Source organism: Paraburkholderia eburnea (assembly GCF_002917095.1).
GTDB lineage: Bacteria > Pseudomonadota > Gammaproteobacteria > Burkholderiales > Burkholderiaceae > Paraburkholderia > Paraburkholderia eburnea.
The window spans coordinates 1-57,092 of record NZ_PQGA01000006.1 but is presented as its reverse complement, the minus strand read 5'-3'; the positions used below and the strand labels follow the sequence as shown (position 1 = coordinate 57,092).

At 61.6% G+C, this 57,092-nt stretch carries 51 protein-coding genes, 4 pseudogenes and 5 riboswitches (1 of these 60 running past the window's edge); of the genes and pseudogenes, 34 read left to right on the top strand and 21 right to left on the bottom strand.

Going from position 1 to position 57,092, the window contains the following annotated elements:
- Positions 1-481, top strand: partial view of a DUF427 domain-containing protein gene (locus B0G62_RS13875; RefSeq protein WP_103704778.1) — the 3' portion only. It extends 338 nt beyond the left edge of the window; 481 of the gene's 819 nt are visible here — the last part of the coding sequence; its start codon lies off the left edge, out of view; it ends in the stop codon at positions 479-481.
- A gap of 50 nt (positions 482-531) precedes the next feature.
- Here the strand turns inward: B0G62_RS13875 and B0G62_RS13870 are convergent, their stop codons facing one another.
- The 5 genes from B0G62_RS13870 to B0G62_RS13850 all read right to left on the bottom strand — a co-directional run bounded on the left by B0G62_RS13870 (position 532) and on the right by B0G62_RS13850 (position 7,807).
- Positions 532-2,202, bottom strand: a complete 1,671-nt coding sequence (locus B0G62_RS13870; protein ID WP_103704777.1) for an FAD-dependent monooxygenase — start codon at positions 2,200-2,202, stop codon at positions 532-534.
- Positions 2,203-2,213: 11 nt separating this feature from the next.
- Positions 2,214-4,193 carry an ABC transporter ATP-binding protein gene (locus B0G62_RS13865; RefSeq protein WP_208624226.1) on the bottom strand — a complete coding sequence of 660 codons (1,980 nt, stop codon included), beginning with the start codon at positions 4,191-4,193 and terminating at the stop codon, positions 2,214-2,216.
- Positions 4,190-5,044 carry an ABC transporter permease gene (locus tag B0G62_RS13860; protein ID WP_103704776.1) on the bottom strand — a complete coding sequence of 285 codons (855 nt, stop codon included), beginning with the start codon at positions 5,042-5,044 and terminating at the stop codon, positions 4,190-4,192. Before B0G62_RS13860 ends, B0G62_RS13865 begins: the two co-directional genes overlap by 4 nt.
- Positions 5,044-6,000, bottom strand: coding sequence for an ABC transporter permease (locus B0G62_RS13855; RefSeq protein ID WP_103704775.1), 957 nt, complete (start codon positions 5,998-6,000; stop codon positions 5,044-5,046). The genes B0G62_RS13860 and B0G62_RS13855 overlap by 1 nt, the downstream gene beginning before the upstream one ends.
- Positions 6,001-6,415: 415 nt before the next feature.
- Entirely contained in the window at positions 6,416-7,807 is a 1,392-nt protein-coding gene (locus B0G62_RS13850) for an aminotransferase-like domain-containing protein (protein WP_103704774.1), read from the bottom strand.
- A 367-nt stretch (positions 7,808-8,174) separates the two neighbouring features.
- Here B0G62_RS13850 and B0G62_RS13845 point away from each other — a divergent pair, with 367 nt between their 5' ends.
- The 10 genes from B0G62_RS13845 (at position 8,175) to B0G62_RS13800 (ending at position 17,162) form a co-directional block, all read left to right on the top strand.
- A complete protein-coding gene (locus tag B0G62_RS13845) occupies positions 8,175-8,657 on the top strand; it encodes an MSMEG_0572/Sll0783 family nitrogen starvation response protein (protein WP_103704773.1) in 483 nt (160 codons plus the stop codon).
- 18 nt (positions 8,658-8,675) lie between these two features.
- Positions 8,676-9,701, top strand: a complete 1,026-nt coding sequence (locus B0G62_RS13840; RefSeq protein ID WP_103704959.1) for a Nit6803 family nitrilase — start codon at positions 8,676-8,678, stop codon at positions 9,699-9,701.
- The gene (locus B0G62_RS13835; protein ID WP_103704772.1) at positions 9,652-10,773 is read left to right on the top strand and encodes an MSMEG_0568 family radical SAM protein; all 1,122 of its coding nucleotides are present in this window, start codon (positions 9,652-9,654) and stop codon (positions 10,771-10,773) included. The genes B0G62_RS13840 and B0G62_RS13835 overlap by 50 nt, the downstream gene beginning before the upstream one ends.
- On the top strand, positions 10,770-11,309 hold the full coding sequence (locus tag B0G62_RS13830) for an MSMEG_0567/Sll0786 family nitrogen starvation N-acetyltransferase (RefSeq protein WP_103704771.1): 540 nt from the start codon (positions 10,770-10,772) through the stop codon (positions 11,307-11,309). Before B0G62_RS13835 ends, B0G62_RS13830 begins: the two co-directional genes overlap by 4 nt.
- Positions 11,306-12,334: a sll0787 family AIR synthase-like protein gene (locus B0G62_RS13825; RefSeq protein WP_103704770.1), complete on the top strand. Its 1,029-nt coding sequence runs from the start codon at positions 11,306-11,308 to the stop codon at positions 12,332-12,334. The genes B0G62_RS13830 and B0G62_RS13825 overlap by 4 nt, the downstream gene beginning before the upstream one ends.
- Before the next feature lie 22 nt (positions 12,335-12,356).
- Entirely contained in the window at positions 12,357-12,638 is a 282-nt protein-coding gene (locus tag B0G62_RS13820; RefSeq protein WP_103704769.1) for an MSMEG_0570 family nitrogen starvation response protein, read from the top strand.
- Positions 12,639-12,673: 35 nt separating this feature from the next.
- The gene (locus B0G62_RS13815; protein ID WP_103704768.1) at positions 12,674-13,969 is read left to right on the top strand and encodes an MSMEG_0569 family flavin-dependent oxidoreductase; all 1,296 of its coding nucleotides are present in this window, start codon (positions 12,674-12,676) and stop codon (positions 13,967-13,969) included.
- On the top strand, positions 13,953-14,816 hold the full coding sequence (locus B0G62_RS13810) for a Pnap_2097 family protein (protein ID WP_244193236.1): 864 nt from the start codon (positions 13,953-13,955) through the stop codon (positions 14,814-14,816). The genes B0G62_RS13815 and B0G62_RS13810 overlap by 17 nt, the downstream gene beginning before the upstream one ends.
- On the top strand, positions 14,809-16,896 hold the full coding sequence (scpA, locus tag B0G62_RS13805; protein WP_103704767.1) for a methylmalonyl-CoA mutase: 2,088 nt from the start codon (positions 14,809-14,811) through the stop codon (positions 16,894-16,896). The genes B0G62_RS13810 and scpA overlap by 8 nt, the downstream gene beginning before the upstream one ends.
- A 68-nt stretch (positions 16,897-16,964) precedes the next feature.
- On the top strand, positions 16,965-17,162 hold the full coding sequence (locus B0G62_RS13800; protein ID WP_103704766.1) for a ribbon-helix-helix protein, CopG family: 198 nt from the start codon (positions 16,965-16,967) through the stop codon (positions 17,160-17,162).
- A 40-nt stretch (positions 17,163-17,202) separates the two neighbouring features.
- On the opposite strand, the gene B0G62_RS13795 is transcribed toward B0G62_RS13800, so the two are convergent.
- Positions 17,203-18,039 carry a fused MFS/spermidine synthase gene (locus tag B0G62_RS13795; protein WP_103704765.1) on the bottom strand — a complete coding sequence of 279 codons (837 nt, stop codon included), beginning with the start codon at positions 18,037-18,039 and terminating at the stop codon, positions 17,203-17,205.
- A 72-nt stretch (positions 18,040-18,111) separates the two neighbouring features.
- Entirely contained in the window at positions 18,112-18,456 is a 345-nt protein-coding gene (locus tag B0G62_RS13790; protein WP_103704764.1) for a zinc ribbon domain-containing protein YjdM, read from the bottom strand.
- A gap of 179 nt (positions 18,457-18,635) precedes the next feature.
- Here B0G62_RS13790 and B0G62_RS13785 point away from each other — a divergent pair, with 179 nt between their 5' ends.
- The 18 genes from B0G62_RS13785 (at position 18,636) to B0G62_RS32700 (ending at position 40,195) form a co-directional block, all read left to right on the top strand.
- A complete protein-coding gene (locus B0G62_RS13785) occupies positions 18,636-19,082 on the top strand; it encodes a hypothetical protein (RefSeq protein WP_103704763.1) in 447 nt (148 codons plus the stop codon).
- 178 nt (positions 19,083-19,260) lie between these two features.
- On the top strand, positions 19,261-20,067 hold the full coding sequence (locus B0G62_RS13780) for a fused MFS/spermidine synthase (protein ID WP_103704762.1): 807 nt from the start codon (positions 19,261-19,263) through the stop codon (positions 20,065-20,067).
- A gap of 66 nt (positions 20,068-20,133) precedes the next feature.
- Positions 20,134-20,364: a hypothetical protein gene (locus tag B0G62_RS13775; RefSeq protein ID WP_103704761.1), complete on the top strand. Its 231-nt coding sequence runs from the start codon at positions 20,134-20,136 to the stop codon at positions 20,362-20,364.
- Between the two features lie 587 nt (positions 20,365-20,951).
- Complete coding sequence (locus tag B0G62_RS13770) at positions 20,952-22,496, top strand: methyl-accepting chemotaxis protein (RefSeq protein ID WP_103704957.1); 1,545 nt, start codon at positions 20,952-20,954, stop codon at positions 22,494-22,496.
- Positions 22,497-22,807: 311 nt separating this feature from the next.
- Positions 22,808-22,872, top strand: a riboswitch (Fluoride riboswitch).
- A 166-nt stretch (positions 22,873-23,038) separates the two neighbouring features.
- Entirely contained in the window at positions 23,039-24,574 is a 1,536-nt protein-coding gene (locus B0G62_RS13765; RefSeq protein ID WP_103704956.1) for a MutS-related protein, read from the top strand.
- A complete protein-coding gene (locus tag B0G62_RS13760) occupies positions 24,571-26,139 on the top strand; it encodes a MutS-related protein (protein WP_103704760.1) in 1,569 nt (522 codons plus the stop codon). Before B0G62_RS13765 ends, B0G62_RS13760 begins: the two co-directional genes overlap by 4 nt.
- A gap of 1,020 nt (positions 26,140-27,159) precedes the next feature.
- A riboswitch (Fluoride riboswitch) is annotated at positions 27,160-27,226 on the bottom strand.
- Between the two features lie 135 nt (positions 27,227-27,361).
- A riboswitch (Fluoride riboswitch) is annotated at positions 27,362-27,434 on the top strand.
- A gap of 169 nt (positions 27,435-27,603) precedes the next feature.
- A complete protein-coding gene (locus B0G62_RS13755; protein WP_103704759.1) occupies positions 27,604-27,933 on the top strand; it encodes a DUF190 domain-containing protein in 330 nt (109 codons plus the stop codon).
- Positions 27,933-28,469: an inorganic diphosphatase gene (ppa, locus tag B0G62_RS13750; protein WP_103704955.1), complete on the top strand. Its 537-nt coding sequence runs from the start codon at positions 27,933-27,935 to the stop codon at positions 28,467-28,469. The genes B0G62_RS13755 and ppa overlap by 1 nt, the downstream gene beginning before the upstream one ends.
- A gap of 87 nt (positions 28,470-28,556) precedes the next feature.
- Positions 28,557-29,855 carry a phosphopyruvate hydratase gene (gene eno / locus B0G62_RS13745; protein WP_103704758.1) on the top strand — a complete coding sequence of 433 codons (1,299 nt, stop codon included), beginning with the start codon at positions 28,557-28,559 and terminating at the stop codon, positions 29,853-29,855.
- A 264-nt stretch (positions 29,856-30,119) separates the two neighbouring features.
- Positions 30,120-30,488, top strand: a complete 369-nt coding sequence (locus tag B0G62_RS13740) for a DUF190 domain-containing protein (RefSeq protein ID WP_103704954.1) — start codon at positions 30,120-30,122, stop codon at positions 30,486-30,488.
- 50 nt (positions 30,489-30,538) lie between these two features.
- Positions 30,539-30,606, top strand: a riboswitch (Fluoride riboswitch).
- Between the two features lie 238 nt (positions 30,607-30,844).
- A complete protein-coding gene (locus B0G62_RS13735) occupies positions 30,845-31,780 on the top strand; it encodes a respiratory chain complex I subunit 1 family protein (RefSeq protein WP_103704757.1) in 936 nt (311 codons plus the stop codon).
- A 4-nt stretch (positions 31,781-31,784) separates the two neighbouring features.
- The gene (locus B0G62_RS13730) at positions 31,785-32,465 is read left to right on the top strand and encodes a hydrogenase (protein ID WP_103704756.1); all 681 of its coding nucleotides are present in this window, start codon (positions 31,785-31,787) and stop codon (positions 32,463-32,465) included.
- A gap of 2 nt (positions 32,466-32,467) precedes the next feature.
- The gene (locus B0G62_RS13725) at positions 32,468-33,946 is read left to right on the top strand and encodes a proton-conducting transporter transmembrane domain-containing protein (RefSeq protein WP_103704755.1); all 1,479 of its coding nucleotides are present in this window, start codon (positions 32,468-32,470) and stop codon (positions 33,944-33,946) included.
- The gene (locus B0G62_RS13720; protein WP_103704754.1) at positions 33,943-35,430 is read left to right on the top strand and encodes a hydrogenase large subunit; all 1,488 of its coding nucleotides are present in this window, start codon (positions 33,943-33,945) and stop codon (positions 35,428-35,430) included. The genes B0G62_RS13725 and B0G62_RS13720 overlap by 4 nt, the downstream gene beginning before the upstream one ends.
- A 30-nt stretch (positions 35,431-35,460) precedes the next feature.
- Positions 35,461-36,270, top strand: a complete 810-nt coding sequence (locus B0G62_RS13715; RefSeq protein ID WP_103704753.1) for an NADH-quinone oxidoreductase subunit B family protein — start codon at positions 35,461-35,463, stop codon at positions 36,268-36,270.
- A complete protein-coding gene (locus B0G62_RS13710; protein WP_146055272.1) occupies positions 36,260-38,254 on the top strand; it encodes a proton-conducting transporter transmembrane domain-containing protein in 1,995 nt (664 codons plus the stop codon). The genes B0G62_RS13715 and B0G62_RS13710 overlap by 11 nt, the downstream gene beginning before the upstream one ends.
- A gap of 77 nt (positions 38,255-38,331) precedes the next feature.
- Positions 38,332-38,404: riboswitch (Fluoride riboswitch) on the top strand.
- Between the two features lie 79 nt (positions 38,405-38,483).
- The gene (locus B0G62_RS13705; RefSeq protein WP_103704751.1) at positions 38,484-39,791 is read left to right on the top strand and encodes a voltage-gated chloride channel family protein; all 1,308 of its coding nucleotides are present in this window, start codon (positions 38,484-38,486) and stop codon (positions 39,789-39,791) included.
- Positions 39,792-39,817: 26 nt separating this feature from the next.
- Complete coding sequence (locus B0G62_RS32700; protein WP_103704750.1) at positions 39,818-40,195, top strand: DUF190 domain-containing protein; 378 nt, start codon at positions 39,818-39,820, stop codon at positions 40,193-40,195.
- A 112-nt stretch (positions 40,196-40,307) separates the two neighbouring features.
- On the opposite strand, the gene B0G62_RS13690 is transcribed toward B0G62_RS32700, so the two are convergent.
- Positions 40,308-41,513, bottom strand: coding sequence for a tyrosine-type recombinase/integrase (locus B0G62_RS13690; RefSeq protein WP_244193233.1), 1,206 nt, complete (start codon positions 41,511-41,513; stop codon positions 40,308-40,310).
- A 207-nt stretch (positions 41,514-41,720) separates the two neighbouring features.
- On the opposite strand from B0G62_RS13690, the pseudogene B0G62_RS32170 reads away from it, so the two are divergent.
- The 3 genes and pseudogenes from B0G62_RS32170 to B0G62_RS31245 all read left to right on the top strand — a co-directional run.
- Positions 41,721-41,828: pseudogene (locus tag B0G62_RS32170) on the top strand (IS5/IS1182 family transposase); the annotation flags it as partial.
- Positions 41,829-41,855: 27 nt separating this feature from the next.
- Positions 41,856-42,021 (top strand): annotated as a pseudogene (locus B0G62_RS13685) (IS110 family transposase); the annotation flags it as partial.
- Between the two features lie 235 nt (positions 42,022-42,256).
- A complete protein-coding gene (locus tag B0G62_RS31245) occupies positions 42,257-42,676 on the top strand; it encodes a hypothetical protein (RefSeq protein ID WP_146055271.1) in 420 nt (139 codons plus the stop codon).
- A gap of 44 nt (positions 42,677-42,720) precedes the next feature.
- Here the strand turns inward: B0G62_RS31245 and B0G62_RS13675 are convergent, their stop codons facing one another.
- The 11 genes from B0G62_RS13675 to B0G62_RS13625 form a co-directional block, all read right to left on the bottom strand.
- Positions 42,721-43,740: an XdhC family protein gene (locus tag B0G62_RS13675; RefSeq protein WP_103704746.1), complete on the bottom strand. Its 1,020-nt coding sequence runs from the start codon at positions 43,738-43,740 to the stop codon at positions 42,721-42,723.
- Positions 43,741-43,746: 6 nt separating this feature from the next.
- Positions 43,747-44,445, bottom strand: coding sequence for a hypothetical protein (locus B0G62_RS13670; protein WP_146055270.1), 699 nt, complete (start codon positions 44,443-44,445; stop codon positions 43,747-43,749).
- Positions 44,442-45,056, bottom strand: a complete 615-nt coding sequence (locus tag B0G62_RS13665) for a nucleotidyltransferase family protein (RefSeq protein WP_244193232.1) — start codon at positions 45,054-45,056, stop codon at positions 44,442-44,444. Before B0G62_RS13665 ends, B0G62_RS13670 begins: the two co-directional genes overlap by 4 nt.
- A 32-nt stretch (positions 45,057-45,088) precedes the next feature.
- Positions 45,089-46,174 (bottom strand): XdhC family protein, encoded by a 1,086-nt coding sequence (locus B0G62_RS13660; protein ID WP_244193231.1) that lies wholly within the window; start codon positions 46,172-46,174, stop codon positions 45,089-45,091.
- Between the two features lie 8 nt (positions 46,175-46,182).
- Positions 46,183-47,382 (bottom strand): vWA domain-containing protein, encoded by a 1,200-nt coding sequence (locus tag B0G62_RS13655; RefSeq protein WP_103704743.1) that lies wholly within the window; start codon positions 47,380-47,382, stop codon positions 46,183-46,185.
- A complete protein-coding gene (locus tag B0G62_RS13650; protein WP_103704742.1) occupies positions 47,376-48,269 on the bottom strand; it encodes an AAA family ATPase in 894 nt (297 codons plus the stop codon). The genes B0G62_RS13655 and B0G62_RS13650 overlap by 7 nt, the downstream gene beginning before the upstream one ends.
- Positions 48,270-48,284: 15 nt before the next feature.
- Positions 48,285-48,911: an SRPBCC family protein gene (locus B0G62_RS13645; RefSeq protein ID WP_103704741.1), complete on the bottom strand. Its 627-nt coding sequence runs from the start codon at positions 48,909-48,911 to the stop codon at positions 48,285-48,287.
- A 45-nt stretch (positions 48,912-48,956) separates the two neighbouring features.
- A complete protein-coding gene (locus tag B0G62_RS13640) occupies positions 48,957-51,368 on the bottom strand; it encodes an aerobic carbon-monoxide dehydrogenase large subunit (protein ID WP_103704740.1) in 2,412 nt (803 codons plus the stop codon).
- 16 nt (positions 51,369-51,384) lie between these two features.
- Positions 51,385-51,909: a (2Fe-2S)-binding protein gene (locus tag B0G62_RS13635; protein ID WP_103704739.1), complete on the bottom strand. Its 525-nt coding sequence runs from the start codon at positions 51,907-51,909 to the stop codon at positions 51,385-51,387.
- A 33-nt stretch (positions 51,910-51,942) separates the two neighbouring features.
- Positions 51,943-52,809 (bottom strand): FAD binding domain-containing protein, encoded by an 867-nt coding sequence (locus B0G62_RS13630; RefSeq protein WP_103704738.1) that lies wholly within the window; start codon positions 52,807-52,809, stop codon positions 51,943-51,945.
- A 211-nt stretch (positions 52,810-53,020) separates the two neighbouring features.
- Entirely contained in the window at positions 53,021-53,605 is a 585-nt protein-coding gene (locus B0G62_RS13625; protein WP_244193252.1) for an OmpW/AlkL family protein, read from the bottom strand.
- 366 nt (positions 53,606-53,971) lie between these two features.
- On the opposite strand from B0G62_RS13625, the gene B0G62_RS13620 reads away from it, so the two are divergent.
- Complete coding sequence (locus B0G62_RS13620) at positions 53,972-54,787, top strand: LytTR family DNA-binding domain-containing protein (protein ID WP_279629754.1); 816 nt, start codon at positions 53,972-53,974, stop codon at positions 54,785-54,787.
- An 85-nt stretch (positions 54,788-54,872) separates the two neighbouring features.
- Here B0G62_RS13620 and B0G62_RS13615 read toward each other — a convergent pair whose 3' ends face one another.
- Positions 54,873-56,018: a porin gene (locus B0G62_RS13615; RefSeq protein WP_103704735.1), complete on the bottom strand. Its 1,146-nt coding sequence runs from the start codon at positions 56,016-56,018 to the stop codon at positions 54,873-54,875.
- Between the two features lie 269 nt (positions 56,019-56,287).
- Here B0G62_RS13615 and B0G62_RS13610 point away from each other — a divergent pair.
- Positions 56,288-56,631 (top strand): annotated as a pseudogene (locus B0G62_RS13610) (transposase); the annotation flags it as partial.
- Here B0G62_RS13610 and B0G62_RS13605 read toward each other — a convergent pair.
- Positions 56,617-56,886 (bottom strand): annotated as a pseudogene (locus B0G62_RS13605) (helix-turn-helix domain-containing protein); the annotation flags it as partial. The pseudogenes B0G62_RS13610 and B0G62_RS13605 sit on opposite strands and share 15 nt — an antisense overlap.
- Positions 56,887-57,092: the final 206 nt, after the last annotated feature.

Genomic DNA, 57,092 nt, shown 5'->3' with positions numbered 1-57,092 from the left:
CGTGGACGCATGGTACGAGGAGGAAGAGCCACTGTTCCTGCATCCGCACGCGCGCGATCCGTACAAGCGCGTCGATGCGATCAACAGCAGTCGCCACGTACGCGTGTTGATCGGCGATCAGGTTGTGGCCGAGAGCCGCAATACGGTCGCGGTATTCGAAACCGGCTTGCCGACGCGCTATTATTTTCCGCTTCAGGATGTCGCGGCGAAATGGCTGAGGCCGAGCACGACGCTTACCTCGTGCCCATACAAAGGCCAGGCGCACTACTGGTCGGTGCAAGCGGGCGACACGCTGCACAAGGACGTGGTCTGGTACTACCCGACGCCGATTCCCGAGATCCCGAAAATTGCCGGTTTGCTCGCGTTCTATCAGGAGCGGGTCACGCGTTTCGAAGTCGATGGCGTGGCCGTGAGCGATGAGCCGTGGCATCGCTCGGTGCTCGACTTCTTCAATCACGGCACGTTCTACAGTCTGCGTTAATTACGTGTTTCGCAGTATGCGCGGCCGGCCTTTGCGCCGGCCGCGCTGTTTTATGCGGGCAATTGCGCGTGTTGCGTCGAGAGGCTCAGCACGCGACGGATGACGGCCTGCGCGTCGTCGCTTGCGTGACCTTGCCAGGCGACGTGCTGGTCGGGACGGATCAGCGTCAGCGGCGCGCTGTAGTGGGCTTGCGTGCGTTCTTGCGGCACGGCGAGATGCGTGACGGGCATGCCCATGCGCTGCGCCGTTTCGAGAAAGCGCGTGGTTTCTTCGGGCGCGGCGCCGCTATCGAGCAAGGTGAACCACGGACCCAGACGATCATAGAGCGGCGTGTCACCATCGAGCAGAATATGCGGCGCACGATGGCCCGGACGCGCGTGCGGCCAGTATTCGGTTTCGCTCCAGTCCGGCGCGCTAGTCGCGTCGGGCACGACCCACGCCGACGTGTCATAGCGCTGATCGAGCACCACGCCGTGCGTGTTCCACTCCGCGTAGGTAAGCCGGTACAGCGCTTCGCCGCGTTGCGCGCGCGAGCGCGGCGTATCGACGGTTGCAGGCGGGCGGCTTGCCGCGACGGACTGCGCAGCGGCAGTCAGCGCACGGCTATTGTCGAGCGCCGAGCGCGACACGCGTTCGCCGACGGGCCGCCGCTCTGCGTCATAGCTGTCGAGCAGCGCCTCGCCGCCCAGACCGTGCAGCACTGCCGCGAGCTTCCAGCCCAGATCGGCCGCGTCGCCGATTCCCACGTTCATATTGTGGCCGCCGGTCGGCGGGCACACATGCGCGGCGTCGCCGGCGAGGAACAGGCGGCCCGTCCGATAGCGCGTCGCCACGCGCGTGAGCACCTGATAGGACGATTCGCTGACGACTTCGATGCGGGCTTCGGCGCCAAGCAGTTGCTGGCCATAGCGCGCGATCTCGGCCCGCGTGGGCTCGCGTTCGTCTTGTACGGAGATGCCGAATCCCCAAAGCTCATCATCAGGAATGCTGATGATGCTGGACGCGCTGGTGTTGAAGATCGCGAGCATACCTAACGCGTCGTAGCCGGGACCCGCGGTCAGATCGGCGATTTTATGACCTTCGCTGCGCACCACGTAGCTCATCTGGCGGTGCAGCGGCGCATCGCCGTTGCGCTCGATGCCCGCCGCGCGCCGCACGAGACTGCCGGGTCCATCGCAGCCCACCACATAAGCGGCACGCACGGTATGCAGGTGGCCGTCGGGCGCACGCAACTGGACGACCGCGCTACGATCGTCCTGAACAATCTCGACGGCTTCCCAGCCGAGCCGCCACTGTGCGCCCAACTCGATCGAGCGTTCGCGCAGAATGCGCATGGTCACCGGCTGCGGCACACTGAGGCTCGGTTCCGCAGCCAGGTCGCGGGCCTCCTCGGCGTGCCGGCCGTAGCGCAGCGTGTAAGCGCCGAGCGGTTCGGCGAGCAATGTTTCGGCGATCACGAGACGCTGCTGCGGATCGCGCGTCGTCCACGCATGGGCGCGCAACGCGTCGCTGATGCCCCAGCGCCGGTAGTGTTCGAGCGAGCGCATGTTGTTCGAGCGCGCTTTCGGGTGGCCGAGCCGGATTTCGGCGTCGCGTTCGACGACCAGCACGTCGATGCCGTGCAGACGCAGTTCGATCGACAGCGCAGACCCGATCGGGCCGCCGCCGACGACGAGCACGGGGATGGTTTCCGGCACGGCGTGTGCGGACTCTGATTTCATCGGAGTGTTCCTCAAGGTGCGAAGTGATGGCAGCGAATCGTCTGCCCGTGTGCGAGCGTATGGAGTGCGGGGGGTTCGTTCGCGCAACGCGCGATGCGCTCGGGGCACTGCGCCTGAAAACGGCAGCCGCGCGAAGCGTCGAGCGGCGCATCGGGCGCGAGCGGATGCGCGATGGCCTGTGTATGCGACCGGAACAGCGCGCGCGTGTACGGATGCTGCGGGCCATGCACGACTTGTTCGGTCGTGCCGGTCTGCACCACCGTGCCGCGATACAGCACGACGATGCGATCGGCGAGATAGCGCATGACGTCGAGATCGTGCGAGATGAACAGGTAGCTTGTGCCGCTCGCGCTCTGGCGTTCGACCAGCAGATTGAGGATCGCGGCCTGCACCGAGGCGTCGAGCGCGGAAGTGGGCTCGTCGCAGATGAGCAGATCGGGCGCGCCCGCGAAGGCGCGCGCGATCGCGGCGCGCTGGCGCTGGCCGCCGGACAACTGGCCGGGCCGCGCGGCGAGATGCGCGGGCGTGAGCTGAAAGCGCGCCGCAAAGGCCTCCACGCGCTCGCGCACGCTGCGCGTGGACGGCCATGCGCGGCCCGCGAGCAGCCGCGCGATCACGCTGCCGATCCGGTGGGCGGGATTCATCGCGGTACCCGGATCCTGGAACACCATCTGCAGCGCCTTGCGCTGCCGGGCTGTGCGGCGGCGAGTGCCTGCGTGCAGCGGTTCGCCGTGAAGCTCCAGCGTGCCGCCCGCGTCAGCGGTTTCCAGGCCGCTCAGAATGCGCGCGAGCGTGGATTTGCCGCTGCCCGACTCGCCGACGAGGCCGAGTGTTTCCGCGCCGTACACCGCGAACGACACGTCGCGCAGCGCTTCGGTACGTGTGTCGCCCTGCGCGAACGTCTTGGAAATGTGCTCGATCCGCAGCACGGGCGCAGCGCCCGCATGGGAGATGTCTGCGGGCGCGATGCGCGCCTGCGCGTTCGCGGACGGCATCGCCGATGGCACATGGGTGTGCTGGCACCACGAACGATGCGCGCCGTGCTGCTGGAGCGGCGGCGTTTCGCGGCAGCGAGCGTCGGCGAAGGCGCAGCGCGGCGCGAAGGCGCATCCTTCGATGTGTTCGCCGAGGCTTGGCGGCGCGCCGCTTAATGTTGCGAGCGGCGCGCGCCTGCGATGTGCGCCCGCGTGCGGCAAACAGCGCAGCAGCGCGGTCGTGTAGGGATGACGCGGCGCGCGCAGCAATGCCTCGGTCGGTGCTTCCTCGACGAGACGCCCCGCATACATCACGCCGACGCGATCGCACAAACGGCGAATCGCATCGATGTTATGGCTGATGAACAACACGGAGAAACCAAGCTCGTCGCGCAAAGCGCGAATCAGCGCGAGCACTTCGGCTTCCACGGCAGCGTCGAGGCCCGTAGTCGGCTCATCGAGGATTAGCAGCGATGGTGTGCCCGCAAGCGCCATGGCGATCATCACGCGCTGCTGCATGCCGCCCGAGATCTGCTGCGGATAGCTGCGCAATGTGCGTTCGGGGTCGGCGATGCGCACGCGTGCGAGCATCGCGCGCGCGGCCGCGTACGCTTCGTGCCCGGGTGTCCCCGCAGCCTCGAAGGCTTCGGTGAGCTGGCGTCCGATCGTCAGCGAACGATTGAGCGACTGGCCGGGATCCTGATAGACCATCGCAAGGTCGCGTGCGCGCAATGCGCGCAGTTCGCGGCGCGAGGCCTGCAACAGATCGCGGCCGGCAAGCCGGATCGTGCCGCTCGCGATGCGGCCGTTGGCGGGCAGATAGCGTTGAATCGCGAGCGCGACGGTGGATTTGCCGCTGCCCGATTCGCCGACCAGTCCATAGATTTCGCCACGCCCGATCTGCAGGCTCAGCGCGTGGATCACGCGATGCTCGACACCGCGCACGCGATAACGCACGTCGAGTCCGTCGATTGCGAGGCCGATGTCGGGCAGCGCTTCGGCTGCGAGTGCGCTCACTGCATGAACTCCCGCTGCAGGCTTTCGGCGAAGAGATGCGTGCCGATCACCAGCGAAGCCGTGGCGAGCGCGTCGAACAGCACGGTCCACCACATGCCGCCGACCAGCAGCGGATAGTTCTCCGCGATCGCCAGGCCCCAATCGGGCGAAGGTGGCTGGATGCCGAAGCCGAGAAAGCTCAGCGTCGCCGTCGAGAAGACCGCGTAGCCGAGCCGCAGCGTGGCCTCGACGAGTATCACGGGCGCCACGTTCGGCAGGAGTTCAACGAACATGATACGCCACACGGAATCGCCGCGCATTTGCGCGGCGGCCACGTAATCGAGCGCCGCTTCCCGGCGCGCGGCGCCGCGCACGCTGCGCGCGATCATCGGCGTAAAGCCGAGCGCGACGATGGCGACCACGGCGGCGCGGCTGCTGCCGAGCGCGGTCAGCGCGACGAGCGCGAGAATCACGAGCGGCACGGCCATCACGACTTCGAACAGGCGGCTCAGAACGAGATCGACCCAGCCGCCGAAATAACCGGCAGCAATGCCGAGCGCCGACCCGCAGAGCGTCGCGCAGACCGTGACGAGCGGCGCGACGATCAGGATGTCGTGTGCGCCCGCGAGCACGCGCGAGAACATGTCGCGGCCCAACTGGTCGGTGCCGAACCAGTGTTGCGACGAAGGCGGCGCGAGGCTGTTGGTGACGTCGTCGGCGAATGGAGAATAGGGCACGACATGCTGCGCGAAAAGCGCACAGAAGGCCCAGAAGCCGATCACGATGCAGCCGGCGATGAAAGCAGGGCGCGTGAACGGACGCAACCGCGCGCGTAGGCGTGGCCGTGCGGAGTCGATGGAGAGTGTGGACATCAGGCGCTCACGCGTTGGGGGACGAGTATGGCTGCAAGCAGATCGGCCGCTGTCGTGCCTACGGCATACACTGCGCCAACCAGCAGCATGCCGCCTTGCAGAAGCGGAAAATCACGCGTTTTCGCGGCGTGCAGCAGCAGGCTGCCGATGCCCGGATAACGAAACAGCGCCTCGACGGCCACGAGTCCGCCGACCAGATAGCCGAGCTGCGTGCCGATCACAGCGATGGTCGGCTGCAACGCATTACGCAGTACATGACGTAGCACGACCGTGTGAAACGGCAGCCCCTTGAGCACGGCCGTGCGCGTGTACTGCGCGTGCAACTCGTGCAGTGTGCTCGCACGCACCATGCGCAGGAGATAACCGAACAGGCCCATGCCGAGCGCGGCGGCGGGCAGCAGCAGATGGCGCAGGATGTCGAGCGGGCCCGCGTCGGGCGAACTCGTCGCGAAGAGCGGCAGCCAGCGCAAGCCAATGCCGAAGGTCAGCATCAGCACGATGCACCAGACGAACTCCGGAATCACCGATGACGTCAGACCCCACACGTTGGCGAGCGTGTCGAAGGCGCTCCCGGCCCAGGTCGCCGCGAGCACGCCGGTCGCGATGCTGATCGGCAGAAGCATGAGTAGCGCGAGGCCGGCAAGCGCGAGCGAATGCCCCAGCGCGGTGAACAGCAGCGCGCCAACCGGTTCGTTCAACACCAGCGACGCGCCGAGATCGCCGTGCAGCAGGCGGCCGAACCATGCGCCATATTGCACGAGCAATGGCTGATCGGTGCCGAGTTGATGATTGAGTTCGGCGACTGCCTGCGCGTCCGCGAGCGGACCCAGCACCGCGCGCCCGACGTTGCCGGGCAGCAGATGACCACATGCGAACGCGACCACGCTGAGCAGCCAGAGCGTCACGGCAATCGACGACAGGCGCACGCCAATGGAACGGAAAGAGGAAAGCCTCATGTTCAAGGACCGAGCGAAAGAGGGCAGCGAGATACGTACCGTGCGCGGGTGTTCCTCGCGCACGGTGAGGCGACTCGACTTGAGTAATCAAGTGAGTATAGGGAGGGAGTTTTGACCGGGGAAACGACGAATCGTTGGAAGCTTATATGGCGGCGAAGCGCGATAAACCGATTTGAGGTTTCCGCGCTATCCACCGGGACATCGCTATTGATAGAGCGTGCCAGACACTTTGCTGAGGTCTGTGAAGTGGACCAGCATAAGCACGGTGAATAGCACAAAGTGCAGGCCGGCCTGGCAGCTTGATTACCTCAAGCTCGATTCCTTCATCCAGCGCGGCCTGCGCCGGTTCTTCGCCGGTATACCCCAGGGTATAGCCCTGATTAACCGGCCCGCTTCAGGCCACGGACCCTGACGTTCACAGCATCGGTGAATGCAGATGATCCGGATGATCGAGCATGTCGGCCACGAGGTGAAGCGACTCCTCCATCTCGATGGCGTCACCCGGGCCGCCCAGACAGATGCGCACAGCGTTGGGCGGATTGCCATCGGTGCTGAAAGCCGCGCCGGACACCACGCCGATCTGCTTGGTGCGCAGATGCGAAGCCAGCTCCGATGCGCTCCAGCCGGTTTCCGCGGGCACCGTGAGCCACAGATGAAAGCACTCCTTCGATGTTTCGATTTCGCGCGAAGCAAACACCTGCGCCGCGATGTGCTGACGTACCGCGCACTCGTTGCGGATGGCTTCGAGCATGCGCTGCGCGACACCGTTTTCGATCCAGCGCGCCGCGAGATGGGACATGTACGGACTCGCCATCACCGTGGTCGCGCGCAGCGCGCCGGACAGCCGCTCGGCGTGACGGGCGCCGGGCGCAACGACGAAGGCCACGCGCAAGCCCGCGCCGAAGCACTTGGACATGCCCGTCACATAGTAGGTGAGTTCGGGCGCGAGCGTGGCGAGCGCGACGGGCGGCGTGTCGCACAACATGCCGTAAGCGTCGTCTTCGATGATCGGCACGCTGTAGCGCAGCGCGATATCGGCAATATGCTCGCGGCGATTTTGCGAGAGCGTGCGCGTGGTCGGATTCTGCAGCGTGGGGTTGCAATAGAGCACGCCGGGCTTGCGGGTCTTGCAGAGCGCTTCGAATGCCGTGGCGCTCAGGCCTTCGTCATCGCGCGGCAACGGCGCGAGCGGCATGCCCAGTTGATTGGCGATCACTTTTAAACCCGGATACGCGAGGCAATCGGTGCAGATGGCTTCGCCGGGCTTCACCAGCCGCAGCAGCAAGGCGACAAGCGCGTTATGAATGCCGGGGCAGACCAGCAGCGCGTCCGCGCGATGCGACGGCAGCGTGCGGCGCAGCCACTGGCTCGCCATGCTGCGCTCGAACTGCGAGCCGCCGAAATCCTGATAGCGCAGCATCGACCACGGATCGGCGTCGCCGATGATCCGCGCCGCCGATTCCGCGAGCAGCGCCGTCATGTCCGGCGGCTCGGGCGGCATGTTCATGGTCATTTCGAGCGCCGTGCCGGCGCGCAACGGCACCGCAGGCGGCCGTCCGCGCACATATGAGCCGCTGCCCGCGCGCGAATCGATCAAGCCCCGCTTGCGGGCTTCGGCGTAACCGCGCGCGAGCGTCGTGTAGTTGATCTTGAGGGCGTCGGACAGATCGCGCAGCGCGGGCAGGCGGTCGCGCGGACGCAGACGGCCGCTCGCCACGTCTTCTTCGATGAGATCGGGAATGGTCTGATAAACGGGTTTATCGCTTTCGGCGAGCCGTTTGAGCCAGTGAGCGGAGACGTTCGACATGGGGCGTGCGCGCGAGCGGTTTCAGAATGGACGCATTCATTCTAGTGAGAATCCGCGCCGAAAAATAAATCAATTGATCGCATGAGATCGCATTGAATGATCCGAAATGATGCATGCGTGCACCTTGATTGAATGCATCTTGCCCAGCGCCGGGGCGCGGGCGTCGGCGCGCAAATCGCAAGGGACCGTGCGTATGCCCGCTGGTCCCGTGCCGCACGAAAAATAATCATCGCGATCATTCGCCACACGCCGCATTGATTGCGGATTGATTGCATGACGCGTGCCGCTTGATGGTATGGCCATTGCGAAAAGAGAGACGCCGGCCACCGGTCGGTCAGAGTCCTCAATCCATGAACGGAGTCACGCAATGCCCGCCATCACCACACCCCTCCACAAGACCGGCGACTTCCTTGTCGATTACGAAGAAAAGGTGTTCGAGGACGTCAAGGCCGAACCCGGCGAGAAAGCGCTCGTCACGTTCCATACGGTCGCTTTCGAAGGGTCCATAGGCTTCGTCAACATGCTTCAGGCCACGCGTCTTCAGCGCAAGGGCTTCGAAACCTCGATCCTGCTCTATGGCCCAGGCGTGATGCTGGGCGTTCAGCGCGGCTTTCCGACGCTGGGCGCCGAAGCATTTCCGGGTCATCTGAATTTCAACAATCAACTGATGAAATTCATGGCCGAAGGCGGCAAGGTCTACGCCTGCCGCTTCGCGCTGCAGGCGCTTTACGGCCAGACCGAAGCCGCGCTGATCGAGGGCGTGCGCGCGATCAATCCGCTCGACGTGCTCGACCTGAAACTGCTGCATCGCAAGGCGAACGCGCTCGTGATCGACACCTGGACCGTTTGATTGCACACGGGTATCGCCATGTCGACTCCATCCACGAAGCGCATCGTTCGCGCGGCCGCCGTGCAGATCGCCCCGGATCTCACGTCATGCGCGGGCACGCTCGCGCGCGTTTGTGATGCCATCGTCAGTGCCGCGCGCGAAGGCGTGCAACTGGCTGTGTTTCCCGAAACGTTCCTGCCGTACTACCCGTACTTTTCGTTCGTGCTGCCGCCCGTGCAGTCTGGCGCGGAGCATCTGCGCCTGTATGAAGAAGCCGTGACGATACCCGGCCCCGTCACGCAAACCGTTGCGGCGCTCGCGCGCGAGCACGGCATGGTGATCGTGCTCGGCGTGAACGAGCGCGATCACGGCAGCCTCTACAACACCCAGTTGATCTTCGACGCGGACGGTCAGATCAAGGTCAAGCGCCGCAAGCTCACGCCCACGTTTCATGAACGCATGATCTGGGGGCAGGGCGACGCGGCCGGGCTGAAGGTCGCCGACACGGCCGTGGGCCGCGTGGGGGCGCTTGCCTGCTGGGAGCACTACAACCCGCTCGCGCGCTACGCCCTGATGACGCAGCACGAAGAGATTCATTGCAGCCAGTTTCCGGGCTCGCTCGTCGGGCCGATCTTCGCCGAGCAGATCGAAGTCACGATCCGTCATCACGCGCTGGAGTCAGGCTGTTTCGTTGTGAACGCAACGGGCTGGCTGACCGATGCGCAGATCGAATCCGTCACCAGCGACCCCAAATTGCAGAAGGCGCTGCGCGGCGGCTGCAACGCAGCGATCGTCTCGCCCGAAGGGCAGCATCTGGCTGCGCCGCTGCGCGAGGGCGAGGGCATGGTGATCGCCGATCTCGACATGGCGCTCATCACCAAGCGCAAACGGATGATGGATTCGGTCGGCCACTACGCGCGGCCCGAATTGCTGAGTCTCGCGATCAACGAGCGGCCGGCCACGCCGGTTTTCTCTTTCGACGATACGCCCGTCAATGCTTCATGGAGCTTTCACGATGAATGCCAGCGTCAATCTGCCGGAATCGAGCCTGCAACTCTTGACTGAGTTGCAGTCGAGCGGTCTGCGTCTTGCCACGCCCGATGCCGAAGGGCTGTCGCGGCGCGGCGGCGCGGGGCCGTCCGATCACAAGGCTGTCGTGATCGACGGCGTCACGCTGATGGTGCCGGTGCATACGCACGGCGCGCGCGCGTCCGGGTTCGTTGCGAACGCACCCGATGCGAATGGCGTGAGCGTGCTCATGCGCGGCAGTATTCCGGTTGCGCCCATCGCTTTCGCGAAGACTCCGCGCTTTTACAAGCTGCAGACACTCGATGGCGTGCCGTATTCGCACATCGCCACGCTGCACGGCACCGACGTGCTCGCCACCACGGTGCTGCAAACCTGCATCCGCTACGAAAGCCGCAAGAAGGCCTGCAAGTTCTGCGCAATTGGGCAGTCGCTCGCGGCAGGGCGCACCGTCGCGCACAAGACGCCGGAGCAACTGGCCGAAGTGGCGCGCGCGGCCGTGCTGCTAGACGGCGTGAAGCATATGGTGCTGACGACCGGCACGCCGCCCACGCCCGACCGCGGCGCGGCCATTCTTTGCGACAGCGCACGGGCGATCAGGCGCGCCGTCGATCTGCCGATTCAGGCGCAGTGCGAGCCGCCGGACGACGACGCGTGGTTCGCGCGTATGCGCGACGCCGGTATCGACACGCTCGGCATGCATCTGGAAGTGCTGGGCGAAGCCGAACGCGCGCGCATCATGCCGGGCAAGGCGACCGTGCCGGTAAGCCGGTATATGAGCGCATTTAAGGCTGCGGTCGAGGTGTTCGGGCGCGGCCAGGTCAGCACGTATATCCTCGCGGGTCTCGGCGACCCGCCGCAGCGCGTGCTCGATATCGCCCAGCAACTGCTGGCGCTGGGCGTCTATCCCTTCGTCGTGCCGTTCGTGCCCATCTCTGGCACGCCGCTCGAAGATCACGCACCGCCCACGCCGGAATTCATGCGATCGATTCTCGCGCCGCTCGGTGCGATGGTGCGCGAGGCCGGTTTGCGCGCTGCCGATATCAAGGCGGGTTGCGGCAAATGCGGGGCGTGCTCCTCGTTATCTTCATTCGAAAAGGTGGCGGCATGACTGCGATCGTCCCTGTTTCCGATGCCATCGTGGTGCGTTGGGCGCGCCACGACTGGGAGCGCGAGGCGGCTTTTGCGATTCGCCGCGCGGTGTTCTGCGAAGAACAGGGCGTATTCGAACAAGACGATCGCGACGCCATCGACCAGCACGCGCAATTGCTCGTGGCCGTGCTCAATCCGCACAGCGACGCGCGAGAGGTCGTCGGCACCGTGCGCATCCATCGCGAGCACTCGACCGAGGCGACGTGGTACGGCTCGCGTCTTGCGGTGAGCGCGCCGTATCGGCGTCATGGGCAGATTGGCGCGAGCCTGATCCGGCTGGCGGTGAGCAGCGCGCATGCGTTTGGTTGCGGCACGTTCCTCGCGCATGTGCAGGCGCAGAACGCGCCGCTGTTTCGCCGTCTGCATTGGCGCACGATCGAGGAGGCGATCTTTTTTGGCCGCGCCCATCACGTCATGGAAGCCGACCTCGCGCACTATCCGCCGTGCGCGACGCCTTTCGACGGATTCCTCGTCGAGCAACGGAGGGCGGCATGACGCTCGATGAAATCGTCGCGAAGCTGCGGGCAAGCCGTGGCGTCGCGCACAAGTCCGACATCGCACCGATGCTCGCGGCGCTGGACGCAGGCGGCGCGGATTGCACGGATAGCACGGATAGCGCGCTGATGGCGGCGGGCGACGACTGCGCGGCCATCCCCGATGGCGACGGTTATCTGCTGTTCGCCGCAGAAGGCATGGTGAGCGATCTAATCGACGCGATGCCGTGGTTCGCGGGTTACTGCTCGGTGCTTGTGAATGTGAGCGACGTGTGCGCGATGGGCGGCCGCCCGATCGCCGTGGTCGACGTGATCTGGAGCGATGGGATCGAGCCTGCCGCGCCGGTGCTCGAAGGCATGGCGGCGGCATCGCGGCAGTTGGGCGTGCCGATCGTGGGCGGCCATAGCAATGCGCACAGCGACCACACGCAACTCGCGGTCGCCATAGTGGGTCGTGCGAAGCGATTGCTTTCGAGCTTCGCGGCCCGGCCCGGCGAAAAGCTGCTCATGGCCGTGGACTTGCGCGGCGCGTTCGTGGAGCCGTATCCCTACTGGAACGCCGCGACCGAAGCGCCCGCCCACCGCCTGCGCGGCGATCTGGCCTTGCTCGCCGAGCTTGCCGAAAGCGGTTTGTGCGCCGCGGCGAAGGACATCAGCATGGCCGGTATCGCCGGTACCGCGATGATGCTGGCCGAATGCTCGAGCGTGGGCGTGCGTATCGATCTCGATCGTTTGCCCAAGCCTGCTGACGTGCCGCTCGCACGCTGGCTCGAAATCTTTCCGAGCTACGGTTATCTGCTGAGCGTGCGCGACGAGCACGTCGATGCGGTGATCGCGCGTTTCGAAGCACGCGGGATCGCCTGCGACGTCATCGGCGAGATTCACGCCGAGCCCACCATCGACCTGCAACTGGACGGCCAGATGCGCTGCGCCTGGCGTCTCGACGCGCAGCCGTTCATCGTGCCGGCCGACCGGCGCGCGACGCGCGCGTTCGAACCAACACCACTGGCTCAATCGACACACTGAGCGCCACGCCCGGAGCAAAACCATGCCTGTTACCCATTTCGTGGTGCGTTGGCCCGACGGCCATGAAGAGCGCTGCTATTCCCCTTCCACGGTCGTGCGCGAGTATCTGCGCCCAGGCGTCTATCCGCTCGACCTTTTTCTCGCCAACGCGCACGCGGCGCTTGATGCCGCATCCGGGCGCGTGCGCGAGAAATTCGGCTACGCCTGTTCATCGGCGCTCGACCAGTGGGCGTCGATCGAGCTTGCCGCCCAGCCATACCGATCGCAACCGGCGGCCGAAGTGACCGTCGTGAGCGTCGATTGAACCCAATCAGGATTGAAGTCAACCAGGAGAAGCGCATGTCCACCCAGACGCCCACGGCCAATCCGCCGTTTCCCGAAGAGCATTTCAGTGTGGCGGTCATCGGCGGCGGCCAGGCCGGCCTGTCGATGAGTTATTACCTCAAGCAGCGCGGCATCGATCATGTCGTGCTGGAAAAGCGCAGCGTGACGCATACGTGGCGCGAGCAGCGCTGGGACGCGTTCTCGCTCGTCACGCCGAACTGGCAATGCGCGCTGCCGGGTTATCCGTATCGCGGCGACGATCCGCATGGCTTCATGAAGAAGGAAGAGATCGTCGCGTGGCTCGATGGCTTCGTGCGTCATGTCGATGCGCCCGTGCGCGAAGGCGTGAGCGTCACGCGCGTCGCCCCGCGCCCCAAGGGCGGATTTCTCGTGCAGACCAGTACGGGTCAGCTTGCGGGTTCCCTGAGCGCCGATCAGGTCGTAATCGCGTCGGGCGGCTATCACACGCCGATCGTGCCGCGCATGGCCGAGCGTCTGCCCGCCTCGATCGTGCAGATCCAGTCGTCCGAATATCGCAATGCAGCCGCCCTGCCGAAGGGTGCGGTGCTGGTGGTCGGCTCGGGACAGTCGGGCGCGCAGATCGCCGAAGACCTGCATCTGTCCGGACGCGACGTCGTGCTCGCGGTCGGTGAAGCGCCGCGCTGCGCGCGCTTCTACCGTGGCCGCGATGTGGTCGATTGGCTCGCGGACATGAAGTACTACGACATGCCCGTCGAAGAACATCCGCTGCGCGAGGGCGTGCGCGACAACACGAATCACTACGTCACGGGACGCGACGGCGGACGCGATATCGACCTGCGCAAATTCGCGAGCGAAGGCATGCAACTGTACGGCGCGCTTGAAGATTTCGCCGATGGCGCGCTGCGCTTCAAACCCAATCTGGGCGCGAATCTGGATAGCGCGGACGACACGTATAACCGCATCAACGCCTCGATCGATCGCTTCATCGCGCAGAATGGCATCGACGCACCGTCGGGCGAACCGTATCGCGCCGTGTGGACGCCGCAGCAGGAACGCACCGCGCTCGACCTCGACGCGAGCGGCATCGGCAGCATTGTCTGGTGCATCGGCTTTCGGCCCGACTTTAGCTGGATCGATCTGCCCATCTTCAACGGGCGGGGCTATCCGGGGCACACGCGGGGCGTAACGGCGCAGGAAGGGCTGTATTTTCTGGGCCTGCCGTGGCTGCATACGTGGGGCTCGGGGCGTTTTTCGGGCGTCGCGCGCGACGCCGCGTATCTGGCCGAGCGCATTGCAGCGCCCGCGAGGTTCGATGCGCGCGCGGCGTGACAGCGAGCGTGTGCCCGCGCAAACGCGCACGCACTACGTGGCCGGGATGCCGGAGCTTGCGTTCGCGGGGCTGTCCGAGCAGTGGCTATTGCGCACCTGCGGACAGTTGCACTGGAACGCCTTGGCCGCGCAGGCGCAACTCGGCACGCCGGACTTCTACGACGACGAAGGCCGCAAATCGTATGCCGCCTTCACGGCGATTCGCGTGCGCGAGGCGCGGCTCGAAGACGTGAGCGAGAACCAGCGCTTTGCGATCGAGGCGGACGTGAAGCGGGTCGCCGGCGCGCGCCATTTTGGCCAGTTCCGCGTGTTTACGACCGAAGGCGCGGTGGCGAAAGTCGACATGATGTCCACGTTCGTGCGCCGCGAGCAGGCGGGCGACAACCGCTCCGTCTGCAAGGCGATGTTCGCGGGCACGCCCGCGCCGGCGACGCCCGCCGCCGCGCAGGAGTTGATCGCGCTGGCGAAGCAATTGCGTTCGGGCGACTGGACGCGGCACGGGCGGCTCGATCGGGCCGCGCATGCCACCGAGCATGTGGTCGATTACCTGCCGTGTCCGTCGCTCGATTTCAACGGCGCGCATCTGCTGTATTTCGCGAGTTTCCAGTCGATGGTCGAGCGGGCCGAGTGGCATTGGCGCTCCGCGCCGCATTCCGCGCCGCCCACGCTCGTCGAGCGCGACATGGCGTTTTATGGCAATGCGAATGTCGGCGACCGGCTCACGCTGTCGTTTTACGCGCGTTATGCCGGGCATGACGGGCTTTCGCACGGGTGCGCCATTACCCGCGCCGCGGACGGCGCGCGCATAGCCGATATCGTCACACACAAACGGTGGTCGCATGAATGAAGCCCGGGGTGTGCCGCGCAAGCCGATCTATACGCAAGCCGATCTGGCCGACGTGCCGTGGCTCGATGCGCGTCCCGGCGACTACCCGTTCCTGCGCGGCATCCACGCGACGATGTACGCGCAGCGTCCATGGACCATTCGCCAATATGCGGGCTATGCCGATGCTGCTGCGTCGAATCTCGCGTATCGGCGCGCGCTCGAACGCGGCGCGAAGGGCTTGTCCGTCGCGTTCGATCTGCCCACGCATCGCGGCTACGATTCGGATCACGTATGCGCGGGGGCCGATGTCGGCATGGCGGGCGTGGCGATCGATTCGGTCGAGGATATGAAGCGGCTGCTCGACGGCGTGCCGCTCAACGACGTATCGGTATCGATGACGATGAGCGGCGCGGTGTTACCCGTGCTTGCCGCGTTCATCGTCGCCGCGCAGGAAGCGGGCTACGACGCCGCGCAGTTGCGCGGCACGATCCAGAACGACATCCTCAAGGAGTTCATGGCGCGCAACGCCTATATCTTCGCGCCCGAGCCTTCAATGCGTATCGCGACCGACGTGGTGCATTACCTGCTCGCGAATATGCCGCGCTTTAACGCCATGTCGATTTCGGGTTATCACCTGCATGAAGCGGGCGCCGATGGCGTGCTCGAACTGGCGCTCACGTTGGCCAATGCGCGCGCCTATGTGCAGCGGCTGGTCGAAGAGGGCGCCGATGTCGAGCGCGTGTGCGAGCAATTGAGCTTCTTTTTCGCCGTGGGGCCGGACTTCTTCGGCGAGATCGCCAAACTGCGCGCCGCGCGCGTGCTGTGGGCCGAATCGATGCGGTCGGCTGGCGTTGGATCGGCGCGCGCGATGCAACTGCGCATGCATTGCCAGACGGCGGGATCGAGCCTGCACGCGGAGAGCGCACACAACAACGTCGTGCGCACGACGGTAGAGGCGATGGCGGCGGTTTTCGGCGGCACGCAGTCGCTGCACACGAATGCCTGGGATGAAGCGCTCTCACTGCCCGGTGAGGCCGCCGCCACGCTCGCACGCGATACCCAGTTGATCTTGCAGCACGAGATGGGCCTGTGCGATGTGGTCGATCCTTGGGGCGGCTCGTATTTGATCGAGTCGCTGACGGCTCGCATGGTGAATGCGGTGAAGGCCACGCTCGCGGAAATCGAGGCGCAAGGGGGCGTGATCGCCGCCATCGAAGCGGGTTGGGTGCAGGCGCGGCTGCATCGCGGCGCGGTCAAAACGCAGGCGCAGATCGACACGGGCGAGCGCGTGGTGGTGGGCGTGAATCGTTATCGCGAGGCCCACACGGCACAGCACGCGCGGCCCGAGATCGATGCCCACAGGGTCCGCGCGAAGCAGATCGAACATTTGCGGCAATTGAAATCGACGCGCGATGCTCAACGCGTTCATATCGCGCTCGACGCACTGACGCAATGTGCGCGCACGGGTGAGGGTAACTTGCTGGCGGCGACGATCGAGGCGATTCGCGCGCGCGCCTCGATCGGGGAATGTACTGCTGCGCTGGAGCGCGTGTGGCCGCGCTGGCACGCCGGACTCAGCGCGCTCACGAGCGCGGCGCACGTGTATGCAGGCGCGCGCGAGTGCGACGCGGTGTGGCAAGCCGCCCGTGACGCGGTCTCGCGATGGCGCGCGGTGCATGGCCGCAAGCCGCGCATGGCGCTGGTGAAGGTGGGTCAGGATGGCCACGATCGCGGCGCGCGCGTGGTGGCGGCCGCGCTTGGCGATGCAGGTTTCGATGTCCGCCTGGGGCCGCTCTTTGCGACGCCACGCGAGGCGGCGGACTGGGCCTGTGTGTACGAGCCCGATATCGTCGGGATCTCGACGCTGGCGGGTGCGCACGCGGCGCTCGTGCCCGCGCTGATCGGCGCACTGCGAGAGCGCGGTTGCAATGCGCCGGTCGTGCTTGGCGGCATCGTGCCCGAGGCGCATCGCGACTCGTTGTTCGCCTGCGGCGTGCTCAAGCTGTTCGGCCCCGATACGCCTATCGATCGCATTACGCTTGGCTTGATGGATATTCTGAATGAGGCGGCTACGGTTCCGAAGGGTTGCTGCGCATCGTGAAGCGCGGCCCTTGGCGTTGAACCCGGGTGTATTATAATCCGGTTATCATATTTGCCTTTCCCGCCCCAATGGAAACGAAAACCGCGCGACTGACCATTCTCATCGATCCCGCCAAGAAGGAGGCATTCGAGAAGCTCTGTGCCGCGCAGGATCTGACGTCATCGCAGGTTGTCCGGCAGTTGATCCGCGAATATCTCGAACGTCATGGCGTGACCTACAAGACGAAGAGCACGCTCGGAAAGCGGGTCGGACGTAACGCGGACTGAACCCGCTGAGCGAAACCGCTGACCAAGCCAGCAGGCAGGTTCAGGCGCCATGCTCCCAGTGCGCGTGGCCGTTTTCGCGCCAGATCAACCGCTTCGGGTCGAGACTCTCGCCGCCCTTCAGGCGCCTGGCCGTCGAGGGCAGCCTCAGGTCGTCCGCCCACGCATGCGAGAAGGCGCGATCCAGCAGGATGCGCGAAGACGGCAGGCGGCCTTTGCCTTTCCAGGCGAAAGCGATGAAATTGCTGTCGTCCGCGCATCGGACCACCGTGTATGAGGACCCGAACACGGATTGCAGCCGTTCGACGTAGAGGTCCAGCGCCGGTTCGTCATCGGTGAAATTGATCGCGAGAACGCCTGTCTTCGTCAACCGTTCGCGGCATGCGGTGAAGAATGCGAGATCCGTGCACTGGTTTGCGATGCCGCCCGACCCATAGGCGTCGACCAGTATGACATCTGCGGTTACGTCCTCGCTCCGGATGTAGTCTGCACCATCGGCGCACAGCACCTTGAAGCGTGCGTCGTCTGCAGGAATCCTGAACACATCACGCAGCGCAATCACTTCAGGGTCGATCTCGACCGCGGTGATCTCCACGTCAGGCAAATGCCGATAGCAGTACTTTGCCAGTGAACCCCCACCTAGCCCGATCATGCAGATGTGCCTGGGAGCCGGCTGCAGCAGCAGGAATCCCATCATCGTGCGCGTATAGCCGAGCGCGAGCCTGTCCGGCGCACGAAGCGACATGCAGCTCTGGGTGGCAAAGTGATCGAAGTGCAGGGACACTGCATGCTGCGTTTCCAGCACGAATGGTCGCCTGTCATTCAATGGCGTTGAGAGGAACTTGACGAATGCGTCACAGGATGTCGGGTCGCCGTCCATTCTCGATCTATCCAGGTAGTCAAACGAGTGCGTGAAGCGCTGCCGCGTTTCGCGCGGGTGCGGTGCTGCAGGTCAGGCTTTCTTCAGAAAGCAGGCCTTGAGCATGAAGCTGCCGGCATCGGTCTTGCAATCGATCTCGTGATCGCCGCCAACTATCCGGATATTTTTCACCCTGGTGCCCATCTTCAGCGTGATCGACGAGCCCTTCACACGCAGATCCTTGGCGAGCACGACCGAATCACCGTCTGAAAGCACGTTGCCGTTTGCATCCCGGACAACGCTGCTTTCTGGATCGCTCGCAGTGTCGATGCCCACGGCCTTTGACCATTCGTGACCACAGTCCGCGCACACATACAGTGCTCCGTCCGGGTACGTGTTCTCCATTGAGCATTGCGGGCATGCGGGGGCGGCGTTCATTGCGGCTTCCATTGAAACGGTTTCAGGGTAGTCAGAAAAATCGGCTGTACCTCGCCGGAGGCGATCCTTCGATGGCACACATTGCATTATAATGTAAGGCACATGAAATTGTTGCCGTATTATAATTCGTTTCGCCGCCCTTCAGCGAACTTGCGGGCGGATTCGCTGAGGATGTCGTCATGTTCGATCTGGATGCAGCATTGCTGTTGGCTGACCGGCGCCTGGTGCGTCTGCGGGAAATAGCCGGAAGCCGGGGGATGGTCCTGGTGGGCGTTGGACGCGGCGGCGAACGCGGCTTCCAGATGGTTCACCGGTTCCATGACGTCGGCGAGCAACTCGCGGCGGCCGGTATCCACCTGGCCTTCGTCTATCCACGGGAATCGGCCCGGCACGTGCTGGATGCGATTTCGGTCGCCAGCACGAGGTTCCGGCGCCATCCGTGGCTCGTCCTGGACATCGACCACAGGTGTTTTGCGCAGGCGGTGTGGCCCCGATCGCTCGAAGCGGCGCACCTGAATCTCGAAATGAAGCGACTGGCTGATGTCAACATCAACCTGGAAGAGCCGACGTGGGAAGGCGAACTCAGAGCATTTCTCGCGGACTGCCAGATCGATGCTTCGCACTGAATCCAGGGGGCCGTACTGAGGTTTTGGGAAAATACATGGCAATCGTTGCGGATTTTCAGGCCGGGGCCGGGCGGAACCGGAATGGGGCGTATGCCGCCCCGAATGTATTCGCCGAAGCGGCGGGCCGCTTCGAAAGCGACAGCGCGATCTTGCCGCGGCTACAGGAAGGGTGAGCCGCATGCCTTCGTTCAACTGGCCGCTTCCGGGTTTGCGGGCCTTTCGCTCCGGCGCTGCGCCGGATATGCCGGACGTCATGGAATCCGAGCATCTCATTTCGCTGCATTTTGACGGCCGCAGCGTGCAAAGCATCATGTCGCGTGCCGCTCCAGACGCGCTCGTACTGGGGTATACACGCACGATGATGGGATTTCTGCTGCTGCAGCCGGCTCCCGAACGCATCTGCATGATCGGACTCGGCGGAGGATCGCTGACGAAGTACTGCTATCGGCATCTGCCAGAGGCAAGCATTACCGTAGTCGAAATCAATCCGGAGGTGATTGCGCTCCGCGAGCGCTTTTGCATCCCACCCGACGATGAACGCCTGTCGGTCGTTTGCGCGGACGCAGCGCAGTATCTATCGACGACCGCGCAAACCTTCGACGCGCTGTTGCTCGACGGTTTCAACGCAGACGGCGTACCTCCCGAACTGTCCGACGCGGCCTTTTACGAAGCGTGCCATTCGCGGTTGAGCGCACATGGTGTGCTGGTCGCCAACCTGCTGGGAGAGGATGACAGCCCACAACTGGGGGAAAACATCGCCAGGATTCGTGGGGTATTCGATTCCTCCGTCGCGCTTGCCCCGGCCGAGGACAGTGCCGGAAACATCATTGCTTTCGCATGGAAGAACGGCGCTCCATTACCGTCACTCGAGACGCTGACGAAGCAGGCGGTTCAACATGCCGCTCAACATGACGTTGATCTCGTGCAGGCAGCCGTGCGCATGGAGATCGGTTCGAACTGCGACTGGATGCATCAGGGTGCTTAGCATCCCGGTTGACTATGCGGAGTTTCACAATCCACAACGAGTTCCCGTGAATTCCCTGGAGAAACAATGAGCGACAACGATACGCCAAATGAGCAAACCATTTCCACGTCCGCAATCTGGGCGCTGGAACGCCTCGCAGAAGTTCGCTACGGGAGAGACGCGCCGGCGCTCGGCTGGTCGATCACCCGGGAGTTGATCAGTGCCGGCTACGTTGGCTACCCATCCGGTGCGCGATCGAGTGTTTCGATTACGGCCGCCGGGCGGGTATTCCTGAAGAGCAGGAAACAGGTCGAGTAGGTCAAATCGACTTCATCGGAATGGCTCATCGGCCATTCCAGTCGAGGCGGCCGTGGGGAAGTCGGCTGCATGAGAGCCGTGGCCGCGTCGATTATCAATACAGCGAGGAGCAGGGAGCGACTCGCCTTTTCCGGCTTCTCGCACGCCAAATGAGTTCACCGACCTAGACCGGGCTGCGTCCAGTCCCGAGTTGTCTGTCGCCTTCTGAGGATCGATGCGGTTAGCCTATCGCCTGGCAAGGTCGTGACGCTCAGCAAGATATTTTGTCATTCACACTGTCACATCATTGCATTATCATGTTCTGACAATCGCAGTCACTGTGCCTGGAGCACTGGCATGTGTCGTTCGGCCTGATTGCTGACTGAGTCAGTCAGCCTCCCCGGAAAACCTGCGGCGATCAATATAATTCGGCATCCTTATTTTTTGCGGAGCTTTGGATAAGGAGTAACCCCCATCGCGCTAAAGAACGCTCAATTAAGGACGATATACACGCAACTGGATCGCAGAGGGACGTTGTCCACGCCTTTCAAGACTTTCAACACCGATCACCAATGCCTTACGCATCTATCTTTTCGGGGAGAAAGGTCATGCGCAATAATCAGCCAGTCACGCAGCACGAGTTCGAGATTCCGGACAATGCGACATTGATGTCGACGACGGATACCCAGAGCCACATCAACTACGCCAATGCCGCTTTCATTCATGCAAGCGGCTTCTCCCAGGACGAAATTCAGGGCCAGCCTCACAACATCGTCCGGCATCCGGACATGCCGCAGGAGGCATTCGCCGACATGTGGGCCACGCTCAGGGGCGGCGAGCCGTGGACCGCGCTCGTCAAGAACCGCCGCAAGAACGGTGACCATTACTGGGTCCGGGCAAATGCCACTCCCGTGGTTCGAAACGGTCAGACGTCCGGCTACATGTCCGTACGGACCAAGCCCTCGCGCGACGAAATTGAAGCCGCGGAGAAGCTTTACCGCCAGTTCCGCGAGCACAAGGCGGGCAAGCGGCGTTTTCACAAGGGGTTAATCGTTCGCACCGGCCTCCTCGGTTGGGCTTCAATGCTCAAGACCATGCCGGTGCGCTGGCGCCTCCGGTCCGCGTTGCTTGCGGCGGTGCCGTTCATCGTCGTGGCGGCATGGCTCTGCGGGGTGACGGACGTGCGGCTGATGGCATTTGCAGGGGGCGCCTCGTTCTGCCTTTTTCTCGTTTCGTTGTGGCTGGAGGGGCAGATTTCCAGGCCGCTCGAACAGGTGCTGGCTCAGGCTTTGCGCGTAGCGTCGGGCGAGAGCCAGAAAGCGGTGCATATCGACCGGGTCGACGAGATCGGCATGACTCTGCGTACGATCAGCCAGTTGGGCTTGATGTTCCGATGGCTTATCGACGACGTGAGCGAGCAGGTCATCACGGTTCAGCGCGCCATCAATGAGATTGCGCAGGGCAATAACGACCTCAGCCAACGAACGGAGCAGGCGGCCTCGAACGTCCAGCAGACCGCGTCGTCAATGACGCAGATGACTGCGACGGTGAAGAGCAACGCCGAAATCGCGCTGCAGGCGAACACGCTGGCGGGTTCGGCGAGAAACGCGGCAGCGAAGGGTGGGCAGGCCGTATCGGAAGTCGTCAGCACGATGAACGAAATCACCGCGAGCTCGCACAAGATTTCGGACATCATTGGCGTGATCGACGGCATTGCATTCCAGACCAACATCCTCGCCCTGAATGCCGCCGTCGAGGCGGCCCGGGCGGGGGATCAGGGTAGGGGCTTCGCGGTGGTGGCAGGGGAGGTTCGCGCACTGGCCCAGCGCAGCGCCAACGCGGCCAAGGAGATCAAGCAACTGATCTCCACCAGCGTCGAGAAAGTCGAGACGGGTTCGAGTCTTGTCGATGAGGCCGGCAAAACCATGGACGATATCGTGGCTCAGGTGCGGCGCGTAACCGACCTGATCGCGGAAATACGGTCGGCCACGGAAGAGCAAAGTAGCGGAGTGACCCAGATCGACCAGGCCGTGAGCGATCTTGACAACATCACCCAGCAGAACGCTGCTTTGGTGGAGCAAAGCACGGCCGCATCGGACAGCCTCCGGCAGCAGGCGACCAGGCTGGTAGAGGCCGTGAGTGTGTTTAGCTGACCGCATTGATCGGCTGTACGCGCCATTTCCTCCTCGATCATTCTGGAAATATTGGCCTGTATCTCGATCCGGCGACTTGCCCGGCTATGCCGGATTTTCCAGGGCATGGCTAGTAGGTTCGCATTGACTCAACAGCTTGGCGCGCGCGGGATGGCCTCACCGGGCGACGTTTTCGTTTGCCGACGAAAACCGGACCTGGTGGGCCCGAAAGTTGCGGCTCATCACCGAACGGCAGCGTGATGACATCGCGGCCGGCGCGCAAGCCCGGTTGGCCCCGCAGCCCCTTGTAAGCTAGATCTGCGCAGCGTAAACTGACCTCGGGAGATGGCATTCCTCCTGACAACCGCCCTTCGGGGCTAATGATGCCTACAGGCCCGGGAAGCGGCGCTGTAGGCATGCGCGTTAAGCGCGCTACCCCTCTGTGCTTGTGCCGTAAAGCGGCGCATCCCGATTGTCCTGCAACCCAGCTCCGTCACTCAAGTTGACCGGAAGCGAACATGCGCGCGTTAGCCACGTCCATGCGCAGTGAGCAGGGGAACAAGATGGAATTCCATAGCATCCTCTTTGAGACCATCGAAGACGGCCCACCGACCGGAGACGTTAAGGAACCTGAATTCTTTGGCGACCTCAATCTCGATCAGTTCGTGAACGAGGCCACGCGAGGTTTCGACGAATACAATCTCGTTCCATTTTTTCGTATGGAGTTGAGTCGAGAGAGTGCGGTCACCTTTCGGCACGAGGTCATGCAGGATCTCGACGACCAAGGGCTGCTGCTCGGTGTTCAGGAGCTTGCTCTTGCGATGCGAAAGATGCGGGCATGTCTTGGTGAAGCCAGGAAGCTCCATTTCAAACGGCAGAAGCAGTGGTGGTTTCTGGAGGCGACGTCACGCTATTGCAGCGCCTTGCGCTCATTCGGTGATGCGTTACGTGCGGCTGGCCCCAGGTCCCGGGGATTCCAGGCGTTCGCTTCGTGGCTGACGACGTACCTGCAGTCTGAAGCGTTTGCGAAGCTGACCAGTGACATAGGACAAGTGCGAGTCGCGCTGGCTCGCGTGCGATATTGCATTCACCTTGATGGTAATGCAGTAACGGTCCTGAACTACGATGGTGAGGATGACTATGGAACCTATGTGCTGGGTATTTTTGAGCGTTTCAAACAAGGAGACGTAAAGGATCACAGCGTTGAACAGAAAGACTGGCCAGAAATGAATCATGTCGAGGCGCAGGTACTCGATTGTGTCGCAGAGCTTGATCCGCAGCCGTTCATGCTCCTGGAGACCTTTTGTACTATCCACGCCGATTTTGTGGACTTCACGATTGCAGCGTTCGACCGTGAAGTGCAGTTCTACATTGCCTATCGCAACTACATTCAGCCATGTCGCGAAGCCGGGCTCCATTTCAGTTATCCCGTTGTCTCAGGCGCCACAAAGGCTGTGAGTTGTGAAGCCACATTTGATCTCGTACTGGCCCACAAGCTTTGCACCACCAAGGTCATGGTCGTCTGCAATGATTTATCTCTCGAAGGCCCCGAGCGGATCTTCGTAGTATCAGGACCTAACAACGGCGGCAAGACTACGTTTGCCAGAACCTTCGGGCAGATTCATTTTCTTGGTCGGCTGGGATGCGCAGTCCCAGGGCGAAATGCGCATCTTTTTCTTTACGATCATCTGTTTGCGCACTTTGAACGCGAGGAGAATACCCAGGACTTGCGTGGCAAGCTTCAAGATGACCTGATACGCATGCACGAAGTCCTGGAGGCGTCGACTTCCCGCAGCATCATCCTGATGAACGAGATCTTCAGTTCGACGACGCTGGCAGACGCGCTGTTTCTTTGCCGCAGGATTATCGGCGAAATCATTAAACGTGACGCACTGTGCGTGTGTGTAACGTTCATCGAGGAGCTTGCCCGACTGGGTCCGCAAATCGTGAGCATGGTGAGCGAAGTCAACCCCGACGACCTTTCGGTTCGTACGTTTCGGGTTCGAAGGCGTCCCGCAGACGGGCACGCCTATGCGCTTTCCGTTGCCGAACAATACGGCCTGACCTACGAACGCATCAAGGAGCGCCTCGCCTCATGAAAGCCTATCTTCTTCATGACGCGAGTGATTTTCCCTGGCGTCGCGATGAATTCTGGAACGAACAGGCATTGAACCAGGATCTCGATCTCAACGCACTTTATCGGGCAATGAGCGCTGGTGATGAATATCTGTACGACACGGTGAAGAAGGTCGTTCCTCTGAGCCTGAGCGATGTTGACGACATACTTTATCGCCAGGCGGTGCTCAAGGACTGTATCGAACATGAAGCAGTCGTAAGGCAGCTTTACCAGATCGCTGTGGAGGCGCTTGAGGTTGAGCGAAAGACCTTCTACTGGGCGCTCACGGCCTCGCCGGCCAGCGTGCTGCACGGCGCACGAGATCTGGTTCAGGCACTTCTCGGCGTGCTTGGGAAGCTGCGCCAGGTGGCGGACGAGAATCTCGGCCAGTTCGAGTCCGCAGGGTTTCGGCGGTTCTACGGCATGGTAAGGGAGGAGCTGACCGACGACTATTTTGTGACCATCACGCGATGTCTGAAAGCGCTCAAGTTCAACGATGGCGTCTTGATCAGTGCGCGCCTCGGACGGGGGAACAAGGGCGAACACTACATTCTGCGCAAGCCACACGAGAAGGATCCGAATTTTTTCAGGCGGCTATTTGCAAAAGGTCCGCCGTCCCGCACGTTTCACATTCCCGATCGGGACGAGAACGGAGCGCGCGCTATTGGTGAGCTTGAGGCACGCGGCATCAACCGTGTAGCCAATGCACTTGCGCAGTCGGCAGACCATATCAAGAGCTTCTTTTTCATGCTTCGGGCGGAGTTGGGGTTTTATCTGGGCTGCCTGAATCTGCGCAACGAACTTTTGCGACGCGGCATGCCTGTCTGTTTCCCTGCGCCGCATCCGTCCGGCGAGCGCAAGCTCCGCTATCGTCAGCTATACGACATCAGCCTGGCGTTGCGTACTGATCAGGAACCCGTTGCGAATGACGCGGACGCTAACGGCAAGGACCTTCTTGTTGTAACCGGTGCGAATCAGGGAGGTAAGTCGACATTTCTTCGAGGTGTCGGTATCGCACAGATGCTTCTTCAGGCGGGGATGTTCGTCGGTGCCAACGAGTTCGAAGCGAATCTCGCAACGGCGATCTTTACGCACTACAAGCGCGAAGAAGACGCCAGCATGCACAGCGGAAAGTTCGACGAAGAGCTAAAGCGCATGAGCGAGGTCGTCGATCACATGGCCGCGAACGGGTTGTTCCTGTCGAACGAGTCATTTGCCTCAACGAATGAGCGGGAGGGGTCGGAGATCGGAGGTCAGATCGTAGATGCGTTGCTTGATCACCATGTAAAGATCGTCCTCGTGACCCATCTTTTCACTCTTGCGAGCGGCCTGCGGGACGCGACCTCCAGTCAAAGCATGTTCCTGCGTGCAGAACGCCGCGATGACGGCGTGAGGACGTTCCGGCTTATCGAAGCTGAGCCTCTGCAGACAAGCTTTGGACAGGACTTGTACCGGCAGATATTTGGTGATGAGAAAAATGGCGAAGAGCAGACAGTCAGCGAGAAAGGAGGATTGTCCAAAATCGACGAAAGCCAGGCTTTGCGATGAGAGCCAACGCTGCTAAACAATGCCGAGATATAGCAGTTGTGTTCTGAACTTGCGTTGCGCTCGCCCTGAGCGCCGAATCGATAAGCGCGGGTTCAGGCTCACTGAGATGCTTCGCTTCCCCACGAATCACTCGTTTCACCCCAGCGTAGACGCGCAATATCGTCGCGCAGTCAGGACGTTGGCAAACTGTAGTCAACTCACGCGTTTAGCAACGGCGCAATCATGACTCAATCGCCACCCAATGCCTGCAGGATCTCGCCCCAGCCGCTGCACCACCCGATAGCCGCGATAAGTGCACCGCGATCTTCCGCGGAATCGGTCCCGCGGCTATCCCAACGGAACGAATGTTCGAAGCGCGCGAGATGTTCCGCGATCCTGGTTGCGGCCGCGCCATGAAGCCGCAACGCCAGCGCTCCATCGCGATCCGGCGACTCAATCAGATGGCGGCGGCAGAGTGTGTCGCTGCCGGTCCCGGCGCACTGCCCACATACGTGGGGCAGCCATCCGTCACGATTTGCCCTTGCGAATGCTCGGGCGTTTGCGAGGTCGCGGCCTTGCGCGATTCGCTCTGGCGGCGCGTTTCCCGATGACGCAGGACCGTAGCCAAGGTTGCACATGTGGCAGGGACCGGACGAACGCAACCGGTGTCTTGTTACCCCGGTTGGTGCAAGACTGCAAACTCCATGACCTTCAAGCAGATGCGAGGCACGTCGCATCAATTCGTTATACAGAATTGTGCTGCCATGAATGAGATGAGGTCGGAACGCGGCTTCAACACAAAAGAAGCCTAGGGCATGTCGTGCACACATACCCCAATGCGCGTAAAGACGTATGCGAACTCCAGCGTCCATGATGCTGCCCTGGATAAACCACCAGAGAAAATCGATTTCGCCATCGGACAAGGCCAAAGCGGGCGGGGGACGTGAATCTGCAGCGGAGGAGGGCACGGTACGCTGTCCGGTAGAAGGATAAAACAAGACCTGGACAGGAGCATTGCAATGACCCGACAGCTCCCGACCAGGAACCGTAGGCATCATTAGCCGGATGGGGCCGGCGGTTGGCGGAGAATGCCATCTCCGTAGCTATCCACGCACTCTAACGGATGCCAGGATGGTGCGCAATCGGGCTTGTGGACTATAGGCTCAGCGCCGAAGCGGGTATGTTATTGCTGCGGTTCGTATATCGGGCCGCCAGTGGCGGGCGCAAATTGTGCGTGCTACACTCGAAACCGGGAGATGGCATTCCTCCTAGACCAAACCGCCGGCTTGTGCCCGGCTAATGATGCCTACGGTTCCTGGGTCCAGGATGTCGTAGGCATTGCCATAGCGTCCTGCTGCCCAGATTTGTTTAACCTGCGAATCGGGTTTTCATACGATTAGTTTCTTTCGCACCATTATGGGTGTGTCGGGTGCGCGCGCCTGTCTATTCCGGATAGGCCGTTCGCTCTCCAATCCGGAGGTATCCATGAAGGGAAGCCAGCTTACGTTGTATGCGGCAAACCAAAGTCATCGTATCAAGCATATGACGGTCGTCGAATGGTTGCTTGATGAGGCAAAGCAGGCGGGTATTGTTGGTGCAACGGTTGTCGAGATTTCGGAAGGCGTCGACGCCAAAGGCAAATATCATGCAGCACGTTTTTTCGAAATCGTTGATCAACCCGTCGCAGTGACGTTAATTGCCGACGACGCAAAGATCGATGTGCTGCTTGCGAACCTGCGCGAGGGCGGCATGCGGCTCTTTTATACGCGCGCGCCGATCGAATATGGTGCCTTGGGTGCCGACGGAGGCCAATGATGGATTTCAACGCCATTCCCACCGGAGATAACGTGCCGATGGAAATCAACGCCATCATCGAAATTCCTGCTCAGAGCGAACCGGTGAAATATGAGGCGGACAAAACTCTCGGACTGCTTAGAGTTGACCGGATCATGAGCGCTGGCATGCGCTATCCGGCGAACTACGGATTTATCCCGAGAACGCTTGCGAGGGACGGTGATCCGCTGGACATCATCGTGATTGCGCCTTTTCCGCTCGAACGTCTGTCGTTGATACCCTGTCGTCCTGTTGGCCTGCTGAACATGAACGACCAGGCTGGTCCTGATGAAAAAGTCATTGCCGTGCCAGTCGACAGCGTTTGCCCGTCAACCAGGAGCATCACTGAACTCGAACACGTTGGGGAGTACACGCTCAATCAGATCCAGTTCTTTTTCGAAAACTATAAAAAACTCGAGCCAGGGAAGTGGGTGCAGTTCGAGGGGTGGGCAGATATCGATGCGGCCTGGCAGGCCATTCGCATCGCAGTTGCGGCATTCCGCGACGCACATCCATGAAGCGAATCTCTCGATTTCACGGTGGCTGGCCAAAGGGATAACGCGTTAGCTTCCGTCCATTAATTGCATCGTTAGCTGGGAGTTGCGATGAGTAGCCGTGCGGTAATCGAAGAAATATCGGCCGACGAAATCCTTGACTCGCGAGGCAACCCGACGGTTGAAGTGAGCGTTACGTTGTCCAGCGGCGTGACAGTCAACGCTTCTGTGCCCTCAGGCGCATCAACAGGCGAATTCGAAGCCGTTGAACTTCGCGACAGGGATCCGAAACGCTACGGTGGCAAGGGGGTGCTGTGTGCCGTGAAGCACGTCAATGAAGAAGTCGCCTGGGCGCTGACCGGGATGCGGGTGGACGACCAGCGACTGATCGATGAGAAGCTGATTGAGACGGACGGCTCAGAATCAAAGAAAGTTCTTGGCGCTAACGCGATACTCGGTGCATCGCTTGCATGTGCAAAGGCCGGGGCAGCCGAAAGCGGACTGCCACTGTTCCGGTATCTCGGCGGTGCAAACGCTCACGTTTTGCCGGTGCCCATGTTCAATGTCCTCAATGGCGGCAAACATGGCCAGGGCGGTCCCGACGTCCAGGAGTTCAAGCTGGTTCCGCTTGGTGCCCCGACGTTTCGCGAGGCGCTGCGCTATGGGGCGGAGACATATCACGCGCTCGGCGCCGTGCTGGTCGATGCCGGCTTGTCCACGAACGTTGGCGATGAAGGCGGCTATGTACCTCAATTGCCTTCGAACGAAGCGGCGCTGGAACTCATTCTGCGCGCGATAGAGCGGGCGGGCTACCGGCCCGGCGAGGATATCGCCATTGGCATTGACCCCGCTGCAAATTCGTTCTACGAGGACGGTCGCTATTGCCTTGTTCGTGACAGCAAAACCTTGACCACCGACGAGATGATTGCATTCTGGGCGGACTGGGTGAACCGGTATCCGCTCGTGTCGCTGGAGGATCCGCTTGCAGACGGTGACTGGGCAGGGTTCGCGACGTTGACGCGCGAGCTGGGCAGCCGCGTGCAGATCGTAGGTGACGATCTGTTTGTGACGAATCGCAAGTTCCTCCAGCGGGGTATCGATGAGCATTGCTGCAATAGCATCCTGATCAAGCTCAATCAGATCGGCACCGTAACGGAAACGCTCGACACGGCGCAACTCGCTCTTTCTGCTGGATACAGCTGTCTTGTGTCTCACCGATCCGGCGAGACCGAAGACACGAGCATTGCTGATCTCGCGGTCGCATTGGGCTGCGGCCAGATCAAGTCAGGTGCGCCTGCTCGCGGCGAGCGCGTCGCGAAGTACAACCGGCTGCTGGCGATTGAGAGGGCGCTCGGCGAGGACGCCCGCTTTGCTGGCCGTGACGCCTTTCGTCATCTTCGTCGTTCCTGAACCGGATGGTATCCGTCGCAGACGGCGAGCCCAGGCTATTCCACGACACGGAGAAACGAAATCGGCATCTGCTATGTAACCACAGCCACAACCGGGACCGGTGCTGATCGTTCCCCATGACACCCGGGAGCCGGTGCAGGAGCCGTTCCAGGGTGGCATGAGGTTCTGCACGCTTCATGCACTAGAATGTTTTGAGGGATCGTCGACTCCTGGAGGTATCAATCCTTCGTGACGGCACCCTGGTGTCGTTTGGAGGAGACAGACATGAACGGCTACCAGCTTACTTTCTATACCGAACAAAATCGCCGCCACGGGCATCGTACCGTTATCGAATGGCTGCTGCATGAAGCAAAGCAACTGGGCATTCATGGCGCAACCGTCATCAACTGTGCCGAAGGAACCGGACACGCTGGTGCACATCATGCGGCACATATTCTCAGGCTCGAAGACCAGCCGGTACAGATCATTCTTGCTGTTACTGAAGATGAGGCAGACCGTATGCTCGACGCCATCAAAACTGAGCATATCCATGTCTTTTATACCCGCTCGCCTGTGGAGTATGGTCTGCTGGGCGATGATGGGCATGGCGATACCCGAAAGCATTTTTCTCTCTTTCACCGGCGCCCGCATTAGGAGAAGTTTGCGGGCTTGCATGTGTACAGGTGTCTCCTATACTCAAAGCTGAAATTGGCGGAGATGGCATTCTCCCTGAACCGCCGCGCTCCGCGCGGCTAATGATGCCTACCAGTCCCCGGAAGCCGGGGCCGGTGGGCATTTTTGGCCGGCTCGCACTCACGAGCATCCCGGGCATTACGATGCCAGCAGAAAGCGAACAATATGGGATGCCTGCGCGAGTTCTCATGGCGATTTTCCTGCCTCATTGACCAACAGAATAACGGCCCGGTCTGCTGTCCGGCGGTTGCACGCGTGCATCGCACCGCTCCGACTCTGATCGACGTTCGACACGCAGGTCGATCAGGAGAGGGGTCGTGAGCGTGCGCGACATCCTCCTTCAGATCGGCCAGGTCGTCACGGTGCTTGTCCTCTCGCCGCTGCTGCAGGGCGTGATCCTGCAATGGGAGGAACGCGTTCAACGAGGGCGAGGGCCCGGCATTTTTCAGCCGTACCGGGATCTGCGCAAACTGCTTCACAAAGAGATCGTCGTTCCTGAGACCGCGTCCTGGATCTATTGGTGTGCGCCGGTTGTCGCGTTCACCTGCATGTTGACGGTCCCCATCCTCATTCCGGTTCTTACTGATTTTCCGCTTCCGCTCTCCGACATGGGGGATATTCTGGGCGGCGGACTCATTTTGACCTTAGGCTCCTTCGCCATTGTTCTGGCGGGTCTTGACTCGGGGAGTGCCTACGGGGGGATCGGCTCGAGTCGTTCAGTCATGCTTGGCATTCTGGCCGAGCCGACGTTGATTCTGGTGCTCGTTGGAATCACGTTGCTGGCCAAGGCCATGTTGCCGTTCGTCGTCAACCATCTGCTGGTGCAACAGCCCTCCGTTTATTGGAGTCCGGCACACCTGTTCCTTGTTTTTGCCTTCTTCGTCCTGCTGCTCGTGGAGACGGACAGATTGCCGATTCATTCAAGCACGCACATTGAGGTTTACATGATCGAGGAGGCCCGGATTCTGGAGTATTCCGGGCCATTGCTGGCGCTGCTGAGATGGGCGTCGATGATGAAGCAGTTCATCCTCTTCACGATTTTCTGCAATGTCCTCACTCTGCCTTGGGGACTTTCCCGGCATGGCACTGCGATCGGCGCACTGGCTGCGGCCGCGGGACTTTTCGCACGGATGCTTGTCGTCGTGCTCGTTGAAACAGCCCAGTCGCGCCTGCGCTTTTTCCGCTATCAGGAACCGCTTGCGGCGTCCTTCATGCTCGCGGTGCTTGCCATCGCTGCAAATCAGTTACGGTGACCCGATGTTGCTAGCCAACCTGAGCCCACTCGCCGCGTCGCTGTTCAGCCTCCTCGCAATCGGAAGCCTTCTTCTCGCGTTTGTGATGCTGGGTTCGCGATGGCTCAAGGATTACCTGCTCGCCTTTACGGCAGAGTCCTGGTTGATTGCGATTTTGTCTGCCGCAGTGGGCTACTATGGAAATTACCACGAGCTTTATTTTGTCGCAGTACTGACGGCTTTCTTTCGCGGTCTTGTGCTGCCGTATCTTATCTGGCGGATCATCGCGCGCCTGTCTGTCGAGCGGGAATTGCATGTCACGTTACAACCAGGGTCTTGTCTCGTGCTTGGCGCGCTGCTCGTGCTGTTTGCCTTCGTGGTTGCGAATCACCTGGGAAACTCGCTGGGTCTCGGCGGTACGGTGGTTGTGCTCGCGCTCACCGTCATGCTCTCGATGAAGCTCATTGGCTTTCTGATGCTCGCCGTGCGTCAGGAGGCCATCAGTCAGGTGCTGGGCCTGCTGGTCCTGGAGAATGGGATTTTTCTCGGCTCACAGATACTGGTGCCGGGCATGCCGCTGCTGATTGAGCTGGTACTGCTGTTCGACCTGCTCGTCATCGTGGTGAGCTTCGGTGTCCTCGTGCGCTATCTGGTCGCCCATGTGGGCAGTACCAGCAGCCGTGAACTCAGGCGGCTCGTGGGGTGATCATGATCGAAGCGTGGCTTGTGATTATCGTCATCGCACCAATAGTGTCCGCCGCGATTGCGGGCGCCAGCCAGAACAGGCATGTCGCGGAATACGCCAATCTCCTGGCGGCCATCGTGTGCGCCGTGGCGTCCTTGTGGCTTGTCGCGCATGTCGAGGGCGCAAGAACGTTCATCAATGGTTATGTGTTATTAGACGCGCCAGGAGCATGGACCCTCGTCTGCACCTGCATTGTCTATTGCCTCGCATCGATTTACGCAGTGGGCTATATGCGCCTGCTTCGGGAGGAGGCGGCAAGATTGCCGGGTTTCTATGCGTTGTTCTCGCTGTTCGCAGCAACGATGATCTGCGGCCCGCTGATGAACAATATCGGTGTTTACTGGATCGCCATTGAGCTGACGACGCTGGTGAGCACATTTCTCGTAGGTTTCGAGCACGGCCAGGAGGCCATCGAGGCCGCCTGGAAGTACATCATTGTCGTGTCGGCAGGTATCAGTCTGGCGCTTCTCGGCACCGTGCTTTTCTACTGGGCGGGAAGCCTGGTACTGGGACCAACATATGACATGACCTGGCAGACGCTGCGCGTTGCCGCCCCTCGTATGAGTCCATCGCTCGTACAGACGGCCTTCCTGCTGGTGTTGGTCGGGTACGGAACCAAGGCTGGTCTCGCGCCGATGCACACATGGTTGCCTGACGCCCACAGCGAAGGGCCGGCGCCCGTATCCGCCATGCTGTCCGGGGCGCTTCTGAACACGGCGATGCTTGGCGTCGCGCGCTTTCTGACGATCACGGACGCGGCCAGCCGGTCGTATTTGCCGCGCACGGTGCTCGTCGCATTCGGTGCATTTTCGCTCTTTGTCGCTGCGCTTTTCATCGTGCGCCAGGAGGGCATCAAACGGCTGATGGCCTATTCCAGTGTTGAACATATGGGTGTACTCGCGCTGGGGATTGGATTTGGCGGCCCGCTGGGTATCGCTGCCGTGATGTACCACATGCTCAACCATTCGCTGAACAAGTCGCTCATGTTTTTCGGCGCGGGAAACGTGATGCGGGTCTATGGAACCAAGGATATCGACGCGATCCGTGGAGTATGGGCGCGATTTCCGGTGACCGGGGCGCTATGGATTGCGGGCGCGGTTGCGATAACCGGAGCACCGCCATTTGGCCTTTTTCTCAGCGAACTGACGCTCATGCGTGCGGGTTTCGCGACCCCAAACGCGTGGGCAGTCATTGTGCTGTTGCTGCTTCTGATCGTCATCTTTATTGGTTTTCTGAATCACTTCAGGGTCATGTACTTTGACACCGGAACACCCATCACAACGCCCGCTTTAATTCCAGGCGGCATTGATGTCAGCGCATGGATGACCGTACCCATGTGGATGGCGCTGCTGCCGGTGTTCGTGCTTGGAGTCTGGTGGCCGCAGGAACTGTGGCACTTCTTTGAGACCGTTGCGGCCGATCTCGGTGGAGGCGCTCGATGACTAACTGCGAATATGCGTCTCTGACAATTGACGAACTTACGACACGCGCGAAACAACTGCTCGCGGATGGAGGGCGATTTCAAGGGGTGTATGCATGGTACCCCTGTGGGGCGAATGCCGAGCTACGGTACGTTTTCACGTTACCGGGGCAAGAGAAGTTCAGTGGTTGGCGAGTGGAGGTGAATGGGCGTGCGGTGCCCAGTCTCGCCGCAATCAGTCCGCTGCTCGGCTGGCATGAGCGCGAAATCATGGAAATGAGCGGCGTCGCCTTTTCCGGGCACCCGGAGCCCGAGCGTCTGGTGACCGCATTCCTGCCACACACGGATCGCGGTCCTCTTGAGCCCTTAACCGCTAATGGCGATAGCGTGGCGGCGCGCCTGCCGGCGCCGTCACTCCCGGCGGTATCGGGAAAGCATGTCCAGTTGCTGCCATTTGGGCCCGTGCGGGCGGATGTGCTGGAGTCGGCCCAATTCATTTTTTATTATCTGGGCGAGGGCATTCTTCACTATCACCCCAATCTTTTCCTGAAACACCGTGGAATGGAGAAACAGTTTGAAGGCATGGATGTCGGATCAGCGACATTGCTTGCGGAAAGGGTGACGGGTATTGACAGCGTGGCGCACGCCATCGCTTACGCGCAGGCAATCGAAGACGCGGCAAACTGCGAAGTATCCGCTCGCGCCCGGTGGATCCGCCTGATTGCCGCGGAACTGGAGCGCATCTACAACCATCTTCACTACCTCGGCCATCTTTGCCATACCACAACCCTGAAAGTGGGCGAGGCGCAGGGCAAGCTGCTCGAAGAGTACGCGAAGCAGATCAATGCACGCGCCAGCGGCAGCCGCTTTCTGCGCAGCCTCGTCTGGCCGGGGGGCGTCAGACGTGAGCTGGATCTACAAGCGCTGCGGGACGGGTTGCGCAAATTAAAGCCGCAGATTGAGCAGTACATCGGGTTGATCGAAAGGACGACGAGCCATCTTGACCGTCTGATTTCCACCGCGCCCCTGAGTCAGACACTTGCATTTGACCAGGGCGCCACGGGTCCGATTGAGCGCGCATCAGGTGTAGATCGCGATTTGAGGCGTGACCATCCGTATGCAGCTTACGACACGTTCCCGCCGCAAGTTGCCGTCGCTCATGCGGGTGACGCCGCCGCCCGTATGCAGGTTCGCATTGCCGAATTGCGTGCGAGCGTCGCACTGATCGAAAGCGTCCTCAAAAATGGCGTGCGCCAAGAGCCTCTGGGCGGGCCATGCATACCGGAAGCGGGTTCTGAGGGGCTAGGGTGGTGTGAGTCGCCACGCGGAACGATTCTCTATGCCGTGCATCTCGACGCGCAAGGGCGACTGGGGCGCGTGAAAATCAAATCGCCATCGTTTGCCAACTGGCGAGTATTTCCGTCGACGGTCCACGATAGCAACATGATGGACTATGCCATCAACGAGGCAAGTTTTGGTTTGACCATTTCGGGCTGCGCCCGTTAGCGGTCAGATGCCTTTCGAGGAATACGTGCCATGTCACTCTGGACCTGGTTTGGACTCAAGGAAGGCACAGCGAGCACGGACTGGCCGCTCAAGGACGGCGACGACGGGCAGTCGGGTGTGCTCGGCATGCCGCGCTACGATCCGTCAAAATGCAAAACCCAATGCGAGGTGTGTGTCGAGGCTTGCGTTACCCATGCCATCAGCTTCGTGTCGGCAGCGCATGAAGTGGCAACGCCGGAAGTCGACTGGGGGCGATGTATCGCGTGTCAGCGTTGCACGCAGGTCTGTCCCACCGGTGCCTTTGCCGAATCGGCCGACTGGGCATTGGGCGTCAGTGCCAGGCGCGACCTCAAATGGGGCGAGACGGCACCTGAACAGCACACGGCCAAGCTGGAAGAGGGCAAGGACCGCGCCTTCCGTCGCAGCCTGCATATCCGGCACGTAGACGCAGGGTCGTGCAACGGCTGCGAGTCGGAGCTTCAGGCGCTGAATAACCCGTTCTATAACCTGCATCGTCTGGGTATTTTCTTCACGCCGTCACCCCGTTTCGCCGACGTGCTGCTGGTGACGGGACCCGTCACGAAGGCGATGCAGGGACCGCTCGTCGAAACATGGCAAGCCATGCCGGCGCCCAGATGGGTGATCGCAACCGGGACCTGCGCGGTATCGGGCGGCGTGTCGGGCGGCAACTATGCGTCCGGCACCGGTCTTGACGGCGTGATACCCGTCGACGTCTATCTTCCTGGCTGCCCGCCTAATCCGGCCGCGCTCATTCACGCGTTGCTGATGATCGTCGGGCGGGCTGAGCAGCGAATGAGGGGAGGCCGGATTGAACGCTAACCCGTTATTCGCCATAGCCGTTGCAACGTGGGCCGCAGCCGCGCTTCTTTCTCCCGTGCGTCGTGCGCATGGAATCATCCGCGCATTGCTCGGTTTCGGTTGCCTGCTCGGGACGCTTGCGTGTCTCGTCGCATTGCCCTTTGGCTCGGTACCCGTATCACTGGGCGTCTCTCTGGCTTCCCAAGCCGTTTCGTTCGCCATCGAGCCGTCCGGCTTGTGGTTGCTCGGATTTGGGCTCGTACCGGCGATCTTTGCCTGCTGGTTGGGCTCCCCACTCGCACGCAGCTCGGGCCGCTGGTACGCCGGCGCGTCTTTCGGTCTTCTTGGCGCGCTTGGCGTCTGCGGCCTTCAGGACGGCATCTCACTGCTGGTTGCCTGGGAGGTGATGAGCCTCGGTGGCGCACTGATGCTCGTGGGAGAGCGTGCGGAGGAAAACGGGGCAAAGCCGGTTCTGCTCATGCTCGCGCTTCTGGAGGTCGGGACGATTGCGCTTATATTCGCCATCCTCCTCCTCGATCACGCGGCGGGGGGCATGGGTCTTGCACTTTTCGCGGGTCATGCGGCGACGTTCAGCGACGTGGTGTCATGGTTTGCTGGTATCGCGCTACTCGTGGGGTTCGGCGCAAAACTCGGCATGCTGCCCTTCTACGAATGGTTTCCCCGTGCCTATTCGAGCGGCAGCGGAGCGACGGGCGCATTGTTTTCGGGGGTGATCCTCAACGCCGCGTACTTCGCGCTGAGCCGTGGCTGGAATGGCTGGCTCAATGTCGCTGTTCAGGACCACACTGCGTTTGGACTTGGCGTCATCGCCATTGTGCTCGGCGTCATCAGTGCCATTCTGGCCGTGCTCTTTGCGTTCCAGCAGGATGACTGGCGTGCATTGCTGAGCTACTCATCAGCGGAAAATGCGTCGATCGCCATTGTCATGCTGGGCGTGACGCAGCTATTTCGCGCTGACCATCTTGCCGACCTCGCGGGGTTGGCCTGGACGGTGGCGATGCTCCACCTTGCGGGGCACTCGCTCGCCAAGGGCGCACTGTTTCTCACTGCCGATGGCGTTTTCCTGGCATCGGGCAGCTACGACATTGTCCAGCGCGGCTGGCTCAAGCGCAGCGGCTTTCTCCTTGGGCTTGGCGCCGTCTTTGCCGTCATGAGTCTTGCCTCGGTGCCGCCGCAGGCGGGCTTCGTCAGTGAATGGTACGTGTTCCAGTCGGTCTTCCAGGGCTTCCACCTGTCTTCGTTCATTGGCAGGCTGGTACTGGTGCTGGCTGGCGCCGGGCTTGCGCTTGCGGCCGCCGTTGCCCTGGCCACGTTCGTGAAGGTTTTCGGCCTGGGACTGCTCGGCTTGCCGGACGTTGATGGGATATCGATCATACCCCGCTCAAACGCGGTCTCGGTCGGTATTCTGGGTCTCTGCGTGCTGGCCGTGGCGGTAGGGGCGCCGCTCTGGCTCAACGCCCTGGCGGCTGGCGCACAGGCGCTGTTTAGCGCCAACAGTCCGCAGGCAATGGTGGCCGGCTGGCTCCTCGTCCCCCTGACGGACAGGTTTGCCTTTATCTCCCCGTCCAGGCTGATCATCGTGATGCCATTGCTTGCGATCGTGCCGCTCGCGCTGCTGTGGCTAACCAGGCGGCGCGCCGTGCGGCGGGTCCCGGTCTGGTTTGGTGGCATGACCACGGATCAGCGCGACGCGATGACGACGGCATTGACGTTCTCGAATGCGATGCGCACGTTCTACAGCTTTGTGTATCAACCGACCATCAGTGCGGAGCGTGAACACGAACAACGTGAATACTTCATCAAGCGGCTCGTGTTTTCTTCGGGCGTGACGGATCTGTTCGAACGGCACCTTTTCGGTCCTGCAGTAAAGATCGTGATTATTTGCGCGGAAAAACTCCGGGCCATGCAATCGGGGAACCTGAATTTTTACCTCGCATTAATCGGAGGCTTGCTGATGGCGATTCTGCTTCTGACGCTTGTTTAGCGGCGAGCGTTGTTCCAATCCCCATTTTTCCTCGGGCATCGTTATTGCCGGGCGACGGGTTTGTCCCGTAGAATCACACGTCTTTCGGAGATGGCATTCCTCCCGTAACCGCCCCGCATCCTTGCGGCGGCTGATGATGCCTACGAGTTCCTGGGTGCAGGAGGTCGTAGGCCGTCTATGCGACGCCCACTGTCGCCCAGGTTTGACGCACACTCAAATCTGGATCGCAATGAAACACCTGAAGTCCTTCGAGCAGTTCGCCATGGTGCCTTATCTGGCCCGCTGGCTGCTCCTTTCGACCATCCTCGGCGCGCTTGCTGGCACGGCCTCCGCTGTCTTCCTCTATGCGCTTGACCGCGCAACCGATTTTCGCCTCGATCATCCGTGGCTGCTGTGGCTGTTGCCGCTTGCGGGCTTTGCGGTGGGATGGGTCTATTACCGCGTCGGTCAGTCTGTCGAAGGCGGCAACAATCTACTGATCGACGAGATACACGATCCGCAGAAAATCGTTCCCAAGCGCATGGCGCCTCTGGTTCTGGTCGCAACGGTGGTCACGCACCTCTTTGGCGGCTCTGCGGGCCGGGAAGGAACCGCGGTCCAGATGGGCGGTGCACTGGCCGATCGGGTCACCGAACTCTTTGGGCTGAACCCGCAGGAGCGGCGCATCCTCCTCATGGGCGGCATCGCAGCTGGTTTTTCGTCTGTCTTTGGCACACCGCTGGCAGGCGCGATCTTCGGTCTCGAGGTGCTGGCCATCGGCCGGCTTCGTTACGATGCATTGCTTGCGTGCATCGCATCCTCGGTCGTTGCCGACCAGGTCTGCCGCATCTGGGGCATTCACCATACCGTCTACAGCATCCCGCATATTCCGCCGGTGACTGCTCTGGGGCTGGGCTCAGTGATCGTCGCGGGCATTGCATTCGGCGTCGTCGGCATGCTGTTCGCCGATTCAACCCACGCGCTTTCCGGCTTCATCAAGCGCAAGATCGCATACGCACCGGCAAGACCGATTTTCGGCGGGGCGATCGTTGCCGTTGCCGCCGTGGTGCTTAACGTTCCCCAGTTCCTGGGGCTTGGCATTCCGACGATTGTTCAGGCCTTCAACGGACCGCTTCCAGTTTACGACTTCGCCGGCAAATTTGCCTTCACCGTCGTCACGCTTGCGTCGGGATTCAAGGGCGGTGAGGTTACGCCCTTGTTTTACATCGGTGCCGCGCTGGGTAACGCACTGGGTCACGTGCTTTCGCTGCCGATCCCGGTGCTGGCCGGTCTGGGCTTCGTCGCCGTGTTCGCGGGGGCGGCGAACACACCGATCGCTTCCACCATCATGGCTATCGAGTTGTTCGGTTCGGAGATCGCTGTCTACGCCGGAGTGGCCTGTGTCGTGGCCTATCTGTTTTCAGGCCATACCGGGATCTATCGCGCTCAACGCGTTGGCCACGCAAAACATCCGTTGCTGCCTGCCGGTATGCGACTTGCCGACATACCGGCGCTTCGCCGTGCGCGTCGCACCGCGGCTGCGCCAACTGAGTCGTGACTTCCGAAACCCTTCACGTACAGACCATGTCAAAAATGATTTCGCTGCGCCTGTATTTCCATCATTCAGAGCGCGCGCATGCGCACCATCCAGTGCGTTTCTGGCAACGCCTCACGCGCCCGAGCCTGGCACATCATCTCCTGAATCATGCCAGGCGTGCCGGTATTGAGCAGGCGGTCCTGCATCGCGTTCACGCGGGTTACCTGAATGGCGACAGACTTCACCACGAGCATGTCGAGACAGCCCATCATCGCTTCCCGCATTGCATCGAACTGATCGATCTCGAAAGCAAGGTCAGGGAGTTCTGGGGCACGCATGGGAAAGGTCTCAAGAACGTCCGTGCAGTCTTTCTTCCGTGCGAGGTGGCAACGCTCGAGGGATACGCCGGAGCGCCAGAGCGCTGACCGATACGCGGTTGCTGACGTTGATCCGGACGATTCACGCTGAAGTCAGAGGCGCCTACGGCTCATTGTCCACGCCTGACCTGGAGCGCTTCTCGACTTCGATTCCGAATCCTTATTCAGCCGGTCGCTTTTTGCCATCCCAGTTCATACGATGACGCTCAGTCGTCTCGCGATAGCGTTCGTCGTCCTCGGTATGCAAATACAAGCTCGTAGTATTTAAAGAGACGTGTCCAAGGTTGTCCCGGATCGTTCGAAGATCTACGCCACCATCAGCCTGATGCGAGCCTGCCGTGTGTCTCAGCCAGTGTGCGGAGGCTCGCTCAAGCTCATCGGCGCGATCCGAGAATTCGGGACCCTGATCGCGCAACCAGGTTGCGGCACCGCTGAAGACGCTCTTGATTGCATCATGAACGGCCGAGCGTGACAGACACCGCGCCTTCCCCCTGAACGGCAGGATGAGAGGGGTTTCATCGGCACGTGTGGGCAGGGCGGACAAGCCCATCGCCTCACGGTAACGCTTCAGCTCCTGAATAAGCTCCGGCGACGCTGGCACAATGCGCTCCTTGTCGCCTTTGCCCAGCGTTTCCAGCCACCACTGGTCGCGACCGTCTGCCCCCAGGCGCCGGAAGAAATTCCCCATCTGGCCACCGGCGACTTCGGAGATCCGCATACCCTGCAAGTAGAACAAGGTCGTCAGCCAGCGACCGCGCGCGTAATAGGCTCGCTCGCCATCCGTTTCCCGTGGAAGCTGTTCGACGAAGGCCTTGACTTCATCCCAGAGTGAGATCGAAAGGTATCGCGTGACACGCGGTGCGGAGCGTTTGGCTCGCTGCCGCAGCAAGGCCATTGGGTTGCCTCGCAGGTATCCAGCGCTTACAAGCCAGGTGAACATGCCATTGAGGATGACGAGCGCCTGACGCTGACTGGCTGTCGAGAGCGGGCCGTTGAACGGGCGCCAGCGAGCATCCCCACGGGGATACTTGCCACCGTTGGCAGAAATCCAGCGATCCGCCGGCTGCGGGTCAGCCAGAAACGTCTTGAATACCAGCAGGTCTTCGTGCGTGAGCGACGAAAGCGGCTTGCCCAGTTGGGCGACACCCCATAGCAGCAGGCGTTCGGCTTCCTTGCGATAGTTGTCGAACGTCGTTTTGGTGTCGGCGTAGTTCGTGAGCCAGGCCCGGACAGCATCGAGATCGTTGTCGGCCGAGAGCTGTGACTTGCCGGCTTCGCCTCGATTCGTGCCCATGCGTCCGTCGAGCGCCGTTGGCACGATCAGCGACTCGACCGGCTGGATGGTGACAATTTCGGAGGTTTTCACGTCGGGATGGCTCCAGATGGAGCGCGGGCTTTGCAAATTTTCTGATCTAACACTACACGACATTATAACCGTAATGTCGTGTAGTTTGTGACGATCGTTAATAATCAACCGTAATACGACAAATTATTTATTAAATTCAAACGGGATCCCTTCCGCGTTTTCCAGATGCTGTTTAGTTGTCTCCAGGTGCCGTGGCGCCTCAACCAGTGGACAAGACTCGTTGTGTGGCTACCCGCCAGCGTCTGGCAACGCATCCACTGCGCGTTATCAGCCGAGTTGCGTCGCCGTGGAGAAATCGACCTCTCGCGTACGGTTCGCCGACACCAGCGAGAGGGGAAGTCCATGCCTATTGCCGCTATCGGAATCGATCTTGCGAAGAACGTCTTCACCGGTCACGGGGTAGATGAGACCGGTAAAGCGATGCAGATCAAACCGCATGTACCGCGATCAGTTGAGGATCTCGATCGCGCAGTTGCCTGCGTGCCTCATTGGCATAGAAGCGTGCTCCAGCGAACAGGAGCGCTAGGCGGCCACGCGCCCAACGCGCCACAACACCGGGCGTCTACGCAATTCGTTATATTTCGCTGTATATTACGAAATCATGTTCCGGCCGATTCCGGTTGCCTGAGGCGAGAACTCCCATGCATGATCAACGATTTCGACGTGCGCACGCGCCAGGTGCGGAAAACACGAAACAGTCGCCATCCGGACAGCTCCACCGCAGTGGCTCCCGGCGTACGCGATTGAGCGAGCTCGATTCATACATTCACTGTTCGGTGATCGGTACGTGCCTCGCCAACGTAGATCTGCACGAAATTGTTGCGCGCTTCGCGGGGCTTGACCCAGATCGGGCGAGCCCCTTCGAGATGCACCATGCCGCAGTGCAAATCGCCGCCGAAGAAGGTCGGGGCGCCGAGGCGCTGCACGAGATGCTGGACAATCGTTACGATGGAGAAATCAGGCGCTTCGATCATGCGCGCGATGAGAACGAGCTGCACCGACTGTGGACTGCGGCGCGGCGATGCGGCGGGACGGCCGGTGCCTATTGGGCATTGATGACCCATCCTCATGCGACGTGCGAATTGCGCCAGCGTATCGTAGGCGAGCTGCACGGGCTTACCTACCTGATCGCTGAACAGTCATCGGTACCCGAAGCTGATTGAACGTCTATGTGAACGTCTATGCGGCTCGCAAAGACGCGAATTTGCTACACCGTCGAAAGCGAGTCGATGCAACGCGCGCGTTCTATCAGTAGCACTTCTGGGATCGATCGACGCTGCAAGACCGGCACTTGATATTTGGCTGCGGTGATCTCTGCCAGGATGGAGATTGCAATTTCCGCCGGCGTGCGCGAGCCGATGAACAGGCCGGTCGGCCCCTGCAATCTGTCGACCTGCGCACGCGTCAGGTCGAATTCAAGCAGACGTTCCTTTCGTCTTTCGGTGTTGATTCGGCTGCCCAGTGCGCCCACATAGAAAGCCGGTGATTTCAACGCTTCCATCAAGGCCATATCATCGAGTTTCGGATCGTGGGTCAGGCCTACGATCGCGGTATGAGCGTCAATTTGCAGTTCGGCGATGACATCGTCTGGCATTCCGCACGACACCGTGACGCTGGGTAGGCCGAAGGTTGCACGAAACTCCTCGCGCGGATCGATCACAACGACGTCATAGTCCGCGCCGATCGCAATCTGGGCAACATATTGCGATAACTGACCCGCGCCGACCAGTACCAGGCGCCAGCGCGGACCATGAATTGCCCGCATGATGCGACCATCAAAAAAAAGCGTATCGGTACAATCCGTGTCGCACAAGGTCGACTTGCCTGTATCCATATCCAGTACGCGCGCTGTGAGCTTCCTGGCAGCTGTGCGTTCGAGCAGCATTCGCATCACCTCGTATTCGGGACGCGGTTCGACGACAAGACGCAGCGTGCCGCCGCAGGGCAGGCCGAAGCGCGCGGCTTCTTCACGGGAGACGCCATAAAGGACGCTCTGTGGCAACGTGGTCGCGAGGATATCGCGATTGACCCGATCGATCAGGTCGTCTTCCACGCATCCGCCCGACACCGAGCCGACCAGTTGCCCGTCATCGCGAATCGCAACCCACGCACCCAGCGGCCTGGGAGCGGAGCCCCATGTTTGCACCACAGTCGCGAGCGCAACCCGACGCCCGGTTGCGAGCCATTCGATGCAGGCCTTGAGGACGAGGTGATCGGTGCTATCCATTCGAGATCAGGTTGCCGGAATCGTGGTTCTACGTAGTCGTTTGCTGGCACGATGGAATGCCGCATGGGCGACCATGCCCCAGACCATTCCCGCGAACATGCCGCCGAGCATGACGACCGCGCTTCCATCGAACGTCGAGCCGCCGATGAACCCCATACCGGAGCGTTCGCAAACTATCGAGCCGAAGGTCATGCCGACGAGCATCCAGACCGGGCAGGCGGCGTGACGCAGAGACGCGACGCACAGCGATGGATGTGTACCGGATCTTGTCAGTCCGCGCAGGGCCACGGCGCTCAATCCAAAGGACAACATACCGATGTGCATCGCAGGCAGCGCGCGCCAATGCAGGTACGAAACCTGGAGAGGCCCGGGCGTCGCGCCCGCGCCGCACTGCGACGCGATCAACGCCAGGCCGGGGCCGCGGGCGTCCAGCGCCAATCCCGCGAGCATCCCGAACGTTCCGAACAGCAGCATGTTTCGCGACAGGTGTGCTTCGGGATCGGTGGACGACAGACGGCGCAGCACCAACCAGCCAGCGAGCGCGAGGCAGGGTGCGAGGCACAGCGCAGGCAACGGCAGTCCTGTTGCGCCTGGCCGAAGCGCGGCCAGCGCAGCCCACGGCCCGACGACAGCGGCCAGCCACGCAAGGTGCGAATCGGGCCCTCGCCTGAAGATCGTCGGAATGGCCAGAGAACGCGGTTTCATGTCGAAAGTCTGTCAGGAACCGTCTCTGGCATAGACGCCAACCGCGCGAGGACGCGTGCGTAATCCTCGGGCGTATCCATGTCGATCGCAAATCGGTCGTGTTTTGCTTCATGGACGAACACTTCGTCGGGATGCTCCGCGATCAATTTCTTGCAGCCGGGGTTCACATGTCCGCTGACCACCTCCGTCGCGTAGCTCGACGAAAACGCCACTGGGTTGCCGCGCTGCCCATTGCACGAAGGCACCAGGATGGAACCATAGGGCATCGTGCCGTAAGCGTCGATCAGTTCGCGGTAGTCGCCGGGTTCGAGCAGGACCTGATCGGCGAGACACACCAGCACGACGTTGCACGGCGCGTTGAGCGCCGCCACGCCCGCCGCCACCGAGGTCATCTGGCCTTGCTCGTAATACGGATTGAACTGGAATCTCACCGGCAAGCCGTCGAGTGCTTCGATGACGGCGCGGCCGTTGAAACCGGTCACGACCACGATTTCTTCGGGGCCGGCCTCGAGCAGCACGCGCACGGTGCGCCTGACCGCGGGTTCGCCATCGATCGGCAGCAGGAGCTTGTGGCGGCCCTGCATCCGTGATGAGGTGCCCGCGGCCAGCATTACAGCGGAGAATAGCGGCGCCGTTGTAGCGTTCATACGACCTCCCGTTGTCGCCGATCCTCGACGATCGCCAGATATTTGTCGGGCGCGCGCTCGAACTCCAGCTTGCAGCTATCGCAGCAGAAATACACGCGCTGCCCGCCAGCCTCGACGACGTGCTTCGCCGATGCGATATCGATGCTCATCCCGCACACCGGATTGACGTAGCGCGCGGGCGGTTCGACCGACGCCATCGATTCGCACGGCGGCACGGCGGGCAGCACAGGCAGTACGTCGGCTCCGGCGGCGTGTTGGTCCGGCGTATCGGCAGCGGCCTGTTCCAGCATCCGGCGCAGCATCACGAGTCCCGCCACCGCGCCAAGCGCGATTTCCTGTGGCGTGCGTGCATGAATGCGAGGTCCGGCAGGGGCATGCAGCGCGGCGAGCCGCTCTTCCGTGATACCGCGTGCGCGCATCGTGTCGCGCAGTTGATCCGACTTGCGCTGGCTTGCGATCAGCAGCACGGCTGCCGCCGAGGTTCGCAAGGCGGCCTCAAGTGCCTCCTCGTCACTGTCGCCCTGAGTGGCGACGAGAATCAGTTGCGGCCTCAGCAGGCGCAACGCGTCGGCATCGAAACCCTGGATGACCCGTGGTATGCCGAGCGGCGCAAACGGCTCGGTCACGCTCGCTGCAGCATGGACGCGCAAGCCCATGCGTTGCGCGAGCACGCAGGCTTCGAGGGCGGCGGGCGTCGAGCCGAGTATGAGCACGGCGGGCGCGGGCACCGACGGCTGAATGAAGAGTTCGATCGTGCCGTTGCTCGCGCAGGGCATCGCATGATGCTCCACGCCGGACTCCGGCGCGATCTCCGAATTGCTGATGCGAATCAGTTTTGGCTGGCCCGATCGCATCGATTCCTGCGCGGCCTGGACCACGATCGCCCGGGAGCAGCCGCCGCCGATCCAGCCATGCAGCGTGCCGTCGTTTTCCACTACCGCTTGCGCGCCGACCCACGTCGACGTGGGCGGCAGCGCCCGGATCACAGTGGTCACGGCGAACGGGCGCGCCTCTTCGGTGAGCCTTTGTTCGAGCTGGATCAGCGCCTCGGCGTTGATCGCGGAATTCATTGACGAGTTCATGGCGCGGCTCATTGCAAAAGGGACAACACGTGCGGCAGCACGCGCTCCAGACTGACGAGATCGCTCGCGCCGGTCATGAGGTCGAGATAAGGCATGGCGGCCGCCATGCCGACGCTGCTCGGCGTGAAGCCGGGACGGCCGGCGAGCGGATTCAGCCAGACGATGTACCGGCAACGGCGCCGCATCTTGCGCAGCGCCTGTTGCAGAAGCGCCGGGTCGCCTGCGTCGTAGCCGTCGCTGACGATCATGACGGCGGTGCGCGAGTGCAGCAGCGCGGCCGCGTGCCGCTGGTTGAATTCGTCGAGACTGTCGCCTATGCGCGTGCCGCCGGCCCAGCCGGCCGAGAGCAGTTGCAGCCGTTCCTGTGAACGCCACGGGTCGGGGTCGCGCAACGCCTGCGCAACACCGACGAGCTGAGTGTGAAAAATGAAGCAATGCACATCCGACAGGCGCGCGCTGATCACCCGCGCAAGCCGCAGAAAGAAGAAGCTGTACAGGCTCATCGAACGGCTCACGTCCAGCAGCATGACGATGCGCGGCCGCACGCGCTGTTTGCGGCGCCACGCGAGTTCCAGCGGCACGCCGCCGTGAGCCACGCTCAGGCGGATGGTGCGCGCCATGTCGATGGCACGGCCTGACGCCGCGCGTCGTTCGCGACGCATCTGTATGCCGCGCAACCGCTGCACGAAACGCCTGATGGCTTCGTCGATGGCGAACAGTTCGTCGGGCTGATTCAGGTGCCGGAAATCCGCATGCATGAGCGACGTTTCACGGCTCATGCCGTGCTCGGCCGTCTTGCCGTCGGCCTGCGCGGCATCGGCGCCATGGCCCACCAGGGACAGCGGCGTGCCTTCGCTGGTATCGCGTGCCGCGCCGTCGCCATGGGTCGTCAGTTTGCCTGCGCCGCCCACACGCGTTTCGACCAGGGCATGGCGATTTGGCGCGAGAAACCAGGCATCGAAGAGTTCATCGAAACGCCGCCATTCTTCGGCGCGTGAGCAAAGCCACGCGCGCAGGCTCCAGCGCAACAGCAGGCTATCGAATTGCCCTGTACGCTGAGCGACGTCCATCGCCCCAGCCATGTCGCTGCTCGTGACATGAAAGCCGTTCTCGCGCAGCCATCCCGCGAAGCCGACATAGCGGGACATCATGGCGTCGGCCAGTTCGGGCGGCGCCGTGTCGGTGGCGTAGTGGCTATCGGTCAGCATGCGGCCGCCAGTCGCTCAACCACTGGACGCGTGAAGCCCGCCTGATCGTCGCGGGTCTTCACCAGTGCCGACAGCGAATCCATGATCCGGTCGATACCCTCTTCGTCGAAGGTGCTGACGCCGAGACGCAGGAGTGCCGCCGCCCAATCCAGTGTCTCGGCGATGCCGGGTTTTTTCTGGATGTCCATCTGCCGAACCGCCTGGACGAATTCGACCACCTGTTGCGCCAGTTTCGTCGGCATCTCCGGCGCCTGTGCGCGCACGATCGCCAGTTCCTTCCCGAAGTCCGGGTAGTCGACGTAGTGATACAGGCAGCGGCGGCGCAGCGCGTCGGAAATCTCGCGGGTGCCGTTGGAGGTCAGGATCACGATGGGCCGCTCGGTCGCGCGGATCACGCCCAGTTCCGGAATCGATATCTGGAAGTCGGACAGCAGCTCAAGAAGATAGGCTTCGAATGCTTCATCCGTGCGGTCGATTTCATCGATCAACAGAACGGGGGCGGGGGTCGTCGTGATCGCTTCCAGCAGTGGGCGCTTAAGCAGATAGCGCTCGGAGAAAATGTCCTGTTCCTTGCTGGCGAGCGGCCGGTCGTCCTGTTCGAGCAGCTTGATGGCGAGCAGTTGATGCTGGTAATTCCACTCGTACAGCGCCGAATGGACGTCGAGTCCTTCATGGCATTGAAGCCGGATCAGCCGCGTGTCCGACAGCCGCGCGAGCGCCTTGGCGACTTCCGTCTTGCCGACCCCCGCTTCACCTTCGAGCAGTAGGGGCCGCCGCATTTCCAGCGCCAGCAGCAAGGTGGCCGCGAGGCTGCGCTCGGCGATGTAGCCGTGACGCGCGAGGCGCTGCTGCAGGTCCAGTACGTTGCTCATGCGGTCCGTGAACATGACGGCCCTCGTCGCTCAGGCGGCCTTGTGCGAAAACAGCCCGCGCAGCCAGTCGCGCAGGACCGCCCACGCAAGCGCGAGTCCATTCAGCTCGGCCGCGCGGGCCGGGGCGGGCGCGGCGGCTGCCGCCTGTGCAGTGGTTCCCGCTGCCGCCGGATCATCGGCTGACGGCGCGGCCTGCGGCGCATCCGCGCTCTGGACTAGCGCGGCAAAGTTGGCGACGAACTGTTTGAGGATCTGGTCGGCCACCGTATTCATCATCCGGCCGCCGAATGAAGCCGCCTTGCCGCTCATCGCGACTTCGCTTTTGCCGACCAGCTCGCACGTTGCGCCGCTCGCCTGCACGGTCGCGACGAGATCCATCGATGCGCCGGACGTGCCCGTCGAATCCGAACCCTTGCCCACGAGATGCAGGGTGCGCTGCGCGGCATCGAGTTCCAGCACTTCGATATTGCCCTTGAACGACATCGCGGCCGGTCCGATCTTCACCGTGACGGTGCCCTTGTAATGCGTCGCGTCCACACGTTCGGTGATCTTCGCGCCGGGCATGCAGCCGCCCACCGCCTCGATGTCCTGCAGGCACTGCCACGCGGCATCCGCCGTGGCTTCGAGAGGAAATGCCTTTTCGATGACGACTTTCATTGAATCATCCCCTGTCTATACGGATCGTCCGTCCTGACCCGCGCGCTACGGTCGGGCGAGTCCGAGTGAGTGGCTTTGCTGCCAAACGCGATAGGCGTTGTGAGGCATGTTCATGTGGGTGACGCCCAGGTGCGCGAATGCATCGACCATGGCCGAGGTGAAACACGGAATCGAGCCCACGTGCGGCGATTCCGCTACGCCCTTCGCGCCGATCGGGTGATGAGGAGAAGGCGTCACCGTAAAATCCGTCTCCCAATGCGGCGTTTCCACCGAGGTCGGCACGAAGTAATCCATCAGCGTGCCGCCCAGCAGATTGCCTGCTTCGTCGTACGGCAGTTCCTGTCCCATCGCGACCGCAAAGCCTTCGGTCAGGCCGCCGTGAATCTGCCCTTCGATGATCATGGGATTGATGCGCGTGCCGCAGTCGTCGAGCGCGTAGAAGCGCCGCACCCGCGTTTCACCGGTATAGCGATTGACGTCGAGCACGCAGAGGTAGGCGCCGAACGGGAACGTGAAGTTGGGCGGATCGTAGTAATCGACCGCTTCCAGGCCCATTTCCATGCCTTCCGGCACGTTGTTGTAGGCGGCCCATGCCACCTGCTTGAGCGTCTTGAACTGTTCCGGCGACCCCTTGAGCACGAAGCGGTCGATATCGAACTCGACGTCGTCCGGACTCGCTTCGAGCAGGTGGGCCGCGATCTGGCGGGCCTTCTCGCGAATCTTGTGCGAAGCCCGTGCAACCGCCGCGCCGGCGACCGGCGTGGAGCGCGATCCGTAGGTGCCGAGCCCATAGGGCGCGGTGGAGGTATCGCCTTCCTCGACCGTGATCACCGAAGCGGGAATACCGGCCTCGGAGGCGATGATCTGCGCGTAGGTGGTCTGGTGTCCCTGACCCTGCGTGATCGTGCCCATTCGCGCGATCGCCGAGCCGTCCGGATGCACGCGAATCTCGCACGAGTCGAACATGCCCACGCCCAGGATGTCGCACATCTTCGACGGACCCGCGCCAACGATCTCGGTGAAGGTGACAATGCCGATTCCCATCAACCATTCCGCGTTCGGGTCGGCGCGGCGGGCGGCTTGCTCGGCGCGCAGGGCAGGGTAGTCGACGGCTGCCAGCACTTTCCTGAGCGCGGGTTCATAGTCGCCCGAATCGTAGTCGAGCCCGAGCGGCGTGGAAAACGGAAACTGGTCTTTGCGGATGAAATTGCGCAGCCGGATTTCGGCCTTGTCGATACCGAGCTTCTGCGCGAGGACGTCGACCATGCGTTCGATCAGATAGACCGCCTCGGTCACCCTGAATGAACACCGGTAGGCCACGCCGCCAGGAAACTTGTTGGTATAGACGCCATCGACTGACACGAACGCGTTGGGGATGTCATACGAACCCGTGCAAACATGGAACATGCCGGCGGGCCACTTGGTCGGATCCGCGCACGCGTCGAACGCACCGTGATCCGCCGTGACGTGCACGCGCAGCGCCTTGATCCGGCCGTTGCTGTCCGCGGCGAGTTCGCCCGTCATGTGATAGTCGCGAGCGAAGGCGGTGGAGCTGAGATTTTCGGCGCGCGACTCGATCCACTTGACGGGCCGCCCCAGCACGATCGATGCGACGATTGCCACGACGTAGCCCGGATACACGCCCACCTTGTTGCCGAAGCCACCGCCGATGTCCGGCGAGATGATGCGGATCTTCGACTCCGGAATCGAGGACAACATGCCGACCACCGTGCGCACGACATGCGGCGCCTGCGAGGTGATATAGACCGTCAGATCGCCGCGGACCTTGTCGAACGACGCCACGCAGCCGCAGGTTTCGAGCGGACACGGATGCACGCGCGGATACAGCATGTCCTGCCGGACCGTGACGTCCGCGTTGTCGAACGCGCGCGCGGTCTTGTCCTTGTCGCCGACGTTCCAGGTGAAGATGTGGTTCGGATGCTTGCGGGCGCCGTGCGCGCCCGTCTGCTTGTCGCGGATGTCTTCCCGGATCACGGGCGCATCGGGTTCGAGCGCCTTCAGCGGGTCCACTACCACGGGCAGTTCCTCGTATTCCACTTCCACCAGCTCGGCCGCGTCGGCCGCGACGTAGCGATCATCGGCGACGACGAACGCGACTTCCTGGTTCTGGAACACGACTTTCTCGTCGGCGAGCACGGCCTGAACGTCGCCCGCGAGCGTGGGCATCCAGTGCAGCTTGAGCGGCTTGAGATCGTCCGCTGTCAGCACCGCATGCACGCCGGGGTGGGCGAGCGCGCGTGACTTGTCGATTTTCAGTATCCGCGCGTGGGCGTACGGACTGCGCACCATGGCGCCGAACAACATGCCAGGCATCTTGACGTCGTCGACATAAGTGCCTTTGCCCTGGATGAAGCGCGGATCCTCGCGGCGTTTGCGCGAGCAGCCCATGCCTTCCAGCGCGGCGAGACGATCGAGATTGGCGTCGATATTTCCCATTGCGTTTCTCCCGATCTCAATGCGCCGAGGCTTCCGCCATGAGCGGATGCGAAGTCTGGACCGCTTCGCCGCGCAGCTTGGCGGCTGCATATTGCACGGCTTTCACGATGTTCTGATACCCGGTGCAGCGGCAGAGATTGCCGGCCATCCAGTAACGGATTTCCTCTTCGCTCGGGCTGGGGTTTTCCTGTAGCAGACGATAGGCACGCGTCAGCATGCCCGGCGTGCAGAAGCCGCATTGCAGGCCGTGTTCCTGCATGAAGCCCTCCTGCAGCGCGTGCAGTTCGCCGCCTTTGGCCAATCCCTCGACCGTCAGCAGTTCCGCCTCGTCGGCCTGTACCGTCAGGAAGGTGCAGGACTTGACCGACATGCCGTTCACGTCCACCGTGCACGCCCCGCAATGGGATGTCTCGCAACCGATATGCGGGCCCGTATGCAGGCACTTTTCCCGCAACGTGTGGATCAGCAGCTCGCGCGGCTCGACCACCACGTCCGTTTGCGTACCGTTCAGCTTGAACGACACCATGACCTTTTTGCTCATCTCATGTCCCCTTGATATGTGTCGGTACGCGTCTCACTGCCTGGCCCGCGTGAGCGACGTGCGCAGCGCGCGCCGTGTCATCTCGCCCGCCATCGCGGTCTTGTATTCGATATCGCCGCGCAGGTCCTCCGCCGGCTCGCAGATTCCCATGGCGAGCCGCGCGGCTGCGTCGATGGCGGCCTCGTCGAGCGGCTTGCCCAGCAGTGACTGTTCGGCGTCGGTCGCGCGAAGCGCCGTTTGCCCGACATTGGTCAGCGCAATGCGCACGTCGCTCACATTTCCGCCTTGCAGGCGAAGCGTGACCGCCGTGGCGGCGGTGGCGAAGTCACCGGTCTTGCGCTTGAGCTTGGCGTAGCAGTAGCCGGATCCCGGCGCGGGCACGGGAATGCGGATCCCGGTCATGATCTCGCCGGCTTCGAGCTGCGTCATGTAGGTGCCGAGGAAAAAGCCGTCGGCCGGCACGACGCGCTCACCGTGTTCGCCAGCAAGCACGAACGACGCATCCAGCGCGATCATCAACGCGGGATGGTCATTGCCGGGGTCTCCATGCGAGATATCCCCGCCGATCGTGCCCCGGTAACGCACTTGCGGATCGGAAATCTGGCGCGCGCCTTCCACGAGCAACGGACATTTCTCTTGCAACACGGTCGACCAGATCAGTTCGTTCTCCGTGGTCATCGCGCCGATGCGTATTTCGTTGCCGACTTCGCGGATGCCCTTGAGCTCGGGGAGTTTTCCAAGGTCGATCAGATGGCCCGGCTCGGCGAACCGGAGCTTCATCATGGGCAACAGACTATGGCCGCCTGCCAGCAGTTTCGCGGTCTCGCCATGCTCGTTCAGCAGCGAGAGAGCCTCGGACAGGCTGCGGGGAGCGTGGTATTCGAAAGGACGAGGGATCACGTGGGGTCTCCTGTTTTTTATCGGTCGGCGAACGGGAGCGTCATCGGCCTGTATTCCTTAAGCATTTCACAGGACGACGCAGCAATTCAACGCAAGTTCTTCAACGGCGGAATAGGTGCGCGAACGACCGGCTAACCGGCGTGAAATACGGCTAGTCCGTTGTGCGTGAGACATGGACGGGGCGGGGGCGGGAAAACCTGTACGCCGGAAATCAGAACTTCACGCCAAAACCGAGGCCGATAATCCAGGGATCGATTTTCAGGGTGCCGATAGGCGCGCCGCCGAGCGTCGCGTCCGTCCTGACGAAGAGTTTCTTGACGTCCACATTGACAAAGGTTCTCTTCGTCACCTGTACGTCGACGCCGACCTGAAATGCCGGCCCGAAACTGTGGTTACTGATCCCGACGCCCTGGCCGCCTGCCTGCAGGGAATTGTTGTAGAACAGCGTATAGTTCAACCCGGCGCCGACGTAAGGGCGGATCCTTCCTTGCGGGTTGAAATGCCACGCAACCGTGAGGGTGGGAGGCAGCAGGCTGACCCGGCCGAGTTCGCCGAGATTGGACGTCACTGTATGGCGTGTGATGCCGAGAATCAGTTCGACGCCAATGTTATTCGTCGCCATGTAGGTGAAATCGAGCTCCGGGACGACGGAGTTGTTGACGTTCGTGCCGAGCGTCGACAACGTCCCCGAAGTCGATACATCCGGTTCAATGCTCAATACCCGGAAACGGGCCAATATATCGCCTTGCTCTGCCTGCGCGCTGGTTGTGCCGGCCACGGCCAGTACAACCACCATGACGCCTTTGGCAATCGGATGGCGTTTCATTTTGTCTCCCGTGTCGGGCTTTTTTCAGGACGTGTTGCTACCGGCTACCGATGTCGAAAAGGTATGGCAGACGAGGCCAGCGGCTGCAGGGCGTGCGCTGATCGCATGGCTACGGCGTGCGTCTGTTTCGGGTAGAGAACTGGTTCCCTCGACTGACAAGGCGGTACACTCCACTTAGCATTTCACAATGCAGTGCGGCAATTCAACGCCATTTTCCCGAGCGGCGCTTTGCCTGCGCCAGTTGCCGGAAAACTTGCGTGAAATTCGGAAAAGGCATAAAAAAGTCAAAAATTGCCTTGAAATCGAAGAAAATTCCATTCGAGGAGGAGACGTCGAATGAATCCGCTGGACCCAGCCCCGACATCGATGCTGCCAACGTCCGAACCACACCGCAATGAGACTTTCCAGCACAAGCTGGAGCAGTTCAATCCGGGGATGGTCTGGCTCGACGCGCAGGGAAACGTGACCGCGTTCAACGACGTCGCGATGCAGGTGCTCGGGCCGGCGGGCGAGCAATCACTGGGGGTAACGCAGGACAGGCTGTTCGGCATCGACGTGGTAAAACTGCACCCGGAGAAAAGCCGTGACAAGCTGCGCTTCCTGCTTCAATCGCAGGATTCGAAGGGCTGCCCGGTGAAGTCGCCTGCGCCGGTCGCGATGATGATCAATATTCCTGACCGGATACTGATGATCAAGGTATCCAAAATGACGGGCAGCAATGGAACATGCGGCACCTGCATGATTTTCTACGACGTGACCGACATTACGACCGAACCCCCGGAGCGTCAGCTGGGGAATCGCGAACCCGCACCGCGACGCCTGTTCAAGATCCCGGTCTATCAAATGAACCGGGTGATCCTCATCGATCTGAAGGACATCGTCCGGTTCCAGGGCGATGGCCACTACACGACGATTGTCACGAAAGACGATCATTACCTCTCCAATCTGTCTCTCGCTGATCTCGAGCTTCGTCTGGATAGCAGCATCTATCTGCGCGTCCACCGCAGCCATATTGTCAGCCTCTCCCACGCGGTGGAGCTGGTCAAAGCGGAGGACAGCGTCAACCTTGTTATGGCCGATGCGCAACGGACGTCCGTGCCGGTGAGCCGGTCGAGAGCGCCACAGTTGAAAGAGATGCTTGGCGTTATTTAGCCGTATTCCAACGCGCTTTCGTGATCGCCCGCCGCGAGCCGAAGCGTGTTCAACGGAAGGCCGCGGGCATCGACCGTCGCAAGATTTAGAACAACTGACGTATGCCCAACGCCACGCCAACGTTATTGGTGCGGCCAATCTTCGTGCCGCTCGAGTCCGCGGCGTAGTCAGCCGCGAATGCGCCATTGCCACGCGAAAAATCCACGGTGCCGTAGATTTCGGTGTGCTTCGATAGCGAATACTCGGCGAGAATAGTGGCTGAATAGTTCACACCGGTACCCAGCGAGCCGTCGAGCAGTGCGGCATTGCGCGTCATGCCGTAATAATATGCAAATGTGAACAGCAGCGGATCGGTCGCCTGCCAGTTCGCGCCGACATAGAACGTGTCGTCGATCCGGTTCGGGCTGACCCGGTCTTTAGTGATAAAGAGGGCGGTCGCCGGAGAATCGGATTGGCCCATGGCCGCGTCGGTCAGACCGGTCCTGTCCTGGTTGCGCAGCCAGCCCGCCAGCAGGCGAACTTTAGGCGTGATCTGATACGCCCCGCTCACGTGCAGGAAATTCTCCTTGGCACCTTCCTTCGTGAGCGCAGCCTCGACGTCGGTCTGCTGGAAGCCAGCATTGATCTGGGCGGGTCCGAATGCATAGGTCAGTTCAACGCCGTAGGTGCTGCCAAGACCGACCGAACCCGCGTTATTGCCAAAGCCGTAGATCGCATCGACGCTCAGGCCATCGAAACTGCCCTTGTACTTGACCGAATTGTTCACGGTCAGGTAATTGCCGATGCCGTTGTACATCCAGCTGTCTTGCCAGTAGTCGCCCACTTCGATCGGATCGAAAATATCGCCGAGTGTGTCGTAGGCCGGGGCGTACTGGTTGCCGAAAGTCAGCGAGCCCCACCGTTTGTCTGAAAGACCTACGAAGGCCTGGCGGCTGAATAGCGTGTTCTTCGAGTGCAGCGCGCCGGTATTGATCTCGAAGCCGTTTTCCAGGCGGAAGATCGCCGAGAGACCGCCTCCGAGATCTTCGCTGCCGCGCAGTCCCCAGCGGCTATGCGTTTCCGGGCCGACATCCATCGAAACCTTGTCCTTGCCGCCCGCAGCAGCATTGGTTTGATAGCGGATTGCGGTATCAAGCAGGCCGTACAGCGTGACCGAGCTTTGTGCGAATGCCGGAGTGGCAATAACCAGCATGGTCGCGGAGCTGCAAATCGCGATGGTTTTCTTGTTCATTTGTCGATATTCCAGATAGACAGTTGTCAGGTCCGTGACAACAACGCGGAGTAGATTCTCTGCGGAACAGAGAAAGCGATTAATCGCGTGTAACGGATATGGACCTTTCTGGCTTTCTCAACAATGTTTTGGCGAACTTGTGATAAAGCGGCTCGGGGCCGCAAGCGCTTGATTGGCTCCTGCGAACAGGAGCCATCCGGAGTGTGTAGTGGATCTAATCGATCCGGACACTGATTTAGGCGAGAATGTTCGCCATGAAGAGGTGTCTGATGAGCAAGCAACGACGTACGTTTTCCCCGGAGTTCAAACAGCAGGCCGCCTGCCTGGTGCTCGACCAGGGCTATAGCCATATGGAGGCGAGTCGCTCAGTCGGCGTCGGCGAGACGGTACTGCGTCGCTGGGTGCACCAGCTTCAAATGGAGCGCGAGGGCGTCACGCCGCAGGGCAAGGCAATCACGCCGGATCAACAGCGTATTCAGGAACTCGAGGCGCGTATTGAACGCCTCGAGCGTGAGAAGGCCATTTTAAAAAAGGCTACTGCGCTCTTGATGTCGGAAGGCATCGAACGTACGAAGTAATTGATCAGATTGGCGCAAGCATCGGCATAGCGCTCGCGGACGATCGATAGCGCCCGGTCTGCCGTTACGCGGTCCAACCGGTTGTTGCCAGGCTTCGAACGCCGGCGGGAGACGAGGCCCTGCGGCCCGTGTTCACGCAGCCGGCCGACGAGCCGGCGAATCTGCCGCGTCGTCAGCCCGAGCCGTTCGGCCGCACGCCAGGGCTTGAGCCGCCCATCTATCACGTCCTGAATGACCTTCAGTCTGTCCAGCTCGCGCATCGTCATCGTTATCCGTTCTGTTGCAGCCATCGCAGCTCCCCAGCGCCGGGTTTCCAGCGGTCGGTCAGCCTACGATCAACTCAAAAAGCGGACATTTGAACTTGGCTAAAAGCGGACATTACAACTTAGCCGTTACAATTCAATGTCGTAGCCATTTCAAGATGTCGCGTTCGCAGCTAAATAGAAATGTCGTGTTTTGCGGGTTAAAAGGTTTGTCTCTAACGGGTTACAGCTCA

Bases quoted from the DNA above. Each gene is read 5' to 3' on its own strand.
- B0G62_RS13860 (WP_103704776.1), bottom strand. From the start codon at position 5,044: ATGTCCACACTCTCCATCGACTCCGCACGGCCACGCCTACGCGCGCGG.
- B0G62_RS13815 (WP_103704768.1), top strand. From the start codon at position 12,674: ATGTCCACCCAGACGCCCACGGCCAATCCGCCGTTTCCCGAAGAGCAT.
- B0G62_RS13725 (WP_103704755.1), top strand. From the start codon at position 32,468: ATGATCGAAGCGTGGCTTGTGATTATCGTCATCGCACCAATAGTGTCC.
- B0G62_RS13775 (WP_103704761.1), top strand. From the start codon at position 20,134: ATGAGCGACAACGATACGCCAAATGAGCAAACCATTTCCACGTCCGCA.
- B0G62_RS13825 (WP_103704770.1), top strand. From the start codon at position 11,306: ATGACGCTCGATGAAATCGTCGCGAAGCTGCGGGCAAGCCGTGGCGTC.
- B0G62_RS13820 (WP_103704769.1), top strand. From the start codon at position 12,357: ATGCCTGTTACCCATTTCGTGGTGCGTTGGCCCGACGGCCATGAAGAG.
- B0G62_RS13835 (WP_103704772.1), top strand. From the start codon at position 9,652: ATGAATGCCAGCGTCAATCTGCCGGAATCGAGCCTGCAACTCTTGACT.
- B0G62_RS13740 (WP_103704954.1), top strand. From the start codon at position 30,120: ATGAACGGCTACCAGCTTACTTTCTATACCGAACAAAATCGCCGCCAC.
- B0G62_RS13655 (WP_103704743.1), bottom strand. From the start codon at position 47,382: ATGCTGACCGATAGCCACTACGCCACCGACACGGCGCCGCCCGAACTG.
- B0G62_RS13760 (WP_103704760.1), top strand. From the start codon at position 24,571: ATGAAAGCCTATCTTCTTCATGACGCGAGTGATTTTCCCTGGCGTCGC.
- B0G62_RS13845 (WP_103704773.1), top strand. From the start codon at position 8,175: ATGCCCGCCATCACCACACCCCTCCACAAGACCGGCGACTTCCTTGTC.
- B0G62_RS13785 (WP_103704763.1), top strand. From the start codon at position 18,636: ATGTTCGATCTGGATGCAGCATTGCTGTTGGCTGACCGGCGCCTGGTG.
- B0G62_RS13850 (WP_103704774.1), bottom strand. From the start codon at position 7,807: ATGTCGAACGTCTCCGCTCACTGGCTCAAACGGCTCGCCGAAAGCGAT.
- B0G62_RS13780 (WP_103704762.1), top strand. From the start codon at position 19,261: ATGCCTTCGTTCAACTGGCCGCTTCCGGGTTTGCGGGCCTTTCGCTCC.
- B0G62_RS13615 (WP_103704735.1), bottom strand. From the start codon at position 56,018: ATGAACAAGAAAACCATCGCGATTTGCAGCTCCGCGACCATGCTGGTT.
- scpA (WP_103704767.1), top strand. From the start codon at position 14,809: ATGAATGAAGCCCGGGGTGTGCCGCGCAAGCCGATCTATACGCAAGCC.
- B0G62_RS13665 (WP_244193232.1), bottom strand. From the start codon at position 45,056: ATGCTGGCCGCGGGCACCTCATCACGGATGCAGGGCCGCCACAAGCTC.
- B0G62_RS13765 (WP_103704956.1), top strand. From the start codon at position 23,039: ATGGAATTCCATAGCATCCTCTTTGAGACCATCGAAGACGGCCCACCG.
- B0G62_RS13640 (WP_103704740.1), bottom strand. From the start codon at position 51,368: ATGGGAAATATCGACGCCAATCTCGATCGTCTCGCCGCGCTGGAAGGC.
- B0G62_RS13840 (WP_103704959.1), top strand. From the start codon at position 8,676: ATGTCGACTCCATCCACGAAGCGCATCGTTCGCGCGGCCGCCGTGCAG.
- B0G62_RS13715 (WP_103704753.1), top strand. From the start codon at position 35,461: ATGTCACTCTGGACCTGGTTTGGACTCAAGGAAGGCACAGCGAGCACG.
- B0G62_RS13800 (WP_103704766.1), top strand. From the start codon at position 16,965: ATGGAAACGAAAACCGCGCGACTGACCATTCTCATCGATCCCGCCAAG.
- B0G62_RS13830 (WP_103704771.1), top strand. From the start codon at position 10,770: ATGACTGCGATCGTCCCTGTTTCCGATGCCATCGTGGTGCGTTGGGCG.
- B0G62_RS13855 (WP_103704775.1), bottom strand. From the start codon at position 6,000: ATGAGGCTTTCCTCTTTCCGTTCCATTGGCGTGCGCCTGTCGTCGATT.
- B0G62_RS13795 (WP_103704765.1), bottom strand. From the start codon at position 18,039: ATGGACGGCGACCCGACATCCTGTGACGCATTCGTCAAGTTCCTCTCA.
- B0G62_RS13870 (WP_103704777.1), bottom strand. From the start codon at position 2,202: ATGAAATCAGAGTCCGCACACGCCGTGCCGGAAACCATCCCCGTGCTC.
- B0G62_RS13705 (WP_103704751.1), top strand. From the start codon at position 38,484: ATGAAACACCTGAAGTCCTTCGAGCAGTTCGCCATGGTGCCTTATCTG.
- B0G62_RS13675 (WP_103704746.1), bottom strand. From the start codon at position 43,740: ATGGATAGCACCGATCACCTCGTCCTCAAGGCCTGCATCGAATGGCTC.
- B0G62_RS13770 (WP_103704957.1), top strand. From the start codon at position 20,952: ATGCGCAATAATCAGCCAGTCACGCAGCACGAGTTCGAGATTCCGGAC.
- B0G62_RS13635 (WP_103704739.1), bottom strand. From the start codon at position 51,909: ATGAGCAAAAAGGTCATGGTGTCGTTCAAGCTGAACGGTACGCAAACG.
- B0G62_RS13650 (WP_103704742.1), bottom strand. From the start codon at position 48,269: ATGTTCACGGACCGCATGAGCAACGTACTGGACCTGCAGCAGCGCCTC.
- ppa (WP_103704955.1), top strand. From the start codon at position 27,933: ATGGATTTCAACGCCATTCCCACCGGAGATAACGTGCCGATGGAAATC.
- eno (WP_103704758.1), top strand. From the start codon at position 28,557: ATGAGTAGCCGTGCGGTAATCGAAGAAATATCGGCCGACGAAATCCTT.
- B0G62_RS13790 (WP_103704764.1), bottom strand. From the start codon at position 18,456: ATGAACGCCGCCCCCGCATGCCCGCAATGCTCAATGGAGAACACGTAC.
- B0G62_RS13625 (WP_244193252.1), bottom strand. From the start codon at position 53,605: ATGGTGGTTGTACTGGCCGTGGCCGGCACAACCAGCGCGCAGGCAGAG.
- B0G62_RS13810 (WP_244193236.1), top strand. From the start codon at position 13,953: ATGCGCGCGCGGCGTGACAGCGAGCGTGTGCCCGCGCAAACGCGCACG.
- B0G62_RS13755 (WP_103704759.1), top strand. From the start codon at position 27,604: ATGAAGGGAAGCCAGCTTACGTTGTATGCGGCAAACCAAAGTCATCGT.
- B0G62_RS32700 (WP_103704750.1), top strand. From the start codon at position 39,818: ATGTCAAAAATGATTTCGCTGCGCCTGTATTTCCATCATTCAGAGCGC.
- B0G62_RS13620 (WP_279629754.1), top strand. From the start codon at position 53,972: ATGAATCCGCTGGACCCAGCCCCGACATCGATGCTGCCAACGTCCGAA.
- B0G62_RS13645 (WP_103704741.1), bottom strand. From the start codon at position 48,911: ATGAAAGTCGTCATCGAAAAGGCATTTCCTCTCGAAGCCACGGCGGAT.
- B0G62_RS13730 (WP_103704756.1), top strand. From the start codon at position 31,785: ATGTTGCTAGCCAACCTGAGCCCACTCGCCGCGTCGCTGTTCAGCCTC.
- B0G62_RS13720 (WP_103704754.1), top strand. From the start codon at position 33,943: ATGACTAACTGCGAATATGCGTCTCTGACAATTGACGAACTTACGACA.
- B0G62_RS13670 (WP_146055270.1), bottom strand. From the start codon at position 44,445: ATGAAACCGCGTTCTCTGGCCATTCCGACGATCTTCAGGCGAGGGCCC.
- B0G62_RS13660 (WP_244193231.1), bottom strand. From the start codon at position 46,174: ATGAACTCGTCAATGAATTCCGCGATCAACGCCGAGGCGCTGATCCAG.